The organism is Acidimicrobiales bacterium, assembly GCA_035536915.1.
Taxonomy (GTDB): domain Bacteria; phylum Actinomycetota; class Acidimicrobiia; order Acidimicrobiales; family JAHWLA01; genus JAHWLA01.
On the sequence record DATLNE010000052.1, the window covers coordinates 1 to 42,456 of the forward strand.

The 42,456-nt window shown below is 70.1% G+C and carries 45 protein-coding genes; 44 read left to right on the forward strand and 1 reads right to left on the reverse strand.

The window, feature by feature from the left end; translation table 11 throughout:
• From VM938_16105 to VM938_16245, 29 genes are all read left to right on the forward strand, one after another.
• A partial coding sequence (locus VM938_16105; protein HVF76560.1) for a type II 3-dehydroquinate dehydratase occupies positions 1 to 462 on the forward strand: 462 nt, incomplete at its 5' end.
• Positions 463 to 467: 5 nt separating this feature from the next.
• Positions 468 to 1,550 carry an aminopeptidase P family protein gene (locus VM938_16110; protein HVF76561.1) on the forward strand — a complete coding sequence of 361 codons (1,083 nt, stop codon included), beginning with the start codon at positions 468 to 470 and terminating at the stop codon, positions 1,548 to 1,550.
• Positions 1,547 to 2,113: an elongation factor P gene (efp, locus tag VM938_16115; protein ID HVF76562.1), complete on the forward strand. Its 567-nt coding sequence runs from the start codon at positions 1,547 to 1,549 to the stop codon at positions 2,111 to 2,113. Before VM938_16110 ends, efp begins: the two co-directional genes overlap by 4 nt.
• Complete coding sequence (gene nusB / locus VM938_16120; protein HVF76563.1) at positions 2,110 to 2,517, forward strand: transcription antitermination factor NusB; 408 nt, start codon at positions 2,110 to 2,112, stop codon at positions 2,515 to 2,517. The genes efp and nusB overlap by 4 nt, the downstream gene beginning before the upstream one ends.
• A 65-nt stretch (positions 2,518 to 2,582) precedes the next feature.
• Positions 2,583 to 3,152 (forward strand): bifunctional pyr operon transcriptional regulator/uracil phosphoribosyltransferase PyrR, encoded by a 570-nt coding sequence (gene pyrR, locus VM938_16125; protein HVF76564.1) that lies wholly within the window; start codon positions 2,583 to 2,585, stop codon positions 3,150 to 3,152.
• Positions 3,149 to 4,072, forward strand: coding sequence for an aspartate carbamoyltransferase catalytic subunit (locus VM938_16130; GenBank protein HVF76565.1), 924 nt, complete (start codon positions 3,149 to 3,151; stop codon positions 4,070 to 4,072). Before pyrR ends, VM938_16130 begins: the two co-directional genes overlap by 4 nt.
• Positions 4,062 to 5,339 carry a dihydroorotase gene (locus tag VM938_16135; protein HVF76566.1) on the forward strand — a complete coding sequence of 426 codons (1,278 nt, stop codon included), beginning with the start codon at positions 4,062 to 4,064 and terminating at the stop codon, positions 5,337 to 5,339. The genes VM938_16130 and VM938_16135 overlap by 11 nt, the downstream gene beginning before the upstream one ends.
• Positions 5,336 to 6,409 carry a glutamine-hydrolyzing carbamoyl-phosphate synthase small subunit gene (gene carA, locus VM938_16140; protein ID HVF76567.1) on the forward strand — a complete coding sequence of 358 codons (1,074 nt, stop codon included), beginning with the start codon at positions 5,336 to 5,338 and terminating at the stop codon, positions 6,407 to 6,409. The genes VM938_16135 and carA overlap by 4 nt, the downstream gene beginning before the upstream one ends.
• On the forward strand, positions 6,399 to 9,683 hold the full coding sequence (gene carB, locus VM938_16145) for a carbamoyl-phosphate synthase large subunit (protein ID HVF76568.1): 3,285 nt from the start codon (positions 6,399 to 6,401) through the stop codon (positions 9,681 to 9,683). Before carA ends, carB begins: the two co-directional genes overlap by 11 nt.
• A 17-nt stretch (positions 9,684 to 9,700) precedes the next feature.
• Complete coding sequence (locus VM938_16150; GenBank protein ID HVF76569.1) at positions 9,701 to 10,597, forward strand: dihydroorotate dehydrogenase; 897 nt, start codon at positions 9,701 to 9,703, stop codon at positions 10,595 to 10,597.
• Positions 10,581 to 11,324, forward strand: a complete 744-nt coding sequence (gene pyrF / locus VM938_16155; protein ID HVF76570.1) for an orotidine-5'-phosphate decarboxylase — start codon at positions 10,581 to 10,583, stop codon at positions 11,322 to 11,324. Before VM938_16150 ends, pyrF begins: the two co-directional genes overlap by 17 nt.
• A 9-nt stretch (positions 11,325 to 11,333) precedes the next feature.
• Positions 11,334 to 11,654 (forward strand): integration host factor, actinobacterial type, encoded by a 321-nt coding sequence (mihF, locus tag VM938_16160; GenBank protein ID HVF76571.1) that lies wholly within the window; start codon positions 11,334 to 11,336, stop codon positions 11,652 to 11,654.
• A gap of 127 nt (positions 11,655 to 11,781) precedes the next feature.
• Complete coding sequence (locus VM938_16165) at positions 11,782 to 12,339, forward strand: guanylate kinase (protein ID HVF76572.1); 558 nt, start codon at positions 11,782 to 11,784, stop codon at positions 12,337 to 12,339.
• On the forward strand, positions 12,339 to 12,611 hold the full coding sequence (rpoZ, locus tag VM938_16170; GenBank protein ID HVF76573.1) for a DNA-directed RNA polymerase subunit omega: 273 nt from the start codon (positions 12,339 to 12,341) through the stop codon (positions 12,609 to 12,611). The genes VM938_16165 and rpoZ overlap by 1 nt, the downstream gene beginning before the upstream one ends.
• 5 nt (positions 12,612 to 12,616) lie before the next feature.
• Positions 12,617 to 13,828, forward strand: a complete 1,212-nt coding sequence (gene coaBC / locus VM938_16175; protein HVF76574.1) for a bifunctional phosphopantothenoylcysteine decarboxylase/phosphopantothenate--cysteine ligase CoaBC — start codon at positions 12,617 to 12,619, stop codon at positions 13,826 to 13,828.
• A gap of 3 nt (positions 13,829 to 13,831) precedes the next feature.
• Entirely contained in the window at positions 13,832 to 15,028 is a 1,197-nt protein-coding gene (metK, locus tag VM938_16180) for a methionine adenosyltransferase (protein ID HVF76575.1), read from the forward strand.
• Positions 15,025 to 16,737 carry a hypothetical protein gene (locus VM938_16185; protein HVF76576.1) on the forward strand — a complete coding sequence of 571 codons (1,713 nt, stop codon included), beginning with the start codon at positions 15,025 to 15,027 and terminating at the stop codon, positions 16,735 to 16,737. Before metK ends, VM938_16185 begins: the two co-directional genes overlap by 4 nt.
• Positions 16,738 to 16,758: 21 nt before the next feature.
• Entirely contained in the window at positions 16,759 to 17,493 is a 735-nt protein-coding gene (locus tag VM938_16190; GenBank protein ID HVF76577.1) for a hypothetical protein, read from the forward strand.
• A 4-nt stretch (positions 17,494 to 17,497) separates the two neighbouring features.
• Positions 17,498 to 18,031: a peptide deformylase gene (def, locus tag VM938_16195; protein HVF76578.1), complete on the forward strand. Its 534-nt coding sequence runs from the start codon at positions 17,498 to 17,500 to the stop codon at positions 18,029 to 18,031.
• Positions 18,028 to 18,894, forward strand: coding sequence for a methionyl-tRNA formyltransferase (locus VM938_16200; protein ID HVF76579.1), 867 nt, complete (start codon positions 18,028 to 18,030; stop codon positions 18,892 to 18,894). The genes def and VM938_16200 overlap by 4 nt, the downstream gene beginning before the upstream one ends.
• Positions 18,891 to 20,063: a transcription antitermination factor NusB gene (locus tag VM938_16205; protein ID HVF76580.1), complete on the forward strand. Its 1,173-nt coding sequence runs from the start codon at positions 18,891 to 18,893 to the stop codon at positions 20,061 to 20,063. The genes VM938_16200 and VM938_16205 overlap by 4 nt, the downstream gene beginning before the upstream one ends.
• 11 nt (positions 20,064 to 20,074) lie before the next feature.
• Positions 20,075 to 20,725 carry a ribulose-phosphate 3-epimerase gene (rpe, locus tag VM938_16210; protein ID HVF76581.1) on the forward strand — a complete coding sequence of 217 codons (651 nt, stop codon included), beginning with the start codon at positions 20,075 to 20,077 and terminating at the stop codon, positions 20,723 to 20,725.
• The gene (locus VM938_16215) at positions 20,722 to 21,183 is read left to right on the forward strand and encodes a MogA/MoaB family molybdenum cofactor biosynthesis protein (GenBank protein ID HVF76582.1); all 462 of its coding nucleotides are present in this window, start codon (positions 20,722 to 20,724) and stop codon (positions 21,181 to 21,183) included. Before rpe ends, VM938_16215 begins: the two co-directional genes overlap by 4 nt.
• A 165-nt stretch (positions 21,184 to 21,348) precedes the next feature.
• Positions 21,349 to 22,293, forward strand: a complete 945-nt coding sequence (gene ribD / locus VM938_16220) for a bifunctional diaminohydroxyphosphoribosylaminopyrimidine deaminase/5-amino-6-(5-phosphoribosylamino)uracil reductase RibD (GenBank protein HVF76583.1) — start codon at positions 21,349 to 21,351, stop codon at positions 22,291 to 22,293.
• Complete coding sequence (locus VM938_16225) at positions 22,294 to 22,860, forward strand: riboflavin synthase (GenBank protein ID HVF76584.1); 567 nt, start codon at positions 22,294 to 22,296, stop codon at positions 22,858 to 22,860.
• Between the two features lie 4 nt (positions 22,861 to 22,864).
• Positions 22,865 to 24,085, forward strand: coding sequence for a bifunctional 3,4-dihydroxy-2-butanone-4-phosphate synthase/GTP cyclohydrolase II (locus VM938_16230; protein ID HVF76585.1), 1,221 nt, complete (start codon positions 22,865 to 22,867; stop codon positions 24,083 to 24,085).
• On the forward strand, positions 24,072 to 24,521 hold the full coding sequence (gene ribH / locus VM938_16235) for a 6,7-dimethyl-8-ribityllumazine synthase (GenBank protein HVF76586.1): 450 nt from the start codon (positions 24,072 to 24,074) through the stop codon (positions 24,519 to 24,521). Before VM938_16230 ends, ribH begins: the two co-directional genes overlap by 14 nt.
• Positions 24,521 to 25,396 (forward strand): ATP phosphoribosyltransferase, encoded by an 876-nt coding sequence (gene hisG, locus VM938_16240; protein HVF76587.1) that lies wholly within the window; start codon positions 24,521 to 24,523, stop codon positions 25,394 to 25,396. Before ribH ends, hisG begins: the two co-directional genes overlap by 1 nt.
• A gap of 4 nt (positions 25,397 to 25,400) precedes the next feature.
• Positions 25,401 to 25,604, forward strand: a complete 204-nt coding sequence (locus tag VM938_16245) for a cold shock domain-containing protein (GenBank protein ID HVF76588.1) — start codon at positions 25,401 to 25,403, stop codon at positions 25,602 to 25,604.
• A gap of 715 nt (positions 25,605 to 26,319) precedes the next feature.
• Here the strand turns inward: VM938_16245 and VM938_16250 are convergent.
• Positions 26,320 to 26,706 (reverse strand): hypothetical protein, encoded by a 387-nt coding sequence (locus tag VM938_16250; protein HVF76589.1) that lies wholly within the window; start codon positions 26,704 to 26,706, stop codon positions 26,320 to 26,322.
• A 172-nt stretch (positions 26,707 to 26,878) separates the two neighbouring features.
• On the opposite strand from VM938_16250, the gene infC reads away from it, so the two are divergent.
• The 15 genes from infC to VM938_16325 all read left to right on the forward strand — a co-directional run.
• A complete protein-coding gene (infC, locus tag VM938_16255) occupies positions 26,879 to 27,520 on the forward strand; it encodes a translation initiation factor IF-3 (protein ID HVF76590.1) in 642 nt (213 codons plus the stop codon).
• 5 nt (positions 27,521 to 27,525) lie between these two features.
• Positions 27,526 to 27,720: a 50S ribosomal protein L35 gene (gene rpmI, locus VM938_16260; protein ID HVF76591.1), complete on the forward strand. Its 195-nt coding sequence runs from the start codon at positions 27,526 to 27,528 to the stop codon at positions 27,718 to 27,720.
• Between the two features lie 58 nt (positions 27,721 to 27,778).
• A complete protein-coding gene (gene rplT, locus VM938_16265) occupies positions 27,779 to 28,132 on the forward strand; it encodes a 50S ribosomal protein L20 (protein ID HVF76592.1) in 354 nt (117 codons plus the stop codon).
• 50 nt (positions 28,133 to 28,182) lie between these two features.
• Positions 28,183 to 28,908, forward strand: a complete 726-nt coding sequence (locus VM938_16270) for an RNA methyltransferase (GenBank protein HVF76593.1) — start codon at positions 28,183 to 28,185, stop codon at positions 28,906 to 28,908.
• Complete coding sequence (locus VM938_16275) at positions 28,905 to 29,951, forward strand: PAS domain-containing sensor histidine kinase (protein ID HVF76594.1); 1,047 nt, start codon at positions 28,905 to 28,907, stop codon at positions 29,949 to 29,951. The genes VM938_16270 and VM938_16275 overlap by 4 nt, the downstream gene beginning before the upstream one ends.
• An 11-nt stretch (positions 29,952 to 29,962) precedes the next feature.
• Positions 29,963 to 31,000 (forward strand): phenylalanine--tRNA ligase subunit alpha, encoded by a 1,038-nt coding sequence (gene pheS / locus VM938_16280; protein ID HVF76595.1) that lies wholly within the window; start codon positions 29,963 to 29,965, stop codon positions 30,998 to 31,000.
• A 96-nt stretch (positions 31,001 to 31,096) separates the two neighbouring features.
• Positions 31,097 to 33,445: a phenylalanine--tRNA ligase subunit beta gene (gene pheT, locus VM938_16285; protein ID HVF76596.1), complete on the forward strand. Its 2,349-nt coding sequence runs from the start codon at positions 31,097 to 31,099 to the stop codon at positions 33,443 to 33,445.
• A gap of 101 nt (positions 33,446 to 33,546) precedes the next feature.
• The gene (locus VM938_16290; protein ID HVF76597.1) at positions 33,547 to 35,739 is read left to right on the forward strand and encodes an MMPL family transporter; all 2,193 of its coding nucleotides are present in this window, start codon (positions 33,547 to 33,549) and stop codon (positions 35,737 to 35,739) included.
• A 34-nt stretch (positions 35,740 to 35,773) separates the two neighbouring features.
• Positions 35,774 to 36,784: an N-acetyl-gamma-glutamyl-phosphate reductase gene (argC, locus tag VM938_16295; protein HVF76598.1), complete on the forward strand. Its 1,011-nt coding sequence runs from the start codon at positions 35,774 to 35,776 to the stop codon at positions 36,782 to 36,784.
• Positions 36,785 to 37,948: a bifunctional glutamate N-acetyltransferase/amino-acid acetyltransferase ArgJ gene (gene argJ / locus VM938_16300; GenBank protein ID HVF76599.1), complete on the forward strand. Its 1,164-nt coding sequence runs from the start codon at positions 36,785 to 36,787 to the stop codon at positions 37,946 to 37,948. It abuts the gene before it with no gap.
• The gene (argB, locus tag VM938_16305) at positions 37,949 to 38,797 is read left to right on the forward strand and encodes an acetylglutamate kinase (protein HVF76600.1); all 849 of its coding nucleotides are present in this window, start codon (positions 37,949 to 37,951) and stop codon (positions 38,795 to 38,797) included.
• The gene (locus VM938_16310; GenBank protein ID HVF76601.1) at positions 38,798 to 39,940 is read left to right on the forward strand and encodes an acetylornithine transaminase; all 1,143 of its coding nucleotides are present in this window, start codon (positions 38,798 to 38,800) and stop codon (positions 39,938 to 39,940) included.
• Entirely contained in the window at positions 39,937 to 40,803 is an 867-nt protein-coding gene (locus VM938_16315) for an ornithine carbamoyltransferase (GenBank protein ID HVF76602.1), read from the forward strand. The genes VM938_16310 and VM938_16315 overlap by 4 nt, the downstream gene beginning before the upstream one ends.
• Positions 40,800 to 41,267: an arginine repressor gene (gene argR / locus VM938_16320; protein HVF76603.1), complete on the forward strand. Its 468-nt coding sequence runs from the start codon at positions 40,800 to 40,802 to the stop codon at positions 41,265 to 41,267. Before VM938_16315 ends, argR begins: the two co-directional genes overlap by 4 nt.
• A 56-nt stretch (positions 41,268 to 41,323) precedes the next feature.
• The coding region (locus VM938_16325) for an argininosuccinate synthase (protein HVF76604.1) at positions 41,324 to 42,456 on the forward strand (1,133 nt) is incomplete at its 3' end.

Sequence of the window (42,456 nt, forward strand, 5' to 3'; positions counted from 1 at the left end):
CGGCGCCAGAGCGCCGGATCGACGGACCAGAACCGACTGGTGTTGCTGCTGTCGGGCGCCAACCTCAACCTGCTCGGCACCCGCGAGCCGGAGGTGTACGGCACCGACACGCTTGACGACCACGTGCAGCGGGCCACCGTCGCCGCCGAGAGGCACGGCCTCACCGTCGAACACCTCCAGTCCAACGCCGAGAGCGACCTGGTCGAGGCCATCCACGGCGCGCGCGGCCGGTGCGCGGCGATCGTCGTCAACCCCGGTGCGTTCACCCACTACGCCTGGTCGTTGCACGACGCGTTGGCCGCCTTCGACGGGCCCGTCATCGAGCTCCACCTCTCCAACCCCAACGCCCGTGAGCCGTGGCGGCACACGTCCGTCATCGCCCCGGTGGCCAAGGGGTCGATCGTCGGATTCGGCGGGCTCGGCTACCAGTTGGCCATCGACGCGGTGGCGAGCCTCCTGTGACCCCCATGGATACCGCGGGCCGCGTCGTCCGCCTGCGCGAGGCGCTCACCGACTGCGACGCGCTGCTTGTCACCACCCTCAACAACATCCGCTACCTCACCGGCTTCACCGGCAGCGCCGCCTTGTTGCTCGTGCTGCCCGACGAGCTCGTGTTCACCACCGACGGCCGCTACCGCGACCAAGCGGCCGAGCAGCTGCGCACCGCAGGAGTCGAGGCCCGCATCGAAGTCGGCATGCCCAAGGTGCAGCAGGAGCGCATCAGTGCCTCGGCCCACGGCATTGGCCGCGTCGGCCTGGAAGCAGCGAACGTCACCTGGGCCCGTCAGCGGGCCATGGCCGCCGAGTGGTTCCCCGACGCCGAGCTGGTCGCCACCGAAGGCGCCGTCGAAGCCCTGCGCCAGGTCAAGGACGCAGGCGAGATCGCCCGCATGGAGGCCGCCGCCGCCATCGCGGATGAGGCCCTGGCCCAGGCCAAGCCCCTCCTGCTCGACGGCCCCACCGAGCGCGACTTCGCCATAGAGCTCGACTTCCGCATGCGCCGCCTGGGCGCCGGCGGCCCGTCGTTCGAGACGATCGTCGCCTCCGGCCCCAACGGCGCCAAGCCGCATGCCCGCCCCGGCGACCGCCGCATCGCGCCGGGCGAGCTCGTCGTGCTCGACTTCGGTGCCGTGGTCGACGGCTACTGCTCTGACATGACCCGCACCGTCTGCGTGGGGGAGATGTCCGACCCCGTGGCCCGCCGCATGTACGACGTGGTGATCGCCAGCCAGGCCGCCGGTGCCGAGGCCGTGGCGCCCGGCGTGGAGTCGGCCGCCGTCGACCGCACCTGTCGCGACGTCATCGCCGAGGCCGGGTGGGCCGATGCCTTCCTGCACTCCACCGGCCACGGCGTGGGCCTCGACATCCACGAGGCACCCTGGGTCGCCTCGACGGCCGGTGGTACGTTGTCCGCCGGCAACGTCGTGACCGTCGAGCCGGGCGTGTACCTCCCCGATCACGGCGGCGTCCGCATCGAGGACACGCTCGTCGTCACCGACGACGGCCGCCGTCCCCTCACCCGATCTCCGAAAGACCTGATCGTCCAATGAGTGTCTCCACCAACGACCTGAAGAACGGCATGAGCCTCGACCTGCCGGAGGGCCTGTTCTCCGTGGTCGAGTTCCAGCACGTGAAGCCCGGCAAGGGCGGCGCCTTCGTGCGCACCAAGCTCAAGAACGTGCGCACCGGCGCCGTCATCGAGCGCACCTACCGGGCCGACGAGAAGCTCGAACAGGCGATCATCGACAAGCGCGAGATGCAGTACCTCTACAACGACGGCGAGCAGTACGTGTTCATGGACAACTCGTCCTACGACCAGCTCAACGTCGACGCCTCTGCCCTCGGCACAGCCAGCCGCTTCATCAAGGAAGGCGACTCGGCCGTGCTGCAGATGTACAACGGCGAGATCGTGGGCGTCGACCTGCCTGCCGCCGTCGAACTGACGGTGACCGAGACCGAGCCGGGCGTGCAGGGCGACCGGGTGTCGGGCGCTCGCAAGCCCGCCACCTTGGAGACCGGCCACACCGTGCAGGTCCCGTTGTTCGTCAACACCGGCGACCGCATCAAGGTCGACACCCGCTCGGGCGAGTACATCACCCGCGCCGGCGGATGAGCTCGCCGTCCGGCTCCCGGCGCGAGGCGCGGGAGCGGGCACTGTCGTTGTTGTACGAGGCGGAGCTCAAGGACCAAGCCCCCGCCGACCTGTTGGCCGAGCTGGCCGTCGACCCCGACCCCTTCGCCGTCGACCTGGTCAGCGGCGTGGGCGAGCACCAGGCCGAGCTCGACGAGGTCATCGCCCGCTACGCCATCGACTGGGCGCTCGACCGCATGCCGGTGGTCGACCGCAACGTGTTGCGGCTGGGGGTCTTCGAGCTGCTCCACCGCCCCGAGATCCCGGTGGGCGCCGTCATCTCGGAGGCCGTCGAGTTGGCCAAGCGCTACTCCACCGAGGACTCCGGCCGCTTCGTCAACGGCGTGCTCGCCGGCGTCGCCGCCCAACGCGAGGCGACGGGCTGACGCTGGTAGAGTGAACGTCTGACCGTGAAGCGAGTCCCGTGAGGCTCGCACGGACAGGAGGAACGTTGGCCGAACGCGAACGAGCCCTGGCGCCCCCGAGTGGGGGCGTTTTCGTTGCCCGGGCCCAGGTCATGTCGCCCGACGACCTGCGGCGGGCCATCACCCGCATCGCCCACGAGATCGTGGAGCGCAACCACGGGCTCGACGACCTGGCGCTGATCGGCATGCAGACCGGCGGCGTGCCCTTGGCCGAGCGGTTGCAAGCCACCCTGCGCACCATCGAAGGCGGCGGCGACGTGCCCGTCGGCATGCTCGATGCCACCTTCTACCGCGACGACATCGGGCTGCGGCCCCTGGTGCCCGAGGCGGTCACCGACATCTCCTTCGACCTCACCGGCATGACCGTGGTGCTGGTCGACGACGTGCTCTTCACCGGCCGCACCGTGCGCGCTGCGCTCAACGCGGTCAACGACTACGGGCGCCCCCGGGCCGTGCAACTGGCCGTCATGGTCGACCGCGGCCACCGGGAACTGCCCATCCGCCCCGACTACGTGGGCAAGAACCTGCCCACCCGTCGCGACGAGTTGGTCGACGTCGGCGAGAGCGGCGTGGTCATCGGGGAGGTGGGCCGGTGAAGCATTTGCTCTCCGTCGAGGACCTCGGGGCCGAGGGGATCGAGGAGGTGATGCGGGTGACCGATTCCTTCGTGGAGGTCAGCGCCCGCGCCATCCCCCGGGTTCCCGCGCTGCGAGGCAAGACCGTCGTCTCGTTGTTCTACGAGGACTCCACCCGCACGCGCCTGTCGTTCGAGACCGCCGCCAAGCGCTTGTCGGCCGACACCATGACGTTCTCGGTGTCGACCTCGTCGGTGAAGAAGGGCGAATCGCTCAAGGACACTGTCGAGACCATCGAGGCCATGGGCATCGACGCCGTTGTCGTGCGCCACGGCTCGGCGGGCGTGCCCTGGCAGGTGGCGTCGTGGATCGACGCCTCTGTCGTCAACGCGGGCGACGGCTGGCACGAGCACCCCACCCAAGCCCTGCTCGACTGCTACACCATCCGCCAGGCATTGGGCGGGCTCGACGGGCGGCGGGTGGCCATCGTGGGCGACATCAAGCACAGCCGGGTGGCGCGCTCCAACGTCCTTGCTTTCACCGCCTTGGGCGCCGAGGTCACGTTGGTAGCGCCGCCCACCCTGCTGCCGCCCTCGCTCGAAGGCTGGCCGGTGAGCGTGAGCCACGACCTCGATCCCGTGCTGGCCAAGGCCGACGTGGTGTACCTCCTGCGCATGCAACGCGAGCGCATGACGGAGGCGTTGCTGCCGTCGATGCGGGAGTACACGGCCCGCTACGGGCTCACCAGCAGACGGGCGGCGTTGCTCGACGACAGCGCCATCGTGTTGCATCCGGGTCCGATGAACCGCGGAGTCGAGATCGCTGCCGACGTGGCCGAACTGCCCCAGGCCCTCGTGACCCGACAAGTTGCCAACGGAGTCGCCGTGCGCATGGCCGTCCTGTACCTGCTGCTGGGATCGGGGGCCGACCTTGCCGCGTGAACTGGTGATAGCAGGCGGCACCGTGGTCGACGCCACCGGCTCGCGCCGCGCCGACGTGCTCGTGCGCGACGGCGTCGTCGCCGCCGTGGGCGAAGGGCTCACCGCTGCGCAGACGCTCGACGCCACCGGCTGCGTCGTCGCACCGGGCCTGGTCGACCTCCACACCCACCTGCGCGAGCCGGGGCGGGAGGAGGCCGAGACCGTCGAGTCCGGCTCCCGGGCCGCCGCTGTCGGCGGATACACCGCCGTCGTGGCCATGCCCAACACCGAGCCCGCCATCGACAACGCCGCGGCCGTGCGCCACGTGCTCGACCTCGGTGCCACGGCGCTGTGCGACGTGCGGGTGGCGGGCGCCATCACGGTCGGCCGCGAAGGCACGCAGCTCGCCCCCCTTGCCGAGATGGCCGACCTCGGCGTGCGCCTGTTCACCGACGACGGCGCGGGCGTGCAGGACAGCCGCCTCATGCGCCGGGCGTTGGAGTACGCCTCGTCGCTCGACGTCACCCTGGCCCAGCACTACGAGGACGCCGCCCTCGCCGCGGGAGGCCACATGCACGAGGGGGCGTGGTCGAGCCGCCTGGGCATCCCCGGCATCCCCGCCGAGGCCGAGGAGCTCATGGTGATGCGCGACATCGCCCTGGCCCGCCTCACCGGCGCCCGGGTGCACTTCCTCCACCTGTCCACCGCGGGTTCGGTCGCCATGGTCGGCGCGGCCAAGGCACAAGGCCTGCCGGTCACCGCCGAGGTGGCGCCCCACCACTTCACCCTCACCGACGCCGAGGTGCAGGGCTTCGACACCGTGTTCAAGGTCAACCCGCCCCTGCGGTCGAGCGGTGACGTCGCCGCCGTGCGCCAGGCCCTGCGCGACGGCAGCATCGACGCCATCGCCACCGACCACGCCCCCCACACCCGCGACGTGAAGGAAGCGCCGTTCGACCAGGCGCCGCCCGGCATGCTCGGCCTGGAGACGGCGCTGGCACTGGCGATCACCGAACTCGACCTGCCCATCGAACAGGTGCTGGCGCTGCTGTCGTGGCAGCCCGCCCGCATCGCAGGCCTCACCGGCGAGCACGGCGGCCCGATCGTCGAAGGCGCCCCCGCCAACCTGTGCGTCATCGACCCCGCCGCCACCTGGGTGGTCGATGCCGACCGCCTGGCCAGCCGCAGCCGCAACACGCCGTACGCCGGTCGCAAGCTCACCGGCAAAGTCCGCCACACCATTCTGCGAGGAGAACCCGTCGTGATCGACGCCGAGGCCCAGCGATGAGGCGCGAGGGGGTGCTCGTCCTCGCCGACGGCACCACGTTCGAGGGCGAGCTGTTCGGCGCCGACCGGACGGCCACCGGCGAGGTCGTGTTCAACACCGTGCTCTCCGGCTACCAGGAGGTCATCACCGACCCGTCGTACGCAGGCCAGGTCATCGCCTTCACCTACCCGCACATCGGCAACTACGGGGTCACCCCCGACGACGACGAGAGCCGCCGCCCCCACTGCCGGGGCATCGTCGTGCGCGACCTGGTGCGTCGGCCGAGCAACTGGCGGTCGTCGGAGCACCTCGACGACTTCCTGCGCCGCCACGACGTGCCCGGCATCACCGGCATCGACACCCGCCGCCTCACCCGTCACATTCGCGACGCAGGCTCGATGCCGTGCGCTTTCGGCCCGGCCGACGACGAGGCCGCCATCAAGCAGGCGGCGGCCGACGAGCCCGGCACCGACGGCGTCGACCTCGTCGCCACCGTCACCACGGCCACGCCCTACACGGTGGGCGACGGGCCGCTGCGAGTCGTCGCCTACGACTTCGGCATCAAGCGCACCATCCTGCGCCACCTGTCGCACATCGCCACCGTCGAGGTGGTGCCGGCATCGACGCCTGCGGCCGAGGTGCTGGCCCGTCGCCCCGACGGGGTGTTCCTCTCCAACGGCCCCGGCGACCCCGCGGCGGTCACCTACGCCAGCGACACCATCAAGGAGTTGGTGGGGGAGGTGCCGGTGTTCGGCATCTGCCTGGGCCACCAGTTGCTCGGCACCGCGCTGGGCGGCGCCACCTACAAGCTCAAGTTCGGCCACCACGGCGGCAACCATCCGGTGCGCCGGCTGGAGACCGACGGCGTGGAGATCACCAGCCAGAACCACAACTACGCCGTCGACGCGGGCTCCATCCCCAGCGCCGACGTCACCCACGTCAACCTCAACGACGGCGTGGTGGAAGGCCTGCGCTGCCGCGACGTGCCCGCCTTCTCCGTGCAGTACCACCCCGAGGCCGGCCCCGGCCCCCACGACGCCCGTTACCTCTTCGAGGAGTTCAAGAACCTGATGGAGCGACATGCCTCGTAGGGACGACCTCGAAACGATCCTCGTCATCGGCTCCGGGCCCATCGTCATCGGCCAGGCCTCGGAGTTCGACTACTCGGGCACGCAGGCTTGTCGCATCCTCCGCGAGGAGGGCTACCGGATCGTGCTGGCCAACTCCAACCCAGCCACGATCATGACCGACCCCGAATTCGCCCACCGCACCTACATCGAGCCGCTCACGCCCGACGTGCTGGCGGCCATCGTGGAGCGGGAACGGCCCGACGCCGTGCTGCCGACCCTGGGCGGCCAGACGGCGCTCAACCTGGCCATGGCCCTGCACGAGCGCGGCACCTTCGAGCAGTTCGGCGTGGAGATGATCGGCGCCACACCCGAGGCCATCGCCACCGCCGAGAACCGCGAGCGGTTCAAGGCGGCCATGGTCGAGATCGGCCTGAAAGTGCCGCCCTCGGGCTTTGCCTACAACCTCGACGACGCCATGAAGGTGGGGGAGGAGATCGGCTTCCCCGTCATCATCCGCCCCAGCTACATCCTCGGCGGCAAGGGCACCGGCATCGCCCACGACCTCGACAGCCTGCGCCAGATCGCCGAGGTCGGCCTGGCCGCCAGTCCCGTCTCGGAGATCCTCATCGAGCGCTCCATCGCCGGGTGGAAGGAGTACGAACTGGAGGTCATGCGCGACCACGCCGACAACTGCGTGGTCGTGTGCTCCATCGAGAACTTCGACCCCATGGGCGTGCACACCGGCGACTCGGTCACCGTCGCACCGGCCCAGACGCTGAGCGACGTGGAGTACCAGATGATGCGCGACGCCGCTTTTCTCTGCATCCGCCGCATCGGCGTGGAGACGGGCGGGTCCAACATCCAGTTCGCCATCAATCCCGACGACGGCGACATGGTCGTCATCGAGATGAACCCCCGTGTCTCCCGTTCCAGCGCGCTGGCGTCGAAGGCCACCGGGTTCCCCATCGCCAAGATCGCCGCCCGCCTCGCCGTGGGCTACACGCTCGACGAGATCACCAACGACATCACCAAGGAGACGCCGGCGTCCTTCGAACCCACCATCGACTACGTCGTCACCAAGGTGCCGCGCTGGGCCTTCGAGAAGTTCCCCGGTACCCCCGACGTGCTCGGCACCCGCATGCAGTCGGTGGGCGAAGCCATGGCCATCGGCCGCACGTTCCCCGAGTCGTTGCAGAAGGGGATGCGCTCCCTGGAGCATGGCCGTTGGGGCCTCAACTGCGATCCCGGCGAAGCCGTCTTCGACCAGCTCGACGACGACGAACTCGTGCGCCGCGCCGCCATCGGCACCCCCGACCGCCCTTTCCAACTGGAAGCTGCGCTGCGTCGCGGCATCTCCGTCGACCGGCTCTACGAGGCCACCCGCGTGGACCCGTGGTTCCTCGACCAGATCCTCCTGATCGTCGAAGAGCGCGCCGCGTTGGCAGAGCGCGGCATCGACGCCATGACCCGGCGCGACTGGCGCCGGGCCAAGCGCCTCGGTTTCTCCGACGCCCAGCTGGCCTACCTGTGGAGCACCGACGAGCGCACGGTTCGCGCTCGACGGCTCGAAGCGGGCGTGCGCGCCACCTTCAAGACCGTCGACACCTGCGGGGCCGAGTTCGACGCCAAGACGCCGTACCACTACTCGACCTACGAGGACGAAGACGAGGTGCGCCAGAGCGACCGCCGCAAGATCGTCATCCTCGGCTCCGGCCCCAACCGCATCGGCCAGGGCATCGAGTTCGACTACTGCTGCGTGCACGCGTCGTTCGCCCTGCGCGAAGCGGGCTTCGAGACGATCATGATCAACTGCAACCCGGAGACGGTGTCGACCGACTACGACACCAGCGACCGGCTGTACTTCGAGCCCCTCACCTACGAAGACGTCATGAACGTCATCGAGGCCGAGCAGCCCGAGGGCATCATCGTGAGCCTCGGCGGCCAGACGCCGCTGAAGCTGTCGGGCGAACTACCCGCCGAGCTCGTGCTCGGCACCAGCCCCGAGTCGATCGACCTGGCCGAGGACCGCGAGCGTTGGAACGCCTTGTGCGCGCGGCTTGAGATCCCGCAGCCCGCGGGCGGCACCGCCGTCACCGTCGACGAGGCCCTCGCCATCGTGGAGCGCATCGGGTACCCCGCCCTCATCCGCCCGAGCTACGTGCTCGGTGGCCGTGCCATGGAGATCGTCTACGACGAGGAAGGCCTGCGCCGGGCCATGGCCGCGCTGGCAGGGTTCGGCTCCCTCGGCCGCGAAGGCGGGTTGTCGGCCACCAGGCCGGTGCTCGTCGACCGCTTCCTGGAGGACGCCACCGAGGTCGACGTCGACGCGCTCAGGGATGCGGCCGGCGACTTCGTCATCGGCGCCGTCATGGAGCACGTGGAGGAAGCGGGCGTGCACTCCGGCGACAGCGCCTGCGTCATCCCGCCGCCCACGCTGCCCCACGAGGTGGTCGAGGTCATCGAGGGCTACACCAAGGCCATCGCCGATGCCCTCGACGTCCGCGGCCTCATCAACGTGCAGTACGCGGTGAAGCAGAACCAGGTGTTCGTGATCGAGGCCAACCCTCGCGCCTCGCGCACCGTGCCGTTCGTGGCCAAGGCCACCGGGGTGCCGCTGGCCAAGGTGGCGGCGCGAGTGATGGCCGGCGCCACCCTGGCCCAGCTTCGCGACGAAGGCCTGCTGCGCCCGCCCGTCGAAGGCGGGCATGTCAGCGTCAAGGAAGCGGTGCTGCCCTTCAGCCGCTTCCCCGACGTCGACACCGTGCTCGGTCCCGAGATGCGCTCCACCGGCGAGGTCATGGGCATCGACACCACCTTCGGCCTGGCCTTCGCCAAGAGCCAGATCGCCGCGGGCGACCAGTTGCCCGACAGCGGCTCGGTGTTCTTCTCGTTGGCCGACCGCGACAAGCCCGCGGGCCTCGCTGCCGCGACCAAGTTCGTCGAGCTCGGCTTCTCACTGGCCGCCACCGCGGGCACCGCCGCGTACCTCGAAGCCAACGGCGTGCCCGTCGACACTGTGGTCGGCAAGGTGGGGGAGGGCGACGGCGAGACGGCCGTCGAGCTCATCACCAGCGGCAAGGTGCAGTTGGTGGTGAACACCCCGCGCGGCCGCGGCCCCCGCGCCGACGGCGCCTACATCCGCACCACGGCCAACGTGCACAACGTGCCGTGCCTCACCACCGTGGCCGCGGCACGCGCTGCCGCCGCGGGCATCGCCGACTGGGGCCGGCACGAGCTGTCGGTGCGGTCGTTGCAGGAGTACCTGGAAGGGGACCAGCTACGCCTCCCCGTCTGATCCACACCTCGACGCGGGTGGGCTCGGTCGAGCTCGACAACCCGGTGATGACCGCGGCGGGCACGGCCGGCCACGGGGCCGAGCTGGGCCGTTACGTCGACCTCGCCACACTGGGCGCGGTCGTCGTGAAGTCGCTGTCGCCCCAGCCGTGGGCGGGCAATCCCGCGCCGCGTGTGCATCAGACCACAGGCGGCATGCTCAACAGCGTCGGCCTGCAAGGGCCAGGCGTCGAGGCGTGGTTGGAGCACGAGCTACCCCCTCTGCTCCAAGCCGGTGCCACCGTCGTGGCTTCCATCTGGGGCTTCACCGTCGAGGACTACGCCAAGGCCGCGGCCATGTTGGCCGACGCGCCCGTCGTCGCCGTCGAGGTCAACCTCAGTTGCCCCAACGTCGAGGACCGGCGCCACATGTTCGCCCACAACCCCACGACGGCGGCCGAGGCCATCGAGGCCACCGCTGCGTGTGCCAAGCCCCGCTGGGCCAAGCTCAGCCCCAACGTCACCGACATCACCGAGATCGCGGGCGCCGTGCTCGACGCCGGCGCCGACGCACTGACGTTGGCCAACACCGTCATGGGTCTGGCCATCGACCCCGAGAGCCGCAAGCCACGACTGGGCGCGGGCGGTGGAGGACTGAGCGGTGCGGCCATTCGTCCCGTTGCCGTCCGGGCCGTCTACGACTGCCGCAAGGCGTTCCCCCACGCCGCCATCGTCGGCGTGGGCGGCATCAGCAGCGGCGAGCACGCCGTCGAGTTCCTGCTCGCCGGCGCATCGGCCGTGCAGGTGGGTACCGCCACGTTCGCCGACCCCAAGGCCCCGGCGCGGGTACGGTCGGAGCTCGAACGCTGGTGCCGTCGGCACGGCGTCGACCGGATCACCGACCTGATCGGAGGCGCGCATGTCGGAGACCACTGACCAACGACGAGAGCAGGCACCTGATGTTCGCAACCGCTTGGCCATCGCCCTCGACGTCGACGACCTCGTCGAGGCGTTGCGCATCGCCAAGGACGTGCGGCCGTGGTTCGGCGTGGCCAAGGTGGGCCTCGAGCTCTATGCGGCGGCGGGCACCGACGCCGTGTTCGAACTGGCCAAGCTCGACTACCGGATCTTCCTCGACCTGAAGTTCCACGACATCCCCACGACCGTTCGCAAGGCGGCCCGGGTGGTGGGTGCCATCGGCGCCACGTACCTCACGCTGCACGCCTCGGGCGGCAACGCCATGTTGCGGGCGGGCGTCGAAGGCTTGGCCGAAGGCGCGGCGAGCGCGGGCCTCGAGGCACCGACCACGGCGCTGGCCGTCACCGTCCTCACCAGTGAGGAAGCGGCCCCCGACCAGGTGCTCACCAACCGCATCAAGCACGCCATGGAGGCGGGGTGCGGCGGCATCGTCTGCGCCGCCACCGACGTGCGCCACGCCAAGCAGGTGGCGCCTCGCCTGACTGCCGTGGTGCCTGGCATCCGCGCCGCCGGGATGAACACCCACGACCAGGCCCGCGCCTCCACCCCCGAGGCCGCCATCCAGGCGGGCGCCGACCTTCTCGTCGTGGGCCGGGCGGTCACCGGAGCAAGCGATCGCGCCGCGGCCGCCGAGCAGTTGGTGGGGTCGCTCGACCTCGAACGTCGTTCAGCGTCCTCGCGCTAGGGTCACGCCATGCCGTTGCCCCCCGCTCTTTCCCCCGATCAGCGACAGGCCGCGCTCGACAAGGCAGCAGCCGCACGGCGCCAGCGCGCCGAGCTGAAGGAGAAGCTCAAGATGGGCTCGATCACCTTGCGCGAACTGCTCGATCAGGGCGAACGCGACGAGGTCGTCGGCAAGATGAAGGTGGTCGCCGTCCTCGAATCCCTCCCCGGAGTGGGCAAGGTCAAGGCCCGCCGGCTCATGGAGGAGATCGGCATCAGCGACGCCCGTCGGGTGCAGGGCCTGGGCGAGAACCAGCGCAAGAAGCTGTTCGAGCGCCTCTCCCAGTTGTAGGCGCCTCCGGGTCCTGTCACGCACGGATGCCTTCCCACCCTCGTCCCTCGGGCGGGCCCCTTCCCTACCTGCCACCCCTCGGCGTAGCGCTGAGCGGAATCGGCTTTCAGCCGATACTGATGTTGCCGTGAGCGTTTACGTACTTTCCGGGCCGGGGGGCGCGGGCAAGAACACCATCGTCGACCGCCTGCTGGCGCGCGACCGCACCCTGCGCGAGAGCCGGAGCTGGACGACCCGGGCCCGGCGTCCGGGCGAGCCCGAAGACGCCTACACGTTCGTCACCCGTGACGAGTTCCTCGAACACGTGCGCAACGACGGGTTCCTGGAGTGGGCCGAGTACGTCGACAACTTCTACGGCACGCCGCTGCCTCGCGCCGAGCCGGGAACCGACCTCATCCTCGTCATCGAGGTGCAAGGTGCGCGCCAGGTGCTCCAACGGGTGCCCGACGCAGTGATGATCCTGGTGGCGCCCCCCAGTCGCGAGGTCCAGCAGGCCCGCCTGCGAGCCCGGGGCGACAACGACGACCACATCGACAAGCGCATCGCCATCGCCGAGGAAGAAGAAGCGATCGGGCGCACCCTCGCCCACCACATCGTGGTGAACGACGACCTGGATAGGGCCGTCGAGGAGGTCGCCGGTATACTCGACAGCTACCGCAAACCCCCTGCCGAAGGAACCGCGTAATGGCTCAGCGCCGCCCGACCATGATGGACCCGCCCATCGAGCAGCTGCTCGACAAGGTCGACTCGAAGTTCTCGCTGGTCACCCTCGCTTCCAAGCGCGGCCGGCAGATCAACTCCTACTTCAACCAACTGGGCGAGGGCCTGGGCGCCATCGTGCCCCCGCAGGTCACCTCCGTCTCGCGCAAGCCGCTGTCGATCGCCCTCGAGGAGATCGCCGCCCACAAGATCGTCTTCCGCCGCGTCGACGAGCCCGAGGCCGGCTCGGAGCAGTAAGACCCGTGTTGGCGGGACGCCGCATCGTCCTCGGCGTCTCCGGCGGCATCGCCGCCTACAAGGCCGTCGAAGTGTGCCGTCGCTTGGTCGACGCCGGGGCGTTCGTGTCGCCCGTCATGACCAAGGACGCCGAACGCTTTCTCGGCAAGGTCACCCTCTCGGCCCTCGCCTCGGAGAAGGTGCGCACCTCCATGTGGGACGAGGCCGAGCCCATCCCGCACACCAAGCTGGGCCAAGGCGCCGACCTCGTGCTCGTAGTGCCCGCCACTGCCCGCGTGCTGGGCGCCTATGCCGCGGGCTTGAGCTACGACCTGCTCACCTCGACGCTCCTCGCCACCCGCGCCCCGGTGGTGGTGTGCCCGGCCATGCACACCGAGATGTGGGAGCACGCGGCCGTGCAGGAGAACTTGGCCACCTTGCGCCGCCGCGGCGTGCACGTGGTCGACCCCGAGGTGGGGCGACTGGCGGGGGGCGACGAAGGCGCCGGACGCCTGGCCGACCCCGCGGCTGTCGTCGCTGCCGTCGAATCGGTATTCGCCCGGCAGGCCGACCTGGCCGGCGTGCGCATGCTCGTCACCGCGGGCGGCACCCGCGAGCCCATCGACCCGGTGCGTTTCATCGGCAATCGATCGTCGGGCAAGCAGGGCTACGCCATCGCCGAAGAAGCCCATCGCCGCGGCGCCCACGTCACCCTGGTCACCACCGTCAACCGCACCACCCTCGCCGGCATCGACATCGAGCGGGTGGAGACGGCGGCCGATATGGAAGCCGCGGTCGCCCGCCACAGCGACGACGCCGACGTGGTCGTGATGGCCGCCGCGGTGGCCGACTTCCGTCCCAAGGCCACGGCCGACACCAAGATCAAGAAGGGCGACGGCGTGCCCGAGGTCATCCTCGAACCCACGCCCGACATCCTGGCCGGCGTGGCCGCCCGCAAGCGCGACGGGCAGTTGCTCGTGGGCTTCGCGGCCGAGACCGCCGACCTGCGGGCCAACGCCGCCGACAAGCTGGCCCGCAAGCGGCTCGACCTCATCGTGGCCAACGACGTGTCGGCGCCTGGCGTCGGTTTCGAGCACGACACCAACAGCGTGATTGTGCTCGCGGCCGACGGTACCGAGCAGAATGTCCCCCTGACGGACAAGCGGCAGGTGGCGAGCGTGGTGCTCGACCAGGTAGCCGCCCGCCTGACCCGCCCCAGCACTTCAACAGGGAGTTAGACCTTGAGCAACCGTTTCACCTTCACGTCGGAGTCGGTCACCGAAGGCCATCCCGACAAGATGGCCGACCAGATCTCCGACACGGTGCTCGATGCCATCCTCGCTGAGGACCCGCAGGGCCGGGTGGCGTGCGAGACGCTGCTCACCACCGGCCTGGTGGTGGTGGCCGGCGAGATCACCACCAACGCCTACGTCGACATCCCCAAGCTGGTGCGCAAGACGGTGTGCGAGATCGGCTACGACCGTGAGTCGTTCGGCTTCGACGGCAACACGTGCGGCGTCATCACCGCCATCGACGAGCAGTCGCCCGACATCGGCCAAGGCGTGTCGACCGCCCTTGAGGTGCGCACCGGCAAGAGCGGCGAAGACCTGCTCAACAGCCAGGGCGCAGGCGACCAGGGGATGATGTTCGGCTACGCCACCGACGAGACCGAAGACCTCATGCCCCTGCCCATCTGGCTGGCGCATCGCCTGGCCCAGCGGCTGGCCGAGGTGCGCAAGGCGGGCGTGCTCCCGTACCTGCGGCCCGACGGCAAGACCCAGGTCACCTTCGACTACGAGGACGGCCGTCCCGTCGCCCTCAAGACCGTGCTCATCTCCACCCAGCACTCGCCGGGCCTCGACATCGAGACGCTGCTCAAGCCCGACCTCAAGGAGCACGTGATCCACCCCATGCTCCCGGCCGCCTTCGTCGACAACGACTACAAGGTGCTGGCCAACCCCACCGGGAAGTTCGAGCTGGGCGGCCCCCATGCCGACGCGGGCCTCACCGGCCGCAAGATCATCGTCGACACCTACGGCGGCGCTGCCCGCCACGGCGGTGGTGCTTTCTCGGGCAAGGACCCCTCCAAGGTCGACCGGTCCGGCGCCTACGCGGCGCGTTGGGTGGCCAAGCACGTGGTGGCCTCCGGCGCCGCTCGCCGTTGCGAGATCCAGGTGGCCTACGCCATCGGCGTGGCGCACCCCATCTCCATCCTGGTCGACACCTTCGGCACCGAGACGGTCAGCCACGACACGATCGTCAAGGCGGTCAACGACGTGTTCGACCTGCGGCCCGCCGCCATCGTGCGCGACCTAGACCTGCGCCGGCCCATCTACCGGCGCACGGCGGCCTACGGCCACTTCGGGCGCTCGGAGAAGGAGTTCACCTGGGAGGCGTTGTCGAAGCTCGACGACTTCAAGGCCGCGGTGGGCGCCTGAGCGCACCCCGTTGCGTCAGGGTCCTCCCTGACGTCCCCGCCATCGACAAGACGTTCGACTACCTGGTCCCCGAAGCCTTCGGGGACCAGGTGCGCGTCGGCACCATGGTGCGCATCGCCCTGGCGGGCCGTCGCGTGGGCGGCTGGGTGGTGGAAGACGACGTCGAGCCGCCCCCCGGCAAGCGGCTGGTGGCCCTGGCCAAGGTCACGGGCTGGGGCCCGTCCCCTGACCTCGTCGACTTGTCGCGCTGGGCGGCGCGGCGATGGGCCGGACGCCAGGCCACGTTGTTGCGCACGGCCTCGCCGCCCGTCGCCGTGCGCGGGTTGCCACCCGCGCCACCGCCCCGCCCGCCCGCCGCGGTGATCGGGGAGGACGACGTGGTGCGCGACGCCTTCGCCCGCCCCCGCAGCGTCGTTCGCCTCCCGCCTGCCACCGACCCGTTCCCGTACCTCGCGGCAGCCGCGGCCCGGGGGCCTGCATTGGTGCTGGCGCCGTCGATCGCCCGGGCTGCCCATGTGGCCGGGCGCCTGCGCCGGCAGGGCACCGTCGTCGCCTTGGCGCCGCGCGACTGGGCGCGTGCCGCGGCGGGCGGTGCCACGGTGGTGGGCGCCCGCGCCGGCGCATGGGCACCGGTGCCGGGCCTGGCCGCCGTCGTGGTGCTTGATGCCCACGACGAGGTGTACCAAGAGGAACGGGCGCCCACGTGGAACGCCTGGCAGGTGGCGGCCGAGCGAGCCGAACGGGCGGGCGTGCCGTGCGTGTTGCTGTCGCCGTGCCCCACCCTCGAACTGCTGGAGTGGGGCGAGCCCGTCGTCCCTTCGCGGGCGGCAGAGCGCAGCGGATGGCCTGCCGTCGACATCGTTGACCGCCGCGGCGACGACCCCCGTTCCGGCCTCTACTCCGAGCGACTGGTCACCGCCTTGCGCAGCGGCGGGCGCGTGGTGTGCGTCCTCAACCGCAAGGGCCGAGCCCGGCTCCTCGCCTGTGCGGCGTGTGGCGAGCTGGCCCGGTGCACGGCATGCGACGGCGCCGTCGAGTTGGTCGACGACGAACTGCGGTGCGGCCGCTGCGGCACGGTCCGGCCGGTCGTGTGCGCGCACTGCGGCGCCCAGCGGTTCAAGAACCTGCGGGCCGGCGTGACGCGGGTGCGCGAGGAGTTGGAGGCGTTGGCCGGCGTGCCCGTCGAAGAGGTGACGGGGGAGTCCGACGACGACCCCACGGCGTCGGTCCTCGTCGGCACCGAGGCGGCGTTGCACCGCGTGCCCCAAGCCGACGTGGTCGCCTTCCTCGACATCGACCAGGAGATCCTCGCCCCGCGCTTCCGAGCGGCCGAACAAGCCTTCGCCTTGTTGGCCCGCGCCGCTCGCATGGTGGGCGGTCGCGGCGGACGGGTGGTGGTGCAGACCCGCCTCCCGCACCACGAGGTGCTCACTGCTGCCTTGCATGCCGACCCCGCCCGCGTCGCAACCGCGGAGGAAGCCAGACGACGAGCCCTCGGCTTCCCGCCCTTCAGTGCGCTGGCCTTGGTGAGCGGCGAGGCGGCCGACGAGTACGTGGCCGCCTTGCCCGTGCACCTCGACCGCCTCGGCCCGTCCGATGGCCGGTGGCTGGTGCGTGCGCCCGACCACCAGACGCTGTGCGACGGACTGGCGCAGACGCCGCGTCCGAACGGTCGCTTGCGCGTAGAGGTCGATCCGCTGCGCGCCTGACCCTTCGGGTTACCGTGGCGCATGTTCGGTGAGTTGTTCTTCCTCCAAGCCGGGGCGATCGTCAGCAACATCGTGTTCTCGGTGTTGGTCCTCGTCATCGCCGTCGCCGTCGGCGCCAACCGCGGGCAACCCGACCCTCGAGGCCACCGGCTCAAGGCCACCTACCTCTGCGTGATCCTCTTCTTCTCCCTGTTCATCGCCCTGTTCGCCGCCACCTCGACCATGGGGTCGCTCATGGCCCTGGCCGCCGGCGAGGAGATGGGGAGCGGGCCGACGTTCTCGGACAGTCCGTCGTTCGACGACGACAGCTTCGGGACACTACGAGGGGTCGAATCCCACGGCGACGAGGAGGCAGCACGAAACCTGATGCAAGGACTCGTGGTCACGGCTGTCGCCGGGGCGTTGCTGGTGTACCACCGTCGCCAGTTGCGGAACCTGGCTGCGTCCGACGATTTCGTCGGCGGGCCCGCCGCCCCCGTCTTCTCCACCTATCTCTACGTGTCGTCTCTGGTGGGGCTGTTTGCCTTCATCGTCGGTGCGGCCATGACGCTGTCGGGGTTGGCCCAGGCGGTGGCGCCTGGCACCTTCTCGAGCCAGGACGTCGAAACGGCCGTCAGGGACGGTGCGCGCGAGGGGATCGTCGGCGTGTTCCTGGCTGCTGCCTCCATGGCCCTCGTCGTGGCCCACCACCGCGACCGGGTCCTCATCGAACCCGACGCACCTGGGCCGACAACGCCGGACGACCCGATAGCCTGAAGCCATGTCCACGCATGTCATCCGGGTCTTCGGCGACCCCGTGCTCAAGCAACGGGCCGCCGAGGTCGGCGATGTCGACGCCGCCCTGCTGCGGCTCGTCGACGACATGGTGGAGACGATGTACGCGGCGCCCGGCGTGGGGCTGGCGGCGCCCCAGATCGGCGTGCAGAAGCGGCTGTTCGTGTACGACATCGGCGACGGCCCCCAGGCCATCGTGAACCCCCGCATCGAGGAGTCCGACGGCGAGTGGGAGTTCGACGAGGGCTGCCTGTCGGTGCCCGGCCTGTACTGGACGATCACCCGGCCCAAGCAGGTGCACCTGGTGGGCTTCGACCTCGACGGCAACGAGTTGTCGATCGAAGCCGACGAGTACCTGGCCCGGGTGTTCCAGCACGAGCTCGACCACCTCGACGGCACCTTGCTGCTCGACCGGCTCGATCCCGACACCCGCAAGGAGGCGATGCGCGAGCTGCGGCGGCAAGCGCTCGACCTGTCGACCATGGGCGATGCCGAACTGCGGCCGCCCGGACGCCGCTGACCCGGCTCGCCTACCTCGGCACGCCCGCGGCCGCGGTCCCGCCGCTGGAGGCGTTGATCGACGCCGGCCATGACGTGGCCCTCGTCGTCACCCAGCCCGACCGCCGTCGCGGCCGCGGTGGCGCGCTCGTGCCCAGTGCGGTCAAGGCCGCAGCCGAGGCGCATGGCATCCCGGTGACCGAACGGGTCGACGACGTGCTCGACGCCGATGTGGAGCTGGGGGTGGTGGTGGCCTTCGGGCGGCTGGTGAAGCCGCACGTGCTCGAACGGGTGCCCATGCTCAACCTCCACTTCTCGCTGCTGCCGCGCTGGCGGGGTGCCGCACCCGTCGAGCGCGCCATCCTGGCGGGCGACAGCGAGACCGGCGTGTGCCTCATGCAGTTGGAGGAAGGGCTCGACACCGGGCCTGTCTATGCCGTGGAGCAGGTGGCCATCGGCGCGGGCGAGACGGCCGACTCGCTGCGAGAGCGACTGGTCACCGTCGGCACCCGCCTGTTGGTGGAACGGCTGCGCGAGGGGCTGGGCGAGCCGGTGCCCCAGGCAGGTGAGGCCACCTACGCCGCCAAGTTGGAGCCCGAGGAGTTCCGGCTCGACTGGTGGCGGCCCGCGGAAGAACTGCACCGTGTGGTGCGACTGGGCCGGGCGTGGACGACGTTCCGGGGCAAGCGCTTGCGCGTGCTCGACGCCCGCTTGGTGACCGCGTCGGGCGGCCTGCACGGCGAGATCGAGAACCTCGTCGTCTCCGCGGGCGACGGCGCCGGACTGGAGTTGGTCGAGGTGCAGCCGGAGGGCAAAGGCCCGCAGTCGGCCGCCGCTTGGGCCAACGGCGCCCGCCTCCAGCCCGGCGAACGCCTCGGCGAATGACGGCCTCCACCCCCCGCCCTTCTGGTCCGTCGATTCGGCGCCAGGGCGCCGGATCGACGGACCAGAACGCTCGGGCCGTCGCCGCCCAGGCGCTGCTGCGCATCGACGAGGGCGCCTACGCCAACCTCGTGGTGCCTGAGCTGCTCGACGCCTGTGACCTCTCGGCCCGCGACCGCGCCTTCGTCACCGAGCTCGTCTACGGCAGCACGCGCATGCGCCGGGCCTGCGACTGGCTGGTCGACCGCTTCACCGACCGGCCCCTCGACCCCGACGTGCGCGCCGTCCTGCGCCTCGGCGCCTACCAGCTCGCCTTCCTCCAGACGCCGCCCCACGCCGCAGTGTCGGCCACCGTCTCTGCCGCGCCACCGCGAGCCCGTGGGTTCGTCAACGCCGTGCTGCGCAAGGTGGCCGGCGCCCTGCCGCCGCGGTGGCCCGACCCCGCCACCAAGCTCAGCTACCCCGACTGGATCGTGCGCCGCCTGGCCGCCGACCTCGGCGTCGATGCCGCGGCCGAGGCGTTGGAGCAGATGAACGTCGCCCCCACGGTGACCGAGCGCGACGACGGCTACGTGCAGGACGAGGCGTCGCAACAGGTCGCTGCTTATGTGGGTGCGTCGGCGGGGGAGCGGGTGGCCGACCTGTGCGCCGCGCCGGGCGGCAAAGCGACGGCGATGGCGGCCGCCTTCGTGGCCGCCTCCGACCTACTCGGCTTCCGGGTGGGGCTGGTGCAGCAGAACGTGCGCCGCCTCCGGCTCGACACCGTGGCCGTGGTGCAGGCCGACGGGCGCAGGCCGCCCTACCGGCCAGGTTCGTTCGACCGGGTGCTGCTCGACGCGCCGTGCTCGGGGCTGGGCGTGCTGCGCCGGCGGCCCGACGCCCGGTGGCGCATCGAGGCCGACGACATCGACCGGCTCGTCGTCCTGCAACGCCAACTGCTCGACGCAGCCGTCGACCTGGTGCGGCCCGGAGGCGTGCTCGTCTACTCGGTGTGCACGCTGACGCTGGCCGAGTCGCTCGGCATCGACGAGTGGTTAGCCGACGCCCACCCCACGCTGGCGCCCCTGCCGCCGCCTGTGGCGCCGTGGGAACCGTTGGGGCGCGGCGCCCGCTTGCTCCCGCAGGCCGCAGGCACCGACGGGATGTACGTGCTCGGCCTGCGCAAGCCGTAGCGTTGGGCGCAATGGCCCGCATCGCCCCGTCGATCCTTTCCGCCGACTTCGCCACCTTGGCCGCCGCCGTCGACGGCGTGGCCCCCGAGACCGACATGCTCCACGTCGACGTGATGGACGGCCACTTCGTGCCCAACCTCACCATCGGCCCGCCGGTGGTGGCGTCGCTGCGCAAGCACACCGACCTGTACCTCGACTGCCACCTGATGATCACCAACCCGGAGAAGTACCTGGAGGCGTTCAAGAAGGCGGGCGCCGACGGGTGTTCGGTGCACGTGGAGCTCGACCGCACCGACGAGCTCATCGAGCAGATGCGCTCGCTGGGCCTCGACGTGGGCTTGGCCGTCAACCCCGACACGCCCTACGAGGCGTTCGAGCCCTACCTCGACCGGCTCGACCTGCTGTTGCTCATGACCGTGTTCCCCGGCTTCGGCGGGCAGTCGTTCATCGGCGACGTGATGGACAAGGTGCGCCGCACCCGCGACGAGATCGATCGGCGCGGCCTGTCGCTCGCCATCCAGGTCGACGGCGGCATCAACGAGGAAACGGCGCGCATTGCCGCCGAGGCGGGCGCCACCGTGTTCGTGGCGGGCAACGCCATCTTCCGGGCCGACGACCCGGTGGCCGCCGCCGCTCGCATCCGCGCCGCCGCGACGCTGTGAGGGCCAAGGTCCTCACCGTCTCCGACGGTGTCGTGGCGGGCACCCGCGAGGACCGCTCGGGCGCGGCGCTGGTAGAGCGCCTCACTACTGCGGGCTTCACCGTCGACGACCACCGGGCGGTGGCCGACGGGGTCGACTCGGTGGCCTTCGCCCTGCGGGAGATGGCGGGCAACTTCAGCGGCCTCATCGTGACCACCGGTGGCACGGGCTTCGGCCCTCGCGACCTCACGCCCGAAGGCACCAAGATCGTGCTCGACCGAGAGGCGCCCGGCTTGGCCGAGGCCATGCGACTCGTCAGCCCCCTCGGACGTTTGTCGCGGGCGGTGGCTGGCGCGCTCGACCACGCCCTGATCCTCAACACCCCCGGCTCCACGACCGGCGCTGTCGAGTGCCTCGACGCCGTGCTCGACGTGGTGCCCCATGCGTTGTCGCTCCTGCGCGGCGAACACCCCCACTGACCCCCCGCCCACCCCACCGCCGAAGTTGCGTAGGAAACGGCGCGGAAAACAACGCGATTCCTACACAAGTTCGAGGGTTGGGTTGCGGGGCCCGCCAACTGTCCGGCTCGTGACCCTGCATGTCACACTGGACGGCCGGGTCACGATATGGACGACACAGCAGCGATGAGGCGGGCGATGACACTGGCCGCTTCCGTGCGCGCCTCCACGTCGCCCAACCCGTGGGTGGGATGCGTGCTGTCGAGCGGCCACGAGGGGGCCACGCAGCCGCCCGGCGGACCGCACGCCGAGGCCGTCGCCCTGGCTGCAGCGGGCGAGGCGGCACGCGGGGCCACGCTCTGGACGACCCTCGAGCCCTGCGCCCACACGGGCCGCACCGGGCCGTGCACCGAAGCCATCGTCAACGCCGGTGTCGCACGCGTGGTGGTCGGCATCGAAGACCCCGACCCCCAGGTGGCGGGCCGGGGCGTCGGGCAGCTGCGCCAGGCGGGCATCGAGGTCGAGGTGGGCGTGCTGGCCGACGAGGTGGGCGACCAGTTGGCGCCTTACCTCAAGCACCGCCGCACCGGTCGCCCGTGGGTCGTGCTCAAGCTGGCCGCCACCCTCGACGGCGGCACGGCCGCGCCCGACGGCACCAGCCGGTGGATCACCGGGGAAGCGGCTCGCGCCGACGCTCATCGCCTGCGGGCCGACAGCGATGCCGTGCTCGTCGGCGCCGGCACCGTGCGCACCGACGACCCTTCGCTGACCGTGCGCCACGTCGAGGGCCGCGACCCGCTGCGAGTGGTCCTCGGTTCGGCACCCGCCGAGGCCAAGGTGCAGCCCGCGGTGGAGGTGAGCGGCGACCTTCGCACCGTGCTCGACGACCTCGGCGGCCGCGGGGTGCTGCAACTGCTGGTCGAGGGCGGCGCCACCGTGGCCCACGACTTCCACGCCGCGGGGTTGGTCGACCGCTACGTGCTCTACCTGGCCCCGGCGTTCTTCGGCGGCGACGATGCCCGCGGCCTCTTTGCCGGCCCCGGCGCCGCCACCGTGGCCGACGTGTGGCGCGGCCGCATCCTGTCGGTCGAGCAACTGGGCGACGACCTACGAGTCGAGGTCGCAGCGTAAGTGTTCACCGGGATCGTGGAAGAACTGGGGAGGGTGGCGGCACGCGACGGCGGACGATTCACCTTCGAGGCCAAGGTCGTCACCCAGGACGCAGCCATCGGCGACTCCATCGCGGTGAACGGGTGCTGCCTCACCGTCGTCGCCCTCGGCACCGACACGTGGGAGGCCGACGCCGTGGACGAGACGCTGTCGCGCACCAACCTCGACGACCTGCAGCCCGGCGACGTGGTGAACTTCGAGCGCCCGGTGCGAGCCCAAGACCGCCTCGGTGGCCACATCGTGCAGGGCCACGTCGATGCCGTCGGCCAGGTCGTCACCCCGGCCCCCGACTTGCGCGTGCGCATCCCCGAGGCGCTGCTGCGCTACGTCGTGCCCAAAGGCTCCATCACCGTCGACGGCTGTTCGTTGACCGTGGTCGACGCCCTGCCCGACGGCTTCACCGTTGCCGTCATCCCCCACACGGGGGACGTCACCACCCTCGGCCACCGGCTCGCCGGCGACCGGGTCAACATCGAAGTCGACGTCGTCGCCAAGTACGTCGAACGACTGCTTCAGGAAAGGCCGTAGCACTATGCCGTTCTCCGAGATCGACAAGGCCGTCGCCGCCATCGGGCGAGGGGAGATCGTCGTCGTCGTCGACGACGAGGACCGCGAGAACGAGGGCGACCTCATCATGGCCGCCGAGGCGGCGACGCCGGAGAAGATCGCCTTCTTCCTCCAGCACACCTCGGGGCTCATCTGCACGCCGATGACGCCCGAGCGCCTCGACGAGCTCGACCTGCCGCTGATGGTCACGCACAACACCGAGTCGCACCGCACGGCGTTCACCGTCAGCGTCGACTACCGCCACGGCACCAGCACGGGCATCTCCGCCTACGACCGGGCGGCCACCATCCAAGCGCTCATCGATCCCGCCAGCAGGCCCGCCGACTTCGCCCGCCCCGGCCACATCTTCCCGCTGCGTTACGCCAAGGGCGGCGTGCTCAAGCGGGCAGGCCACACCGAGGCCGCCGTCGACCTGGCCCGCATGGCCGGGCTCTACCCGGCGGGCGTGCTGTGCGAAGTGGTCGACAACAAGAAGACCGACATGGCCCGCCTCCCCGAGCTCGAAGCGTTCGCCGAAGAGCACGGCCTGCTGCTCATCTCCATTGCCGACCTCATCCGCTATCGGCGCCAGAACGAGAAGCTCGTGCGCCGCATCGCCGAGGCCCGCATCCCCACGGCCTACGGCGACTTCACCTGTTACGCCTACGAGTCGGTGCTCGACGGCCAGCAGCACCTGGCGCTGGTGAACGGCGCCGTGCAGGGCGAGGACAACGTGTTGGTCCGGGTACACAGCGAGTGCCTCACCGGCGACGTGTTCGGGTCGATGCGCTGCGACTGCGGGCCGCAACTCGACGCCGCCATCAAGCGGGTTGCCGACGAAGGCATGGGCGTCGTGTTGTACCTGCGGGGCCACGAGGGCCGCGGCATCGGCATCGGCCACAAGCTGCGGGCCTACCGGCTGCAGGAGCAGGGGCGCGACACGGTCGACGCCAACCTGGAGTTGGGGCTGCCCGCCGACAGCCGGGAGTACGGCATCGGTGCCCAGATCCTCGTCGACCTCGGCATCACCACCATGCGCCTGATGACCAACAACCCGGCCAAGTACGGTGGCCTCGAAGGGTTCGGGCTCGACATCGTCGAGCGGGTGCCGTTGCAGTCCACGCCGAACCCCGAGAACATCGACTACCTCCGCACGAAGCGCGAGCGGATGGGCCACCTCCTGGAGGGGCTGGATGACGTCCTCTGACAAACGCGGGCGGCGGGGCGACCTCGACGCGTCGGGGCTGCGTTTCGCCGTGGTGTGCGGGCGGTTCAACGACTTCATCACCGACCGCCTGCTGTCGGGCGCGCTGGCCGCGCTGGAGAAGTACGGCGCGGCCGAACCCACGGTCACGTGGGTGCCCGGCGCCTTCGAGATCCCGCTGGTGGCCAAGCACCTGGCGGCCAAGAACGACGCCGTGATCACGCTGGGCGCTGTCATCCGGGGCGACACCCCGCACTTCGACTTCGTGGCGGGGGAGTGCGCATCGGGGCTCATGCGGGTGCAGCTCGACACCGGCGTGCCGTGCGTGTTCGGCGTGCTCACCACCGACACCGTCGAGCAGGCGGAAGCTCGGCTCGACAAGGGCTTCGAGGCGGCCGAGACGGCCATCGAGATGGCCATGGTCCTCAAGGAAACCTGATGCTGCGACTCGTCCTGCCCAAAGGCTCGCTGGAGCGCGCCACCCTCGAGCTGTTCGAGTCGGCCGACCTCGCCGTCAGCCGCTCGTCGTCGGTCGACTACAAGGCCACCATCGCCGATCCCCGCATCGACGAGGTGCGTATCCTGCGGCCGCAGGAGATCCCGCGGTATGTGGCCGAGGGGTTGTTCGACCTCGGCATCACGGGGCGCGACTGGATCGAGGAGACGGCGTCCGACGTGGTCTCGCTGGGCGAGCTCCACTATTCCAAGGCGACGGCCCGGCCCATCAAGCTGGTGCTCGCCGTGGCCGCCGACTCGCCCGTGCAGGCCGTCGAGGACCTGCCCCAAGGGGTGCGGGTCACCACCGAGTACCCCGAGATCACCCGGCGGTTCCTCGAGAAGGCGGGCGTCGACGCCACGGTCACGCTGTCGTACGGCGCCACCGAGGCCAAGATCCCCGATATCGCCGATGCCGTGGTGGAGATCACCGAGACGGGCCGGGCGCTGAAGGCGGCGGGCCTGCGCATCGTCGACACCATCCTCACGTCGTACACCGAGCTGATCGCCAACCCCGCCGCGTGCGACGACCCCGAGAAGCGCCACGCCATGCACCAGATCCACACGCTGTTGCAGGGCACGCTCGAAGCGCGCGGCAAGGTGCTGGTGAAGCTCAACGTGGCCGACGCCGACCTGCAGTCGCTCATCGAGATCCTGCCGTCGATGAAAGCGCCGACGGTGTCGAAGCTCTTCGGCGAAGGCGGCTACGCGGTGGAGACGGTGGTGCCCAAGGCCGAGATCAACGTCTTGATCCCCGCCCTCAAGGACCACGGCGCCACCGACATCATCGAACTGCCGCTCTCCAAGATCGTCCACTAGTCCGATGCGCGGGCGGGTGATGGCTTTCGACGAGCACGTGGGGCTCGGGGAGATCGAGGCCGACGACGGCGGCCGCTACCCCTTCCACTGCACCCGCATCGCCGACGGCACCCGCACCATCGACGTGGGCGCGGAAGTCACCTTCGAAACGACCCCCGGCCACCTCGGCCGCTCCGAAGCTTCTTCCGTGAGCCAAAGCTCCCGCTGAGCGGGAGCTTTGGCTCACGGAAGTGAGAGAGGAGGTAGCGCTTCGAGCGAAGCGCTACCTCCTCGGAGATCGCTGCCTACAGGCACAACGCCGTTATCGCTCCGCCAAACGCGGGCGGCGGAGAATGGCCTGTGCCCGCGGTTCCATACGCTCGTGACGACCACCCTCCAATCGCGCACGGCGCCGTGACGGTGACGCTCGCGGAAAACTGGAGCGCCGGGTTGTTGACATTGTTCGTATTGCAGTATGTCCGAGTTGTTGCGCTGAACGAATAATCGAGACAGGCTGTGATCGTGTAGAGCTGGTGGGCACTGGTGCACGAGATTGCCCCTGTTGCGACCACCCAGGATCCGGACTCCTGCGGTGGCGTGACCGTGACTGCGCAGGTCCCGTGTGCCGATGCTGCAGGCGCCGTTACGACCACGGCGACGCCCCCCAGCGCGATCGCCACAAGTAGTCGGGCTCTCCACAAGCGAACCATGGCAAAATCCCCCTGACTCTTTGACAGCCGACTTGGTTGTCGTAGGCATGATGCGCTCACAGCCTGTCCGTTGCGACACCCCCCCGAGGTGAAATTGATTGTCGCCCGGTGACAGTCATGTGTGTCGCACGCGTGCCCTCCTTCAAGGCTCGCGTGCCCTCATCAACGGGTGGGGTGTCGCTGCCGCATGCCACCAGCACGAGCGGCGGGACCACCACCCCGCCCCAGCACGTGCTAACCCGCCTCGGCTTCGGCCGAGGCCTTGATCTGTACGAAGGCCAGCCGCAACTGGGCCAAGCCGTCGCGCAACTGCTGCTCTTCCTCGCCCAACCGGCCCGCCAGGCCCTCGATCACCGCGCCCAAGGCGTCGATGGCCAACTGGGCCTCGGCCAGCTTGGGCGGCTGCAGCGACAGGTGGATCGCGGCCAGCTCGAACATCCCGAAGCAGTGGTTGGCGATGACCACCTCGGCGGGCGCCTCGGCCAGCTGCTGGCGCAACTGGTCCATCTTGGCTTCGAACTCGGCTTCGTCGACCGGCCCCGGCTCCCCGGCCGCCCCCGCAGCAGGTTCGGGCCCGCCGCCCACCGGTACCTCGCCGCCGGGTGTCCAGATCGTGCTCATGCCTGGTAGCCTAGGGGGCACAACTGAAGAGGGAAGCGGGGCGCCTCCAAGCACCCCCACCCGGCCACCAAGCCACACCAAGGTGCGTCCGGGTCGATCGACCGCCAAGCGGACGTTGCTTCCCGTGACGTCCGCTTTTTCGCGTGACCCGACCACCAAGGAGTGATGCCGCATCGCCGCACCGACCAGCAACGAGCCTCGGATCAACGAACGCATCCGGGCTCGCGAGGTACGCCTCGTGGACGCCGAAGGCAAGCAGCTCGGGATCAAGCCGCTGCCCGAAGCGCTCCACATCGCTCGGGATGCCGACCTCGACCTCGTCGAGGTGGCGCCTATGGCGAACCCGCCTGTCTGCCGGATCATGGACTACGGCAGGTTCAAGTACGAGAACGAGCAACGGGCGAAGGAATCGCGGCGCAAGACGACCAACGTCAGCATCAAGGAGATGAAGTACCGGCCCAAGATCGGCCAGGGCGACTTCGACACCAAGACCCGACAGGTGGCGAAGTTCCTCGGCCAGGGCCACAAGGTGAAGATCACGATCATGTTCCGAGGCCGGGAGATGAGCCACCAGGAGCTGGGGCTGAAGATCCTGAACCGGGTCGCCGAAGAGGTCGGCACGGTGGCCAAGGTCGAGGCGGCGCCCAAGGTCGACGGGCGCAACATGATCATGGTCCTCGCTCCCGACAAGCGGGCCAAGGCGGCGGCCGACGACCTGCACGAAGACGAACTGCACCAAGACGAACTGCACGACGAGACGACGAGCAGCAACGGCGCCGAGCCGGTTGTCGCCGCCGACACCCAGGAGAGCTGAACGACATGCCCAAGATGAAGACCGACCGGGGCGCAGCCAAGCGCTTCAAGATCACCGGGACGGGCAAGATCATGCGCCGCAAGGCGTTCCGCTCCCACCTGCTCGAGAAGAAGTCCTCCGTCCGCACGCGCCGGTTGGGCCGCGAGGCCGAGGTCACCGGCGGCGACGCCAAGCAGATCAAGCGTCTGCTCGGCCTCTAGCCGCTCGCACCCCGAACTCCACCTTCCGTCCCGTCCGCACCACGAAAGGAGACCCCGAATGGCCAGGGTCAAGCGCGCCGTCCACGCCAAGAAGCACCACAAGGCAATCCTCGAGCAGGCGCAGGGTTACTACGGCAACAAGAGCCGCAGCTACCGCGCCGCCAACGAGCAGGTCATGCACTCGCTGCAGTACGCCTTCCGCGACCGCCGGGCGCGCAAGGGCGACTTCCGCCAGCTGTGGATCCAGCGCATCAACGCCGCTGCCCGCCAGAACGGCATGAGCTACAGCCGCCTCATCGCCGGCCTCAAAGCCGCCGAGGTCGAAGTCGACCGCAAGGTGCTGGCCGACCTCGCCGTCACCGATCCCACCGCGTTCGCCGCGCTGGTGAAGGTCGCGGAGCAGGCCGGCTGAGGCACGAGCTCACCTACAAGCACCAGAAGGTCCAGCGACTGCGGCGCCTCGTGGGGCGCCGCAGTGCGCGTGCGGCCGAGCGTGTCTTCGTCGTCGAAGGGGCCAAGGTCCTCTCCGAGGCGATCGTCGCGGGCGTGCCCGTCGAGGGCGTCTACGTCACCGCCGACGCCCCGCCCGACGTGCTCGAACTGGCCGACGCCACCAAGGCCCGTGTGCACGTGCTCGCCCAAGGCGTCATGGAACGAGTGGCCGACACCGTGACGCCTCAGCCCGTCATGGCCGTGGTGCCCTATGTCGACGTCGAGCTCGACAGCCTGCAGGACGCTACGTTCCTCGTCGTGTGCGTCGATGTGCGTGACCCGGGCAACGCCGGGACCGTCCTGCGCAGTGCCGAAGCTGCCGGTGCCGACGGGGTAGTCTGCTGCGGCGGATCGGTCGACATGTACAACCCGAAAACGGTACGAGCGTCGGCCGGCACGTTGTTCCACGTCCCTGTCGTGGCGGGAGGCGACCCCGTGGAGATGCTCCAACGCATCGGCGGTTGGGGAGTACGTCGCCTGGGCACGGCGGCGCACTCCGGCGCGGACTACGTCTCGCTCGACCTCACCCAGCCGGTGGCATTCGTGCTCGGCAACGAGGCCAACGGGCTGCCCCCCGAAGTCGACGCCTCCCTCGACGAGCGCCTCACCATCCCCATGGCGGGCCGGGCCGAGTCGTTGAACGTGGGCATGGCCGCCGCCGTCCTCTGCTTCGAAGCGGCGAGGCAACGGCGATGATCGACCTCCTGCCCGACGCCGTCCTGCGCCTCGACGGCGAGCGCCGCATCGTCGATGCCAACGAAGCGGCCACCACCCTCACCGGCTACGACCGGGAGGCGCTGCTGGGCCAGCCGTGTGGCGACTTCCTCGACGTGCGCAGCAAGAACGGCCACCCGCTGCTCAACGGCGACTGGCACCCCTCTGCATACCTGCGCTCGGTGCGCCTGGTCCCCGAGCAAGAGGTGACGATCCGCCGGGCCGACGGCACCGATGTCGCCACCCACGTCACCGGCCGCTACCAACGGCGCGCCGATGGCGGCGTCGACGGCGCCGTGCTCGTCCTGCGCCCCGCCGGCTCCCGCCGCCACCAAGCGGCCACCGGCATCGAGATCGTCTCGACGGTCAGCCATGAGCTGCGCTCGCCGCTCACCTCGGTCAAGGGCTACACCAGCCTCCTGCTCAACCGCTGGGACCGCCTGCGCGACGACCAGAAGAAGATGATGCTCGAGCAGGTCAACCACGACGCGGATCGGGTGACCCGGCTCATCACCGAACTGCTCGACATCAGCCGCTTGGAATCGGGCCGCCTGGTGCTCCGCAGGCAGATGGTCGACCTCAAGGCGCTGGCCGCCAGCGTGGTCGAGAAGGTGCACATGGAGTACCCCGACCTCGAAGCCACCGTCGCCTTCCCCGACGACGTGCCCGCCGTCTACGCCGACCCCGACAAGATCGTGCAGGTCCTCACCAACTTGGTCGAGAACGCCTGCAAGTACGGGTCGCCCAAGGGGCTGCTGGTCGAAGCCGACGTGGCCGAGCACGAAGTGGCCGTCGCCGTGCGCGACCGCGGCGAAGGCATACCGGAGACCGACGTGTCGAAGATCTTCACCAAGTTCTTCCGCCGGGCCGAGACCAAGCCCACCGGCTCCGGCTTGGGCCTGTGGATCAGCCGGGGCCTGGTGGAAGCCCACGGCGGCCGCCTCACCGCCGAGTCAATTCCCGGCGAGGGTTCGACGTTCCGCTTTACGCTGCCGCTGCACGCATTCGAAGACCTGCACGCGTAAGAAGGACTGTCGTGGACACCGCCGAGATCGCGCTCATCGAGAAGGACGGGCTGGCCCGCATCACCTCGGCCACGTCGCTCGACGAGCTGCGCGCCACCGAAGCCGAGGTGCTCGGCAAGCGCTCGGCCGTGGCGCAGCTCAACACCCGCCTCGGCTCGCTCGCCCCGGAAGAGCGCAAGGCCGTGGGGCAGCTCATCAACGAGGCCCGCAGCCGCCTGCAGGCCGCGGCCGACGAGCACCGGGCGGCCATGGCCGTCGAGGAACGTCGCCGTCGCCTCGAAGCCGAACGCCTCGACCTCACCGAGGTGCTGCCCGGCCCGCCCACCCGAGGCCACCTGAGCCTCATCACCCAGACCCGCGACGAACTCGAAGACGTCTTCGTGGGCATGGGCTTCTCGGTGGCCGAAGGCCCGGAAGTCGAGACCGACTGGTACAACTTCGAAGCCCTCAACATCCCCAAGGCGCACCCGGCCCGCAGCGGCCACGACAGCCTCTACCTGGAGTGGGGCGAGGCCGAGTCGACGCTGCTGCGCACCCATACCTCGCCCGTGCAGATCCGGGTGATGCAGACACAGCCGCCGCCCATCTACTCGATCATGCCGGGCAAGGTGTACCGCAAGGACACCCCCGACGCCCGCCACACGCCGTCGTTCTCGCAGCTCGAAGGACTGGTGATCGACCGGGGCATCACCTTCGGCGACCTGGCGGGCATTATCGAGACGTTCACCCAGGCCTACTTCGGCCCGGGCCGCAAGGCCCGCCTGCGCCCCGCCTACTTCCCGTTCACCGAGCCGTCGGCCGAGTTCGAGGTGACGTGCACCATCTGCGCGGGGTCCGGGTGCCGCACGTGCTCGGGCACCGGCTGGATCGAGCTCGGCGGCTGCGGCATGGTCCACCCCAACGTCTTCGCCGCCGTCGGCCTCGACCCCGAGGAGTGGACGGGCTTCGCTTTCGGCTTCGGCATCGATCGCCTTGCCCAGATGCGCCACGGCATCGCCGACATGCGCGTGCTGCTCGAGAACGACATCCGCTTCATCGCCCAGTTCTGATCCGATGGCTCTTCGCCTGACGGCTCATCGCGGTGTCGGCGGGGGCCCCAACCCCGCCGACTCGACCATCCATCCACCAACGTTCGGCAGGTTCTGATGCGCGTCCCCCTTTCCTGGCTCCGAGACTTCGCGCCCTTCGAGGGCGATCCCGTCGCGCTGGGCGAGACCTTCGACGACCTCGGCATGGTGGTCGAGGGCATCGAGCGGGTGGGGGAGGGACTCGGCGGCGTCGTGGTGGCCCGGGTGCTCGACATCCAGCCCATCAAGAAGGCCGACAAGATCCGCCAGGTGCTCGTCGACGCGGGCGGCGGCGAGCCCGTGCAGGTGGTGTGCGGCGCGTGGAACTTCGACGTGGGCGCCACCGTCCCGTTCGCCACGGTGGGCGCCGTGCTGCCCGGCGACTTCGAGATCACGGCCCGCAAGATGCGCGGCGTCGACTCCTTCGGGATGATCTGCTCGGCCGCCGAGCTTCGGCTGGGCGACGAAGCGGGCGGCATCATGCTCCTGCCCGACTCGCTGGAGCCGGGCACGCCCGTGGCCGACGCACTGGGCATCGAAGCCGACGTCGTCTACGACCTGGCCATCGAGGGCAACCGGCCCGACGCCAACTGCGTGGCCGGCGTGGCCCGCGACGCCGCGGCCCGGCTGAAGCTGCCGTTCTCCATCCCCACGCCAAACGTGGCGCACCGCGCCGGCGCGGCGCAGGCCACCATCGCCGTGGAGTCGCCCGACCTGTGCCCGCGCTTCACCGCCACCGTCGTCACCGGCGTGGCCGTGCAGCCGTCGCCCGACTGGATCGCCCGGCGGCTGACGCTGGCGGGCATGCGTCCCATCAACAACATCGTCGATGCCTCCAACTACGTGATGCTGGAGTTGGGCCAGCCCACCCACCCCTACGACCTCGACGCCTTGCCCGGTGGCGGGCTGTTGGTACGTGCCGCCCGACAGGACGAGGCGGTGGTGACCCTCGACGGGGTGGAGCGCCGGTTGGGTGACGGCGACGACTGCCTCATCTGCGACGCCGAGTCCACTCCCGTTGGCATCGGCGGGATCATGGGCGGCGCCTCGTCGGAGATCACCGAGGCCACCACTCGGGTGCTGCTGGAAGCGGCGTACTTCACGCCCATGGCCATCGCCCGCACCTCGAAACGCATCGGGCTTCGCTCGGAGGCTTCGGCCCGCTTCGAGCGGGGCTGCGACCCCCTCGGCATCGAACGCAGCGTCGAGCGCTTCTGCGAGCTGCTGGGCGCCACCGAGGTGAGCGACACCCTCGACTTCTCTACGGTGCCCACCGAACGCGAGCCCATCCGCGTGCGGGTCGACCGGGTCAACGCCGTGCTCGGCACCGCCCTCGATGCGCCGACGATGGCCTCGTACCTCACGCCCATCGGTTTCCAGGCCACCGCGCACGACACCGCCGTCGACGTGGTGCCACCCTCGTTCCGCCCCGATGTCAGCCGCGAGATCGAGGTGATCGAGGAGATCGCCCGCCACCACGGCTACAGCAACATCGTCACCACCGTGCCCAGCAGCCCGTTCGTGGGCGCGCTCACCCCGTTCCAACGGGCCCGCCGCGTGCTCAAGGACGTGCTCGTCGGCGCGGGCGTCAGCGAGGCCATGTTCTCGCCGCTGTTGGCACCCGGCGACCTCGAACGGGCCGGACTGCCGGGCACGGCACTGACCGCCACCGACCCGCTGGCCCGTGAGGAGTCCGTGCTGCGCACCTCGCAGTTGCCCGGCCTGCTCAAGGCGCTGGCCGGCAACGCGTCGCACCGCAATGCCGAGGTGGCCCTGTTCGAGGTGGGCCACGTCTTCGGCATGCCTGCAGCAGGCGACCCGTTGCCCGACGAACGCGAACGGCTGGCCGTCGTCCTCGCGGGCGACGACGGCGCCCCCGCGGCCAAGCGCTTGCTCGACGGGGTGCTCTCGACGCTGCACCGAGGTGACCTCTCACTGGTGGCCGATACCACCGACGGCCTGCACCCGACGCGTACGGCGCGCATCGTCGACCGCGAGGGCGCCACCGTCGGTTGGGTGGGGGAGGTCGACCCCTCGGCGTGCGAGGCCTTCGACGTGCCCGGTCGCGTGGGCTGGCTGGAAGCCGACCTCGCCCTGCTGCTGCCGAGCGAACGCAGCTACGTGCAGTCGCAGGTCGTGTCCAAGCTGCCGTCGAGCGACATCGACTTGGCTTTCGTGGTGCCCGACGGCGTGGCCGCGGCGGCCGTCGAGGCGACGCTGCGGGAAACGGGCGGCGAGCTGCTCGTCGACCTCCGCCTGTTCGACGTCTACCGCGGTGCCCACCTGGCCGAGGGCACCCGGAGCCTGGCCTACCGACTGCGGTTCCAGTCGCTCGACCGCACCTTGAACGAGAGCGACCTGGCCGAGGTGCGCACCCGCTGCATTGCCGCCGTCGAGGCCGCGCACGATGCCCAACTGCGGGCCTGACCGCCGAAGTTGCCCGCACATCGCGCCGTAAAGCGGCGCGATCGGTACACAACCTCCTCGCGGTCCGACGGCGGTCGGCGCGCGTCTGCTTGTCTAGGGACGTGACCACCGCTTCCACGTCAGGGCTCGTCCGTCTCGCCGCTTGGTCGTACCGTCGTCGGCGGCTTGTCGTCGCCCTCTGGATCCTGCTGTTCGTCGGCGGATCGGTCTTGGCGCAACGCTTCGGCGGCGACAACGAGTTCACGTTCGCCACGCCGGGCAGCGAGTCGCAGGCAGCCCAGGACCTCCTCAAGGCCCGTTTCCCCACGCGCGCCGGCGACGACATCGACATCGTGGTGGAAGCCCCGGGCGGGGTCCGTGCCGGTGACGTGCGGCGCGACTTCGAGGCGTTCCTCGACCGGCTCCGGGGCGTCGAGCACGTCGATGCCATCGAGTCGCCGTACGGAGCCGAAGGCGCCCCCCGCATCTCCCGCGACGGCACCATCGCCTACGCCACCGCGCACCTCGACGTGCCCGCCGACCGGTTCCCCATCGAGACAGCCAAAGGCGTCATCGCCATGGCGCACGACAGCAGCAGGCCGGGGCTGCGCTTCGAGTTGTCGGGCATGCCCATTGCACCGGCGCAGCAGAGCGAGTTCAGCTCGGAAGGTATCGGGCTCCTCGTGGCCGCCCTCATCCTGCTCATCAGCTTCGGGTCGTTGCTCGCCATGGGCATGCCGTTGCTGGTGGCGGTGTTCGGCCTCGGCATCGGCGCCTCGCTGATCGCGCTGTTGTCGAACGTCCTCGAAGTGCCCGACTTTGCGCCGCAGGTGGCGGCCATGATCGGCATCGGCGTGGGCATCGACTATGTGCTCTTCATCGTCACGCGCTACCGAGCCACGCTCCAAGCAGGACGAGATCCGCACGACGCCGTCATCATCGCCATGGCCACGGCCGGGCGTGCCGTGCTCTTCGCGGGCTGCACGGTGATCGTGTCGTTGCTCGGCTTGTTCGTGATGAACCTGGGCTTCCTCCGGGGGCTGGCGGTGAGCGCGGTGTGCACGGTGCTCGTCGTCATGCTCGCCTCGATGACGTTCCTGCCCGCCCTGCTCGGGTTCGTCGGGCGCAAGATCGACAGCTTGCGGGTGCCGTTCGTGAAGCCCCGCACCGCCGGTGACCGCACTGCCTTGTCGTACCGGTGGAGTCGCGTGGTGCAGCGCTATCCCTGGCCCGCCGCCGTGATCTGCCTGCTCGTACTGCTGGCGCTGGCCGCCCCGGCGCTGAGCATGCGCTTCGGCTTTCCCGACGCGGGCAACGACCCCGAGGAGTTCACCACCCGCCAGTCGTACGACCTGTTGACCAAGGGGTTCGGCGCGGGCTTCAGCGGCCCGCTGATCCTGGTGGCCGAGTCCACCTCACCGGGCCGGCCCGTCGACCTACAGGCGCTCGGCGCCGTGCAGCGCACAGTGTCGGGCGTGCCCGGCATCGCCTTCGTCGCTCCGCCACAGCCGAGCCCCGACGGCACCGTCGCCTTGGTCGCCGCCTTCGCCACCACGTCGCCGCAGGACGAGGCCACCGAGGACCTGGTCGACCACCTGCGCAGCGACGTGCTGCCGCGGGCTGAAGGCGTGCGAGTGTTGATGACGGGCCCGACGGCCGGCGCCATCGACGCCAACCGCTACGTGGCCGACCGCCTTCCCCTGTTCATCGGCGCGGTGATCCTGCTGTCGTTCCTGCTGCTGATGGTGGTGTTCCACTCGCTGCTGGTGCCGTTGAAGGCCGCCATCATGAACGTCCTGTCGATCGGCGCTGCCTACGGCGTGGTGGCCTTGGCCGTGCAGGGCGGCTGGTTCGGCTCGTTGTTCGGCATCACCGAAGCCGTGCCGGTGCCGAGCTTCATCCCCATGATGATGTTCGCCATCCTCTTCGGCCTCTCCATGGACTACGAGGTCTTCCTGCTGTCGCGCATCCGGGAGGAGTACGTGCGCACGGGCGACAACACGGCGGCCGTGGCCGACGGCCTCGCCGCCACCGCTCGGGTGATCACCGCGGCGGCCGCCATCATGATCTCGGTGTTCCTGGCCTTCGTCCTGGGCGACATCGTGTTCCTCAAGATGATCGGCATCGGCATGGCGACGGCGATCTTCGTCGATGCCACCCTGGTGCGGATGGTGCTCGTCCCGTCCACCATGGAGTTGCTGGGCAACGCCAACTGGTGGCTGCCCGGCTGGCTGGCACGGGTCCTTCCCAACGTGCACGTCGAAGCCGAGGTGTCGGAGCTGGAAGGGGAGTTGGGCGAGCCCGTCCCTGCTTGAATGATTATGCAGCAGTGTGTATAGTAGCCGGGCTATGGCGATTCGGGTCGGCATCTTCGGTGCCTCGGGCTACACGGGTGCGGAGCTGCTGCGGCTCTGCGCGTCGCACCCCGACTTCGAGGTGGCGTTGGCGACGGCCGACAGCCAGGTGGGCACCCGTGCTGCCGACCTCTATCCCAGCCTGGCCGCCGCCTACCCCGACCTGGTGTTCGCCGAGCCCGACCCGGCCGCCGCTGACGGGATCGACCTCGCCTTCTTGGCCTTGCCCCACGGCGCCTCGCAGCACCTGGTGGCCGACGTGCGCAAGCGGGTGGCGCACATCGTCGACCTGGCCGCCGACTTCCGGCTGAAGGACGCTTCGTTGTACCCGACGTGGTACGGCGAGGAGCACACCCAGCCCGCGCTCTTGGGGGAGTTCGCCTTCGGCATCCCCGAGCTGTTCCGGGAGCAGTTGGCCGGCGCGCCGCTGGTAGCCGCGGCCGGCTGTTACGTCACCGCTGCCGCGCTGGCGCTGGCGCCGTTGGTCCGCAACGGTGCGATCGAGCCGACCGGCGTGGTCGTCGACGCCGCCAGTGGGGTGTCGGGCGCGGGCCGCACGCCCAAGCACGGCACCCACTTCGGCACGGCCAACGAGGACTTCACCGCCTACGGGCTGCTCAACCACCGGCACACGCCGGAGATCGAGCAGGCCACCGGCGCCCAGGTGCTGTTCACCCCCCACCTGGCGCCCATGACCCGGGGCATCCTCGCCACCTGTTACGCCCGGCCTGCTGGGTCCACCGACCCGTTGGCCGTGCTGCGGGAGTTCTACGCCGATGAGCCCTTCGTCGTGGTGGGGGATGCGCCGCCGTCGACCAAGGCCACGCTTGGGTCCAACACCGCCCACCTCACGGCCCGCTACGACGACCGCACCGGGTGGGTGGTCGTTCTCGCTGCCCTCGACAACTTGGTGAAGGGCGCGTCGGGCCAAGCAGTGCAATGCGCCAACCTCGCCCTCGGCCTGCCGGAAACCACCGGCCTCCCCATCGTGGGGGTCTACCCCTAAATGAGCGTTACTGCCGCACAGGGGTTCGTCGCCGCGGGCATCGCCTGCGGGATCAAGGAATCGGGCGCGCCCGACCTGGCGCTGGTGGCCACCGACGACGGCAGGCCGGTGCCCGCCGCCGCCGTGTTCACCGCCAACAAGGCCAAAGCGGCGCCCGTGCAGGTGAGTGCCGCCCACCTCGCGGCCACCGGAGGCCAGGCCGCGGCCGTCGTGCTCAACAGCGGCAATGCCAACGCGGCGACCGGCGACGAGGGCCGGGCCACCGCCGAGCGCATGACGGCACTGGTGGCCCGGGAGCTCGGCTGCGACGCGACGCACGTGCTCGTCTGCTCCACCGGCCTCATCGGCATCCCGCTGCCGTTGGCGCCGATCGAGAAGGGCATGGCCCCGCTGGCTGCTGCCCGCGCCGCCGCAGGCGGGCCCGACGCCGCCCGGGCGATCATGACCACCGACACCCATCCCAAGGAAGTGGTCGTCTCCGCCAACGGCATCACCGTGGGCGGCATGGCCAAGGGCGCCGCCATGCTCGCCCCCAACATGGCGACGATGCTGGCCGTGCTGACCACCGATGCGGTCGTCGACCCCACGGTGGCCAAAGGCCTGCTCCAGCACGCAGTGGCGCACTCGTTCAACACACTGTCGGTCGACGGGTGCACCTCGACCAACGACACCGTGATCGTGCTGGCCAACGGCCGGTCGGGGGTGTCCGACGACGCCGCCCTGCGCGACCTGCTCACCGAGGCGTGCAGCAACCTGGCCGCCCAGATGGCAGGCGACGCCGAAGGCGCCACCAAGGTCGTGCACGTCACCGTCACCGGTGCCCGCGATGACGCCCAAGCTGCCGCTGCCGCCCGCAAGATCGCCGAGAGCCAGTTGGTGAAGTGCTCGTTCTACGGCGAGGACCCCTACTGGGGACGGGTGGTGAGCGAGGCCGGCTCGGCGGGCGTCGACTTCGACCCGGACGCGGTCAGCGTCACCTACGGCGACGTCACCGTCTGTCGCAACGGCGTCGAGATCGACCACGACGCGGCAGCCGTGAAAGCCCATCTCACCCAGCGAGACGTGCGTCTCACCGTTGACCTCGCCTTGGGCGACGGCAAGGGCAGCGTCCTCACCAACGACCTCACCCACGCCTACATCGACGAGAACATGAGGACGAGCTAAGTGGACGCGCACGAAAAAGCGGGCGTCCTCATCGAAGCGCTTCCGTACATCCGCCGCTTCTGGCGCAAGGTGGTGGTGGTCAAGTACGGCGGCAACGCCATCGGCGACGACCAGTCGCTGGCGTCGTTTGCCGAGGACGTCGTCCTCATGCGCGCCGTGGGCATGCGCCCCGTCGTCGTGCACGGCGGCGGCCCCCAGATCGGTGACCTGATGAACCGATTGGGCAAGGTGGCCGAGTTCCGCGACGGCCTCCGGGTCACCGACGCCGAAACCCTCGACATTGCCCGCATGGTGCTCGTGGGCAAGGTCAACCGCGACATCGTGACGGCGATCAACGCCCACGGCCCGCTGGCCGTCGGCCTCTCGGGGGAGGACGCAGGCTTCATCCGGGCCAGCGCCAAGTCGCCCGAGCTCGGCTTCGTGGGCAACGTCACCGACGTCGACGCCGGGATCGTCGAACGGTTGCTGGCCCAGGACCTCATCCCCATCGTCGCCACCATCGGCAGCGACGACGCGGGCCAGGCTTACAACATCAACGCCGACACCGCCGCCGGTGCCATCGCCGCCGCCCTGCAGGCGGAGAAGCTCGTCTACCTCACCAACATCGAGGGCCTGCGCCGCGACAAGGACGACCCGTCCACGCTGGTCTCGTCGCTGACCGCCGACGAGCTCGACGCCATGGTGGCCGACGGCTCCATCGTCGAAGGCATGATCCCCAAGGTGGCGTCGTGCGTGGAGGCGATCCGCGCCGGCGTCGGCGGCGCCCACATCCTCGACGGCCGCGCCCCCCACGCCCTCCTCCTCGAAGTCTTCACCGACTCCGGCATCGGCACCATGGTCAGGCCGTAGATGCCTAGCAAGCTCATGAACACCTACCCGCCGCAACCGGTGACCTTCGTCCGGGGCGAGGGCAGTTACCTGTGGGACGACGGCGGCAAGCGCTACCTCGACTTCCTGTCGGGACTGGCCGTCACCTCGCTCGGCCACGCCCACCCGGCGGTGGCCGACGCCATCTGCACCCAAGCCCGCACGCTGTTGCACGTCTCCAACCTCTACGGCACCGAGACACAACAGCGGGTGGCGGAAACCCTCGACGGCCTCCTCGGCGGCAACGGCAAGGTGTTCTTCGCCAACTCTGGCGCCGAGGCCAACGAGTGCGCCCTCAAGCTGGCCCGCAAGTGGGCGGGCCACGGCCGCTACGTCGTGGTCAGCGCCTACGGCTCCTTCCACGGGCGCACGCTGGCCACCCTGCACGCCACCGGCCAGCCCCAGAAACACGAGGCCTTCCAGCCCCTCCCGGAAGGCTTCCGCCACGTCGCCTTCAACGACGTCGACGCCCTCGAAGCCGCCCTCGACCCCACCGTGGCTGCCGTCCTGCTGGAACCGGTGCAGGGGGAGGGGGGCGTGCTGCCCGCTGACCGCGACTACATGCAAGCAGTGCGCCGGCTCTGCGACGAGCGCAACATCCTGTTCGTCGTCGACGAGGTGCAGACCGGCCTGGGCCGCACGGGCGAGTGGTTCGGCTTCCAGCACTTCGGCGTCGAACCCGACGTCGTCACCATGGCGAAGGCCCTCGGCAACGGCATGCCCATCGGCGCCTGCTGGGCCCGGGCGGAGGTGGCCGACGCGTTCCACCCCGGCGACCACGCCACCACCTACGGCGGGCAACCGCTGGCCACCGCCGCGGCGGAAGCGACCCTGCGCACCATGCAGGAGCACGATGTGCCCGCGCTGGCCACGCAACAGGGCAAGCGGCTCACCGCCGCCCTCGAAGCCCTGCCCGGCATCGACAACGTGCGCGGCCTCGGCCTGCTCGTGGCCGCCGAGCTCCAAGCCAAGGGAACGGCCAAAGACGTCGCCGCCGCCGCCCTCGGCGCAGGCCTCGTCGTCAACGCCGTCACCGACAGCGCCCTGCGCCTCGCACCGTCGCTTCTCGTGAGCGACGACGAGATCGACGAAGCGGTCGCCGTACTCGCCAAGGTCCTCGCATGACGCGCCACTTCCTCGAAGTCGACGACCTCAGCCCCGACGAGCTCGAACAAGTGCTCGCCCTCGCCGAGGTGGCGGATCCGCCCAAGGTGCTCGACGGCAAAGGCGTCGTGCTCATCTTCGAGAAGCCGTCGCTGCGCACCCGCAACAGCACGGAGATGGCAGTGGTGCAGTTGGGCGGGCACCCCGTCTCCATCAAGGGCGAGGAGATCGACCTCGAAAAGCGCGAGCCCGCGGCTGACGTGGCGCGGGTGCTGGCCCGCTACCACAGCTTCATCACCGCTCGGGTGTTCGCCCACGACACCTTGCGCCAGATGGCGGCGGTCAGCGACGTGCCCGTGGTCAACCTCCTGTCCGACGACGCCCACCCGTGCCAAGCCGTTGCCGACCTCCTCACCCTCAAGCAGCGGTGGGGGAGCCTGCAAGGCCGTTCCATCGCCTACGTGGGCGACGGCAACAACGTCTGCCGCTCGCTCGTGCGGGCCGCTCATATGGCCGGCATGGAAGCCCGGGTGGCGACGCCCGAAGGCTTCGAGCCCGACATCGACGTGCCCCTGTTCCGCGACCCCGCCGAGGCGGTCAAGGGCGTCGACGCCGTCTACACCGACGTGTGGGCGTCGATGGGCCAAGAGGGCGAGGCCGAGCAGCGCCGTCAGGCGTTCCGAGGCTTCACCGTCGACGACGCGCTGCTCGACCTGGCCGCGCCCGACGTCACGTTCCTCCACTGCCTCCCCGCCCACCGGGGCGAAGAGGTGAGCGCCGAAGCTGTCGACGGCCCCCGCAGTGCCGTGTGGCAACAGGCCGAGAACCGCATGCACGCCATGCGCGGCCTCTTCCTCTTCTTCAGCGGGGTCACGGCGGGATGAAGATGGCCAAGACGCAGCGCCAGCACCGCATCGCCCGGCTGCTGGAGGACAACGCGGTGACGAGCCAGACACAGTTGGTCGAACTGTTGGCCGCCGACGGCGTCGTCGCCACCCAAGCCACCGTCTCTCGCGACCTCGAGGAACTGGGTGCGGTGAAGGTGCGGGTGCCGGGCGGCGACACCGTCTACGCCATCCCCGAGCTGCCCAAGGACCGGGTAGCGCCGGAGGAGCACTTGCGCAGGGTGTTGGGCGACTGGGTTGTAGAAGTGGCCCATTCGGGCAACCTGGTGGTGTTGCGCACGCCGCCGGGCTCGGCGCACGTAGTGGCATCGGCCCTCGACCGGGCCGGGCTCGACGACATTCTCGGTACCGTCGCAGGTGACGACACCATCATGGTGGTGGCTTCCGAACGGACCGGTGGGACGAAAGTGGCCAAGCGCTTGTCGGCGCTGGCCGGACTCTGAGGAGCACAGTGGCAAAGCGAGTGGTGCTGGCGTACAGCGGCGGTCTCGACACCTCGGTGGCGGTCCGCTGGATGATCGAGGAGATGGGCGTGGAGGTGATCGCCTTGGCGGCCGACGTGGGCCAAGGCGGCGACTGGGACCTCATCCGCCAACGGGCGCTGGGCGCGGGCGCCGTCGAAGCCGTCGTGGTCGACTGCCGGGAGGAGTACGCCCGCGACTTCGTGGCACCCACCCTCAAGGCCAACGCCAAGTACGAGGGCAAGTACCCGCTCGTGTCCGCCCTGTCGCGGCCGGTCATCGTCAAGCACCTGGTGGAGGCTGCTCGCACCCACGGGGCGCAGGCCGTCGCCCACGGCTGCACCGGCAAGGGCAACGACCAGGTGCGCTTCGAGCTGACCTACGCGGCGTTCGCGCCGGATCTCCCCGTCATCGCGCCGTGGCGCGAGTGGGACATCCGAAGCCGCGAGGACGCCATCGCGTACGCCGAGGCGCACAACGTCCCCATCACCGCGACGAAGGAGAAGATCTACTCCCGCGATCGCAACATCTGGCACATCTCGCACGAAGGCGGAGTTCTCGAGGACCCCGCTGCTGCGCCGCCGTCGGATCTGTTCATGCTCAGCGTCTCGCCGGAGGACGCCCCGGACGAAGCCGAGGAAGTGACGATCCGGTTCGAGCGCGGGACACCCGTCGCGGTCAACGGGCGCTCGATGAACGCCGTGGGCCTGCTGTCCATGCTCAACGCGATCGGCGGCAGGCATGGCGTAGGCCGGATCGACCTTGTCGAGGATCGGCTTGTCGGAATGAAGTCGCGCGGGGTGTACGAGACGCCGGGCGGATCGCTCCTGTACGCGGCGCACAGCGAGCTCGAGCAGCTCGTGCTCGATCGTCGCACACTCGCGGCCAAGGACATCATCGCGCGCAGCTACGGCGAGCTGGTGTACGACGGTCGCTGGTGGAGCACCGAGCGCGAGGCATATGACGCCTTCGTGACCGTCACGCAGCAGCGTGTGAGCGGCGAAGTCAGGCTTCGCCTGTTCAAGGGCGCCATCTCCGTGGCCGGTCGTTCCAGCGAGTTCGCGCTGTACGACGAGCAGTTCGTCACGTTCGGCGCGGACGACGTGTACGACCAGGCGGACGCGGCCGGTTTCATCCGGCTGTACGGCCTCTCCACCAAAGTGCAGGCGCT

What these genes read in the sequence shown, in the direction of transcription:
- VM938_16110 (HVF76561.1), top strand. Translation starts at nt 468, where the DNA reads ATGGATACCGCGGGCCGCGTCGTCCGCCTGCGCGAGGCGCTCACCGAC.
- efp (HVF76562.1), top strand. Translation starts at nt 1,547, where the DNA reads ATGAGTGTCTCCACCAACGACCTGAAGAACGGCATGAGCCTCGACCTG.
- nusB (HVF76563.1), top strand. Translation starts at nt 2,110, where the DNA reads ATGAGCTCGCCGTCCGGCTCCCGGCGCGAGGCGCGGGAGCGGGCACTG.
- carA (HVF76567.1), top strand. Translation starts at nt 5,336, where the DNA reads ATGAGGCGCGAGGGGGTGCTCGTCCTCGCCGACGGCACCACGTTCGAG.
- carB (HVF76568.1), top strand. Translation starts at nt 6,399, where the DNA reads ATGCCTCGTAGGGACGACCTCGAAACGATCCTCGTCATCGGCTCCGGG.
- pyrF (HVF76570.1), top strand. Translation starts at nt 10,581, where the DNA reads ATGTCGGAGACCACTGACCAACGACGAGAGCAGGCACCTGATGTTCGC.
- mihF (HVF76571.1), top strand. Translation starts at nt 11,334, where the DNA reads ATGCCGTTGCCCCCCGCTCTTTCCCCCGATCAGCGACAGGCCGCGCTC.
- rpoZ (HVF76573.1), top strand. Translation starts at nt 12,339, where the DNA reads ATGGCTCAGCGCCGCCCGACCATGATGGACCCGCCCATCGAGCAGCTG.
- VM938_16190 (HVF76577.1), top strand. Translation starts at nt 16,759, where the DNA reads ATGTTCGGTGAGTTGTTCTTCCTCCAAGCCGGGGCGATCGTCAGCAAC.
- def (HVF76578.1), top strand. Translation starts at nt 17,498, where the DNA reads ATGTCCACGCATGTCATCCGGGTCTTCGGCGACCCCGTGCTCAAGCAA.
- VM938_16205 (HVF76580.1), top strand. Translation starts at nt 18,891, where the DNA reads ATGACGGCCTCCACCCCCCGCCCTTCTGGTCCGTCGATTCGGCGCCAG.
- rpe (HVF76581.1), top strand. Translation starts at nt 20,075, where the DNA reads ATGGCCCGCATCGCCCCGTCGATCCTTTCCGCCGACTTCGCCACCTTG.
- ribD (HVF76583.1), top strand. Translation starts at nt 21,349, where the DNA reads ATGAGGCGGGCGATGACACTGGCCGCTTCCGTGCGCGCCTCCACGTCG.
- VM938_16230 (HVF76585.1), top strand. Translation starts at nt 22,865, where the DNA reads ATGCCGTTCTCCGAGATCGACAAGGCCGTCGCCGCCATCGGGCGAGGG.
- ribH (HVF76586.1), top strand. Translation starts at nt 24,072, where the DNA reads ATGACGTCCTCTGACAAACGCGGGCGGCGGGGCGACCTCGACGCGTCG.
- hisG (HVF76587.1), top strand. Translation starts at nt 24,521, where the DNA reads ATGCTGCGACTCGTCCTGCCCAAAGGCTCGCTGGAGCGCGCCACCCTC.
- VM938_16245 (HVF76588.1), top strand. Translation starts at nt 25,401, where the DNA reads ATGCGCGGGCGGGTGATGGCTTTCGACGAGCACGTGGGGCTCGGGGAG.
- VM938_16250 (HVF76589.1), bottom strand. Translation starts at nt 26,706, where the DNA reads ATGAGCACGATCTGGACACCCGGCGGCGAGGTACCGGTGGGCGGCGGG.
- rpmI (HVF76591.1), top strand. Translation starts at nt 27,526, where the DNA reads ATGCCCAAGATGAAGACCGACCGGGGCGCAGCCAAGCGCTTCAAGATC.
- rplT (HVF76592.1), top strand. Translation starts at nt 27,779, where the DNA reads ATGGCCAGGGTCAAGCGCGCCGTCCACGCCAAGAAGCACCACAAGGCA.
- VM938_16275 (HVF76594.1), top strand. Translation starts at nt 28,905, where the DNA reads ATGATCGACCTCCTGCCCGACGCCGTCCTGCGCCTCGACGGCGAGCGC.
- pheT (HVF76596.1), top strand. Translation starts at nt 31,097, where the DNA reads ATGCGCGTCCCCCTTTCCTGGCTCCGAGACTTCGCGCCCTTCGAGGGC.
- argC (HVF76598.1), top strand. Translation starts at nt 35,774, where the DNA reads ATGGCGATTCGGGTCGGCATCTTCGGTGCCTCGGGCTACACGGGTGCG.
- argJ (HVF76599.1), top strand. Translation starts at nt 36,785, where the DNA reads ATGAGCGTTACTGCCGCACAGGGGTTCGTCGCCGCGGGCATCGCCTGC.
- VM938_16310 (HVF76601.1), top strand. Translation starts at nt 38,798, where the DNA reads ATGCCTAGCAAGCTCATGAACACCTACCCGCCGCAACCGGTGACCTTC.
- VM938_16315 (HVF76602.1), top strand. Translation starts at nt 39,937, where the DNA reads ATGACGCGCCACTTCCTCGAAGTCGACGACCTCAGCCCCGACGAGCTC.
- argR (HVF76603.1), top strand. Translation starts at nt 40,800, where the DNA reads ATGAAGATGGCCAAGACGCAGCGCCAGCACCGCATCGCCCGGCTGCTG.